Annotated in this window: 51 protein-coding genes (2 of these 51 cut by a window edge); 33 read left to right on the top strand and 18 right to left on the bottom strand. The window is 71.4% G+C overall.

The features are described 5' to 3' along the window. Positions 1–792: the 5' portion of a PAC2 family protein gene (locus Q1B24_RS12190; protein WP_299928588.1), read on the bottom strand. It extends 54 nt beyond the left edge of the window; 792 of the gene's 846 nt are visible here — the first part of the coding sequence; the start codon lies at positions 790–792; its stop codon lies beyond the left edge, outside the window. A gap of 145 nt (positions 793–937) precedes the next feature. On the opposite strand from Q1B24_RS12190, the gene metH reads away from it, so the two are divergent. Continuing rightward, positions 938–4,708, top strand: coding sequence for a methionine synthase (gene metH / locus Q1B24_RS12185; protein ID WP_299928585.1), 3,771 nt, complete (start codon positions 938–940; stop codon positions 4,706–4,708). 22 nt (positions 4,709–4,730) lie between these two features. Here metH and Q1B24_RS12180 read toward each other — a convergent pair whose 3' ends face one another. From Q1B24_RS12180 to Q1B24_RS12140, 9 genes are all read right to left on the bottom strand, one after another. Beyond that, the gene (locus tag Q1B24_RS12180) at positions 4,731–6,152 is read right to left on the bottom strand and encodes an SLC13 family permease (protein WP_299928582.1); all 1,422 of its coding nucleotides are present in this window, start codon (positions 6,150–6,152) and stop codon (positions 4,731–4,733) included. 118 nt (positions 6,153–6,270) lie between these two features. Continuing rightward, complete coding sequence (locus Q1B24_RS12175; RefSeq protein ID WP_299928580.1) at positions 6,271–6,660, bottom strand: phage holin family protein; 390 nt, start codon at positions 6,658–6,660, stop codon at positions 6,271–6,273. 130 nt (positions 6,661–6,790) lie between these two features. After that, positions 6,791–8,452, bottom strand: a complete 1,662-nt coding sequence (locus Q1B24_RS12170; protein WP_299928577.1) for an alpha/beta-hydrolase family protein — start codon at positions 8,450–8,452, stop codon at positions 6,791–6,793. 2 nt (positions 8,453–8,454) lie between these two features. Continuing rightward, on the bottom strand, positions 8,455–9,300 hold the full coding sequence (locus Q1B24_RS12165; RefSeq protein WP_299928574.1) for an META domain-containing protein: 846 nt from the start codon (positions 9,298–9,300) through the stop codon (positions 8,455–8,457). Positions 9,301–9,411: 111 nt separating this feature from the next. After that, entirely contained in the window at positions 9,412–11,211 is a 1,800-nt protein-coding gene (locus tag Q1B24_RS12160) for an SLC13 family permease (RefSeq protein ID WP_299928571.1), read from the bottom strand. 9 nt (positions 11,212–11,220) lie between these two features. After that, positions 11,221–12,876 carry an AbgT family transporter gene (locus Q1B24_RS12155; RefSeq protein ID WP_299928568.1) on the bottom strand — a complete coding sequence of 552 codons (1,656 nt, stop codon included), beginning with the start codon at positions 12,874–12,876 and terminating at the stop codon, positions 11,221–11,223. Beyond that, positions 12,873–14,387, bottom strand: a complete 1,515-nt coding sequence (locus Q1B24_RS12150) for a leucyl aminopeptidase (RefSeq protein WP_299928565.1) — start codon at positions 14,385–14,387, stop codon at positions 12,873–12,875. Before Q1B24_RS12150 ends, Q1B24_RS12155 begins: the two co-directional genes overlap by 4 nt. 40 nt (positions 14,388–14,427) lie before the next feature. Continuing rightward, positions 14,428–15,456 carry a glutaminase A gene (gene glsA, locus Q1B24_RS12145; protein ID WP_299928562.1) on the bottom strand — a complete coding sequence of 343 codons (1,029 nt, stop codon included), beginning with the start codon at positions 15,454–15,456 and terminating at the stop codon, positions 14,428–14,430. Then, positions 15,453–16,520 (bottom strand): hypothetical protein, encoded by a 1,068-nt coding sequence (locus Q1B24_RS12140; RefSeq protein WP_299928559.1) that lies wholly within the window; start codon positions 16,518–16,520, stop codon positions 15,453–15,455. Before Q1B24_RS12140 ends, glsA begins: the two co-directional genes overlap by 4 nt. Positions 16,521–16,718: 198 nt before the next feature. Between Q1B24_RS12140 and Q1B24_RS12135 the strand changes: the two genes are divergently transcribed. Further along, complete coding sequence (locus Q1B24_RS12135; RefSeq protein ID WP_299928556.1) at positions 16,719–17,210, top strand: DUF1269 domain-containing protein; 492 nt, start codon at positions 16,719–16,721, stop codon at positions 17,208–17,210. 22 nt (positions 17,211–17,232) lie between these two features. Here Q1B24_RS12135 and Q1B24_RS12130 read toward each other — a convergent pair whose 3' ends face one another. After that, on the bottom strand, positions 17,233–19,887 hold the full coding sequence (locus Q1B24_RS12130) for a LuxR C-terminal-related transcriptional regulator (RefSeq protein ID WP_299928553.1): 2,655 nt from the start codon (positions 19,885–19,887) through the stop codon (positions 17,233–17,235). A gap of 118 nt (positions 19,888–20,005) precedes the next feature. Continuing rightward, complete coding sequence (locus tag Q1B24_RS12125; RefSeq protein WP_299928550.1) at positions 20,006–20,227, bottom strand: hypothetical protein; 222 nt, start codon at positions 20,225–20,227, stop codon at positions 20,006–20,008. A gap of 404 nt (positions 20,228–20,631) precedes the next feature. On the opposite strand from Q1B24_RS12125, the gene Q1B24_RS12120 reads away from it, so the two are divergent. From Q1B24_RS12120 to Q1B24_RS12090, 7 genes are all read left to right on the top strand, one after another. Continuing rightward, complete coding sequence (locus tag Q1B24_RS12120) at positions 20,632–20,832, top strand: hypothetical protein (RefSeq protein ID WP_299928547.1); 201 nt, start codon at positions 20,632–20,634, stop codon at positions 20,830–20,832. Positions 20,833–20,842: 10 nt separating this feature from the next. Next, positions 20,843–21,544: an HAD family phosphatase gene (locus Q1B24_RS12115; RefSeq protein WP_299928544.1), complete on the top strand. Its 702-nt coding sequence runs from the start codon at positions 20,843–20,845 to the stop codon at positions 21,542–21,544. A 94-nt stretch (positions 21,545–21,638) separates the two neighbouring features. Next, a complete protein-coding gene (locus Q1B24_RS12110) occupies positions 21,639–23,318 on the top strand; it encodes an ABC transporter substrate-binding protein (protein ID WP_299928541.1) in 1,680 nt (559 codons plus the stop codon). Between the two features lie 56 nt (positions 23,319–23,374). Then, positions 23,375–24,385, top strand: coding sequence for an ABC transporter permease (locus Q1B24_RS12105; protein WP_299928538.1), 1,011 nt, complete (start codon positions 23,375–23,377; stop codon positions 24,383–24,385). A 5-nt stretch (positions 24,386–24,390) separates the two neighbouring features. Further along, positions 24,391–25,377, top strand: coding sequence for an ABC transporter permease (locus tag Q1B24_RS12100; RefSeq protein WP_299928535.1), 987 nt, complete (start codon positions 24,391–24,393; stop codon positions 25,375–25,377). Positions 25,378–25,381: 4 nt separating this feature from the next. Further along, positions 25,382–26,404: an ABC transporter ATP-binding protein gene (locus Q1B24_RS12095; RefSeq protein WP_299928533.1), complete on the top strand. Its 1,023-nt coding sequence runs from the start codon at positions 25,382–25,384 to the stop codon at positions 26,402–26,404. Further along, complete coding sequence (locus Q1B24_RS12090; protein WP_299928531.1) at positions 26,401–27,540, top strand: oligopeptide/dipeptide ABC transporter ATP-binding protein; 1,140 nt, start codon at positions 26,401–26,403, stop codon at positions 27,538–27,540. Before Q1B24_RS12095 ends, Q1B24_RS12090 begins: the two co-directional genes overlap by 4 nt. Here Q1B24_RS12090 and Q1B24_RS12085 read toward each other — a convergent pair. Beyond that, the gene (locus Q1B24_RS12085) at positions 27,525–28,433 is read right to left on the bottom strand and encodes a PD-(D/E)XK nuclease family protein (RefSeq protein WP_299928528.1); all 909 of its coding nucleotides are present in this window, start codon (positions 28,431–28,433) and stop codon (positions 27,525–27,527) included. The genes Q1B24_RS12090 and Q1B24_RS12085 overlap by 16 nt on opposite strands. 82 nt (positions 28,434–28,515) lie before the next feature. Here Q1B24_RS12085 and Q1B24_RS12080 point away from each other — a divergent pair, with 82 nt between their 5' ends. The 5 genes from Q1B24_RS12080 to Q1B24_RS12060 all read left to right on the top strand — a co-directional run bounded on the left by Q1B24_RS12080 (position 28,516) and on the right by Q1B24_RS12060 (position 33,495). Next, the gene (locus Q1B24_RS12080) at positions 28,516–29,685 is read left to right on the top strand and encodes a site-2 protease family protein (protein WP_299928525.1); all 1,170 of its coding nucleotides are present in this window, start codon (positions 28,516–28,518) and stop codon (positions 29,683–29,685) included. 35 nt (positions 29,686–29,720) lie between these two features. After that, on the top strand, positions 29,721–30,692 hold the full coding sequence (locus tag Q1B24_RS12075; RefSeq protein ID WP_299928522.1) for a tRNA (adenine-N1)-methyltransferase: 972 nt from the start codon (positions 29,721–29,723) through the stop codon (positions 30,690–30,692). Then, on the top strand, positions 30,689–31,228 hold the full coding sequence (locus Q1B24_RS12070) for a GrpB family protein (protein ID WP_299928518.1): 540 nt from the start codon (positions 30,689–30,691) through the stop codon (positions 31,226–31,228). The genes Q1B24_RS12075 and Q1B24_RS12070 overlap by 4 nt, the downstream gene beginning before the upstream one ends. A 138-nt stretch (positions 31,229–31,366) precedes the next feature. Beyond that, entirely contained in the window at positions 31,367–33,112 is a 1,746-nt protein-coding gene (arc, locus tag Q1B24_RS12065; RefSeq protein WP_299928515.1) for a proteasome ATPase, read from the top strand. Positions 33,113–33,129: 17 nt separating this feature from the next. Then, the gene (locus Q1B24_RS12060; RefSeq protein ID WP_299928512.1) at positions 33,130–33,495 is read left to right on the top strand and encodes a hypothetical protein; all 366 of its coding nucleotides are present in this window, start codon (positions 33,130–33,132) and stop codon (positions 33,493–33,495) included. Positions 33,496–33,661: 166 nt separating this feature from the next. Here the strand turns inward: Q1B24_RS12060 and Q1B24_RS12055 are convergent, their stop codons facing one another. Then, on the bottom strand, positions 33,662–34,285 hold the full coding sequence (locus Q1B24_RS12055; protein ID WP_299928509.1) for a class I SAM-dependent methyltransferase: 624 nt from the start codon (positions 34,283–34,285) through the stop codon (positions 33,662–33,664). A 77-nt stretch (positions 34,286–34,362) separates the two neighbouring features. Here Q1B24_RS12055 and dop point away from each other — a divergent pair, with 77 nt between their 5' ends. The 4 genes from dop (at position 34,363) to prcA (ending at position 38,147) form a co-directional block, all read left to right on the top strand. Beyond that, on the top strand, positions 34,363–35,883 hold the full coding sequence (dop, locus tag Q1B24_RS12050; RefSeq protein ID WP_299928506.1) for a depupylase/deamidase Dop: 1,521 nt from the start codon (positions 34,363–34,365) through the stop codon (positions 35,881–35,883). A 229-nt stretch (positions 35,884–36,112) separates the two neighbouring features. After that, on the top strand, positions 36,113–36,310 hold the full coding sequence (locus Q1B24_RS12045) for a ubiquitin-like protein Pup (protein WP_172261243.1): 198 nt from the start codon (positions 36,113–36,115) through the stop codon (positions 36,308–36,310). After that, entirely contained in the window at positions 36,307–37,137 is an 831-nt protein-coding gene (gene prcB / locus Q1B24_RS12040) for a proteasome subunit beta (RefSeq protein WP_299928499.1), read from the top strand. Before Q1B24_RS12045 ends, prcB begins: the two co-directional genes overlap by 4 nt. Before the next feature lie 17 nt (positions 37,138–37,154). Next, positions 37,155–38,147 (top strand): proteasome subunit alpha, encoded by a 993-nt coding sequence (gene prcA / locus Q1B24_RS12035; protein WP_299928496.1) that lies wholly within the window; start codon positions 37,155–37,157, stop codon positions 38,145–38,147. Positions 38,148–38,172: 25 nt separating this feature from the next. Here prcA and Q1B24_RS12030 read toward each other — a convergent pair whose 3' ends face one another. Both Q1B24_RS12030 and Q1B24_RS12025 read right to left on the bottom strand, forming a co-directional pair. After that, positions 38,173–38,583 (bottom strand): hypothetical protein, encoded by a 411-nt coding sequence (locus Q1B24_RS12030; RefSeq protein ID WP_299928493.1) that lies wholly within the window; start codon positions 38,581–38,583, stop codon positions 38,173–38,175. Positions 38,584–38,593: 10 nt separating this feature from the next. Further along, a complete protein-coding gene (locus tag Q1B24_RS12025; protein WP_299928490.1) occupies positions 38,594–39,148 on the bottom strand; it encodes a hypothetical protein in 555 nt (184 codons plus the stop codon). Between the two features lie 103 nt (positions 39,149–39,251). Here Q1B24_RS12025 and pafA point away from each other — a divergent pair, with 103 nt between their 5' ends. The 12 genes from pafA to Q1B24_RS11965 all read left to right on the top strand — a co-directional run bounded on the left by pafA (position 39,252) and on the right by Q1B24_RS11965 (position 51,342). Then, positions 39,252–40,613, top strand: a complete 1,362-nt coding sequence (gene pafA / locus Q1B24_RS12020; RefSeq protein ID WP_299928488.1) for a Pup--protein ligase — start codon at positions 39,252–39,254, stop codon at positions 40,611–40,613. A 159-nt stretch (positions 40,614–40,772) separates the two neighbouring features. Next, positions 40,773–41,684, top strand: a complete 912-nt coding sequence (locus tag Q1B24_RS12015) for an FKBP-type peptidyl-prolyl cis-trans isomerase (RefSeq protein WP_299928486.1) — start codon at positions 40,773–40,775, stop codon at positions 41,682–41,684. A gap of 45 nt (positions 41,685–41,729) precedes the next feature. Continuing rightward, a complete protein-coding gene (locus Q1B24_RS12010; RefSeq protein ID WP_299928483.1) occupies positions 41,730–42,710 on the top strand; it encodes a WYL domain-containing protein in 981 nt (326 codons plus the stop codon). Beyond that, positions 42,707–43,702, top strand: coding sequence for a WYL domain-containing protein (locus Q1B24_RS12005; protein WP_299928481.1), 996 nt, complete (start codon positions 42,707–42,709; stop codon positions 43,700–43,702). Before Q1B24_RS12010 ends, Q1B24_RS12005 begins: the two co-directional genes overlap by 4 nt. A gap of 46 nt (positions 43,703–43,748) precedes the next feature. Next, complete coding sequence (tatA, locus tag Q1B24_RS12000) at positions 43,749–44,051, top strand: Sec-independent protein translocase subunit TatA (protein WP_299928863.1); 303 nt, start codon at positions 43,749–43,751, stop codon at positions 44,049–44,051. A gap of 20 nt (positions 44,052–44,071) precedes the next feature. Beyond that, positions 44,072–44,908 (top strand): twin-arginine translocase subunit TatC, encoded by an 837-nt coding sequence (tatC, locus tag Q1B24_RS11995; protein WP_299928478.1) that lies wholly within the window; start codon positions 44,072–44,074, stop codon positions 44,906–44,908. A gap of 23 nt (positions 44,909–44,931) precedes the next feature. Beyond that, positions 44,932–45,342 (top strand): hypothetical protein, encoded by a 411-nt coding sequence (locus Q1B24_RS11990; protein ID WP_299928475.1) that lies wholly within the window; start codon positions 44,932–44,934, stop codon positions 45,340–45,342. Between the two features lie 74 nt (positions 45,343–45,416). Next, positions 45,417–46,322, top strand: coding sequence for a diacylglycerol kinase (locus Q1B24_RS11985; RefSeq protein WP_299928472.1), 906 nt, complete (start codon positions 45,417–45,419; stop codon positions 46,320–46,322). Positions 46,323–46,329: 7 nt separating this feature from the next. Then, the gene (locus Q1B24_RS11980) at positions 46,330–49,134 is read left to right on the top strand and encodes a DEAD/DEAH box helicase (RefSeq protein ID WP_299928469.1); all 2,805 of its coding nucleotides are present in this window, start codon (positions 46,330–46,332) and stop codon (positions 49,132–49,134) included. Positions 49,135–49,147: 13 nt separating this feature from the next. Then, positions 49,148–50,098, top strand: coding sequence for a 5'-3' exonuclease (locus tag Q1B24_RS11975; protein ID WP_299928465.1), 951 nt, complete (start codon positions 49,148–49,150; stop codon positions 50,096–50,098). 10 nt (positions 50,099–50,108) lie between these two features. Then, positions 50,109–50,561, top strand: a complete 453-nt coding sequence (locus Q1B24_RS11970; protein WP_299928462.1) for an Lrp/AsnC family transcriptional regulator — start codon at positions 50,109–50,111, stop codon at positions 50,559–50,561. Positions 50,562–50,700: 139 nt separating this feature from the next. Then, entirely contained in the window at positions 50,701–51,342 is a 642-nt protein-coding gene (locus Q1B24_RS11965; protein WP_299928458.1) for a maleylpyruvate isomerase family mycothiol-dependent enzyme, read from the top strand. A 111-nt stretch (positions 51,343–51,453) separates the two neighbouring features. Here the strand turns inward: Q1B24_RS11965 and Q1B24_RS11960 are convergent, their stop codons facing one another. Both Q1B24_RS11960 and Q1B24_RS11955 read right to left on the bottom strand, forming a co-directional pair. Beyond that, complete coding sequence (locus tag Q1B24_RS11960) at positions 51,454–52,398, bottom strand: hypothetical protein (RefSeq protein ID WP_299928455.1); 945 nt, start codon at positions 52,396–52,398, stop codon at positions 51,454–51,456. A gap of 211 nt (positions 52,399–52,609) precedes the next feature. Further along, positions 52,610–54,079 carry a lysine 2,3-aminomutase gene (locus Q1B24_RS11955; protein ID WP_299928453.1) on the bottom strand — a complete coding sequence of 490 codons (1,470 nt, stop codon included), beginning with the start codon at positions 54,077–54,079 and terminating at the stop codon, positions 52,610–52,612. A 165-nt stretch (positions 54,080–54,244) separates the two neighbouring features. On the opposite strand from Q1B24_RS11955, the gene Q1B24_RS11950 reads away from it, so the two are divergent. The 3 genes from Q1B24_RS11950 to Q1B24_RS11940 all read left to right on the top strand — a co-directional run. Then, positions 54,245–55,333, top strand: coding sequence for an L-erythro-3,5-diaminohexanoate dehydrogenase (locus Q1B24_RS11950; RefSeq protein WP_299928450.1), 1,089 nt, complete (start codon positions 54,245–54,247; stop codon positions 55,331–55,333). Position 55,334: 1 nt separating this feature from the next. Continuing rightward, a complete protein-coding gene (locus tag Q1B24_RS11945) occupies positions 55,335–56,921 on the top strand; it encodes a lysine 5,6-aminomutase subunit alpha (protein WP_299928447.1) in 1,587 nt (528 codons plus the stop codon). Between the two features lie 76 nt (positions 56,922–56,997). Further along, positions 56,998–57,671 carry the 5' portion of an OAM dimerization domain-containing protein gene (locus tag Q1B24_RS11940; protein ID WP_299928444.1) on the top strand. It continues 82 nt past the right edge of the window, so only the first 674 of its 756 coding nucleotides appear in the window; the start codon lies at positions 56,998–57,000; its stop codon lies off the right edge, out of view.

Raw genomic sequence — 57,671 nt, 5'->3', positions numbered from 1 at the left:
GCCGGAGGCCTCGGGTAGGTCGGCGGTGTCGCGGGTCTCCTCGAGGGCGCGGACGTAGTCGGCGACGTCCTCGTCCTCCGCGGCGAGCTCGTCGACGCCGCGCTCCCAGGCCTTGGCGTCGTCGGCGAGCTCACCGATCGGCATCGGCGCCTGGAGGAGCTCCTCGAGCTGGCCGAGGAGGGCGAGGGTGGCCTTCGGGCACGGGGGCTGGGCGACGTAGTGGGGGACCGCGGCCCAGTAGGAGACGGCCGGGATGTCGAGCTGGGTGCATGCGTCGTTGAAGACGCCGACGATGCCGGTGGGGCCTTCGTAGGTGGACTGCTCGAGCGCGAGGCGGTCGACGAGCTCGGGCTCGCTGGCGGTGCCGGTCACCGGGATGGGTCGCGTGTGCGGGGTGTCGGCGAGCAGCGCACCCAAGGTCACCACGAGCTCGGCCCCGAGGTCGTCGCAGGCGGCCAGGAGCTCGGCGCAGAACTGGCGCCACTTCATGTTGGGCTCGATGCCCCGCACGAGGATCACGTCGCGGTCCAGCTCGGCGGGACGCGCGACGGCGATGCGGGTGGTGGGCCAGGTGAGCCGGCGGTAGCCGTTGTGGTCGGTGCCGATGATCGGCCGGTTGACCTGGAAGTCGTAGAACTCCTCGGGGTCGATCGCGCCGATGACCTCGGCCTTCCACTGCTCGATGAGGTGGTCCACCAGCCCGGAGGCGGCGTCGGCGGCGTCGTTCCAGCCCTCGAAGGCCGCGATCACCACGGGGGACACCAGGTCCTGCACGTCGTCGAACTCGATCACCAGCCCAGCCTAGGGCTCCGGCCCCAGCCTGCCGTCGTGATTTCGCCGCCCGCCGCGCCGGGTGCCACCATGTGGGAATCCGGTCCGAGTGTCGGACGATGTTCCTAGGCTGGCGTCACCGCCGCCCGAGAGGAGCCACCCACCCGTGGAGCCGCAGCACCGACCAGACGCCACCGCCGCCCTGACGGCGATCCTTCGAGAGCGGATCATGGTGCTGGACGGCGCGATGGGTACGGCGATCCAGCGCGACCGTCCTGACGAGGCGGGCTACCGCGGAGAACGCTTCGCCGACCACCCCAGCGACCTGGTCGGCAACAACGACCTCCTGACGATCACCCAGCCGCACATCATCCGGACGATCCACGAGGAGTACCTCCGCGCCGGCGCCGACGTCATCGAGACCAACACGTTCAACGCCAACGCGATCTCGCTGTCCGACTACGGCCTCGAGGAGCTCGCCTACGAGCTCAACCACGCGTCGGCGCAGCTCGCCCGCCAGGCCGCGGACGCGGTGGCCACCGACGACCGCCCGCGCTGGGTCGCCGGAGCACTCGGTCCCACGACGCGCACGGCCTCCATCTCGCCCGACGTCAACGACCCGGGTGCTCGCAACGTGTCCTTCGACGAGCTGGCGGAGGCCTACCTCGTGGCCGCCCGCGGCCTCGTCGACGGCGGCTGCGACCTGCTGATGATCGAGACGATCTTCGACACCCTCAACGCCAAGGCCGCGATCTTCGCGGTCGAGACGCTCTTCGAGGAGCAGGGCCGGCGCTGGCCGGTCATCATCTCCGGCACCATCACCGACGCGTCGGGCCGCACGCTGTCGGGCCAGGTCACCGAGGCGTTCTGGGACTCCGTACGCCACGCCCGCCCGCTCGCGGTCGGCCTCAACTGTGCCCTGGGTGCGCGCGACATGCGGCCCTACGTCGCCGAGCTGTCGCGCCTGGCCGACTCCTTCGTCAGTGTCTACCCCAATGCCGGGCTGCCCAACGCGTTCGGCGAGTACGACGAGACCCCCGACCAGACCGCCGCTGTCCTGGCGGAGTTCGCCGACGCCGGCTTCCTCAACTTCGTCGGCGGCTGCTGCGGCACGACGCCTGAACACATCGCCGCCATCGCGGGCGCGGTCGAGGGCAAGGCCCGCCGCGAGCCGGTCGACCACCAGCCGGTCATGCGGCTGTCCGGCCTCGAGCCGCTGACCATCACCGACGACAGCCTGTTCGTCAACGTCGGCGAGCGCACCAACATCACCGGCTCGGCGCGCTTCCGCAAGCTCATCAAGGACGGCGACTACGGAACGGCCGTCAGCGTCGCCGCCCAGCAGGTCGAGGCCGGCGCGCAGGTCATCGACGTCAACATGGACGAGGGCATGATCGACGGGGTCGCGGCGATGGACCGCTTCCTGAAGCTCGTCGCCTCCGAGCCCGACATCAGCCGTGTCCCGGTCATGGTCGACTCCTCCAAGTGGGAGGTCATCGAGGCCGGTCTCAAGTGCGTGCAGGGCAAGGCGATCGTCAACTCGATCTCGATGAAGGAGGGCGAGGAGGCGTTCCGTCACCACGCGAGCCTGTGCCGCAAGTACGGCGCCGCGGTCGTGGTGATGGCGTTCGACGAGGACGGCCAGGCCGACAACCTGGAGCGCCGCAAGGCGATCTGCGAGCGTGCCTACCGCATCCTGGTCGACGAGGTCGGCTTCCCGCCCGAGGACATCATCTTCGACCCCAACGTCTTCGCCGTCGCCACCGGCATCGAGGAGCACGCCACCTACGGCCAGGACTTCATCGAGGCCACGCGCTGGATCAAGCAGCACCTCCCCGGCGCCAAGGTCAGCGGCGGCATCTCCAACGTCTCCTTCTCCTTCCGCGGCAACAACCCCGTCCGTGAGGCCATCCACGCCGTCTTCCTCTACCACGCCATCCGGGCGGGGCTCGACATGGGCATCGTCAACGCCGGGGCGCTCGTGGTCTACGACGAGGTCGACCCCGAGCTGCGCGAGCGTATCGAGGACGTCATCCTCAACCGTCGGCCCGACGCCGCCGAGCGTCTGCTCGAGATCGCCGAGACCCACAACCGCTCGGCCGAGGCGGTCGACGTCGCTGAGGACGAGTGGCGTGCGCTGCCCATCAAGGAGCGGATCACCCATGCCCTGGTGAAGGGCATCGACGCCCACGTCGAGGCCGACACCGAGATCCTGCGTCAGGAGATCGCCGCCCGGGGTGGTCGGCCCATCGAGGTCATCGAGGGTCCCCTGATGGACGGCATGAACGTCGTCGGTGACCTCTTCGGCGCCGGCAAGATGTTCCTGCCCCAGGTCGTGAAGAGCGCGCGCGTGATGAAGAAGGCCGTGGCCTACCTCATCCCCTTCATCGAGCAGGAGAAGCTCGACAACCCCGAGTACGCCACCGTCAAGGACACCAACGGCACCATCGTCATGGCGACGGTCAAGGGCGACGTCCACGACATCGGCAAGAACATCGTCGGCGTCGTCCTGCAGTGCAACAACTACGAGGTGATCGACCTCGGCGTCATGGTACCGGCGCAGAAGATCCTCGACACCGCAGCCGAGGTGGGCGCCGACATCATCGGCCTGTCCGGGTTGATCACGCCCTCCCTCGACGAGATGGTCAACTTCGCCACGGAGATGCAGCGTCAGGGGCTCACCATCCCGCTGCTCATCGGCGGTGCCACCACCTCGCGGGCGCACACCGCGGTGAAGGTCGACCCGAAGTACGACGGCCCGGTGGTCTGGGTCAAGGACGCCTCACGCTCCGTGCCCACGGCCGCAGCGCTGCTGCACGAGACCGGTCGCGCCACACTGCTGGCGGACGTGAAGGCCGACTTCGACTCGCTGCGCACACGCCACTCGGCCAAGAACGAGCGGCCGATGGTCCCGGTGGAGCAGGCCCGCGCCAACGCCACCCCGGTCGACTGGACCGGCTACCAGCCGCCCGCGCCACGGGTGCTCCAGCACGACGACGAGGTCTCGGCTGCCGGCACCCCGGTGTCGCGGCACGTGCGCGTCCTGCGCGACCAGGACCTGACGGTCCTGCGCGGCTACATCGACTGGCAGCCGTTCTTCAACGCCTGGGAGATGAAGGGCGCATTCCCCGACATCCTCAACAACCCCGGCTCGGGCCCCGCGGCGCGCAAGCTCTACGACGAGGCGCAGGAGATGCTCGACCAGATCATCGAGGAGAAGTGGATCCGCGCCCACGGCGTGGTCGGCTTCTTCCCCGCCAATGCGGTCGGCGACGACGTCGAGCTCTACCTCGACGGCGACCGCAGCACGGTCCACACCACGCTCCACCACCTGCGGCAGCAGGGTCAGCACCGCGACGGCGTACCCAACCGGTCGTTGTCCGACTATGTCGCGCCCAAGGAGACCGGGCTGCGCGACCACGTCGGTGCGTTCGCGGTGACGGCGGGCGACGGGGTGCAGGAGCGAGTCGCAGCCTTTCGCGCCGAGCTCGACGACTACAACGCGATCCTGCTGGAGTCGCTCGCCGACCGACTGGCAGAGGCGTTCGCGGAGCACCTCCACGAGCTCGTGCGCAAGGAGCTGTGGGGCTACGCCCCCGACGAGCAGCTCGACAACGTCGGGCTCATCAAGGAGCACTACGACGGCATCCGCCCCGCCCCTGGATATCCCGCGTGCCCCGAGCACACCGAGAAGCAGACGCTCTGGGAGCTCCTCGACGTCGAGGAGCACACCGGCATCCGGCTCACGGAGTCGATGGCGATGTGGCCGGGGGCGTCCGTGAGCGGCTTCTACTACTCCCACCCGCAGTCGCAGTACTTCGTGGTGGGCCGGCTCGCCCGCGACCAGGTGGCCGACTACGCCGAGCGCAAGGGCTGGACCCTGGCCGAGGCCGAGCGCTGGCTCTCGCCCAACCTCGGCTACGACCCGGAGGACTGAGCAGCGTCGGGTCGCCCCGGCCTCAGAGCACGACGCCCGCGAGCATCACGAGGGGCAGCGAGACGACCGAGGCGACCGACGTCACCAGGGTCAGTGTCTTGAGCGTGCCCTTGGTCGACAGGCCGAGCAGCGACTTGAACATCCAGAAGAAGTTGCTGTTGACCTGCAGCGCGAACATCGCACCGGACGCGATCGCGAGTCCGATCACGATGGGGGACACGGTCAGCGAGTCGAGGATCGGGGCGATGATGCCGGCCGCGGTGATCGCGGCCACCGAGACCGAGCCGATGGCGAGGTGCAGCACCGCGGCGATGAACCAGGCCAGCAGGATGCTCAGCACCACGGGCGCGCCGGCGTCGGCCTGGAAGAGGTCGCCCAGCACGCTGTCCAGGCCGGTCGCCTCGATGACAGCACCGAGCGAGCCGCCGACGCCGGTGATGAGGAGGATCTCACCGGTCGTGTGGAAGCCGTCCTCCATCGCCTCGTTGGTGTGCTCGCGGCCCGACGAGGCGCGCGAGAGGCCGTAGGCCCCGAGCAGGCCGAGGAACAGCGCGATGTTGGCGTCGCCGAGGAACGCGATGAAGGCGTTGGACCAGCCGCCGAGCTCGGCGAACGCCCCGAAGGCGATCAGCAGCAGCGGGACCAGGATGGGCAGCATCAGTGTGGCCAGGGGGAGCTGGCGCACGCCCTCCCGCTCCTTCACCGCGGTCGCCTCCGACTCGCTGCGCGCGAGCGCCGCCTCCGAGGACTCCGCCTCGCCCGTGAGGTAGGCCCGGTCGGCGGCCTCCTGCTCGGCCATCGCCTCGTCGACCTCCTCGTCGGTCTCCGGGTTCCAGAAGCCGCCGGCCGAGAAGAGCAGGCGCATCAGGAGCGTCGAGACGAGGGCGGTCACGAGGCCGATCACGACGCCGTACACGAGCCAGTCGCCGAGTCGGATGTCGAGCAGGCCGGCGATGGAGATCGCAGCCAGACCGGGGATCACGAAGACGTAGCCGGCGAAGATCCCGCAGCCGAGCGCGGACGCGAGCACGGGCAGGCCGACCTTGCCGATGAAGGGCGACGCGGACCGGGCGACGGGTGCGGCGAGCACGACCTGCACGTCGACGTAGATCGACGGCATGACGACCGCGAGCATCGAGGTCAACGCGTACGGCAGCCGGCCCGACCCGACGCGCTGCACCAGGATGGCCACCAGGCGCCGGAACGCTCCCGTGGAGTGCAGCAGCGACCCGATGAGCACACCGAAGCCGATCAGCAGCCCGACCTCCGCCATGATCCCGCCGAAGCCGGTGGTGATGGCCTCGATGGTCCCGGCGAAGCCGACACCTGCGGCCAGGCCGAGGTAGAGCGATCCGAGGATCAGCGAGATCACCGGGTCGATGCGTCCCTTGATGATCAGGGCGATCACCAGGACGATCGCGACGGTGGTGTGCAGGGCGACCATGAGCTCTCCCCGAGAAAGGCGGCGTCCCCGAGGGGCGAGTGGCCCTCTGTTTACCGGTACGGGTGGGGAATTGGCCAGCCGGGGCGGTCGAGGACATGCCGCCGACGCGCCAGCGGCGTCAGCCGGCCTCGGCCGTGGAGCGTGAGGAGCGGGCGACGAGGCGGTCGCCGACCCAGGTCAGGGCGACCGAGAACACGGTCACCATGAGCGCGAACGTGATCGCCGCGATGATGTTGTCGATGCGCAGGCGCGTGGTGAGGGCCGAGGCCAGCCAGACGACGCACCCGTTGACGACGAGCGTGACAGCCGCGAGGACCAGCATGTGCTCCGAGGTGGGGAGCCACCTGAGGAGCAGCTGGGCGACGACGTTGGCCGCGGCCACGAGGACGGCGACCACGAGCGCGGAGACCGGGCCGCCGCTGAAGTCGACGTCCGGCGTCACCCAGGCGGCCAGGACCACGGCCAGGGCGAGGAGGGCCCATCGGACCAGCACCGTCACGATGCGCATGCGTTCTCCCTCCCAGCCGGGTCGCTGGCCAGCCCACCCTGGTCCGCGTCGCGGTGCACTCTTCCGAACCACCGGGGCCGCGAACTCCCCCGAACCGGGGGAGATGGCCCGCTGGGCGACGCCGAGTCGGTCACCGCGAGATGACGGCCAGGCGCTCCCTCAGCTCCGCGAGGCGAGCGGCGTCCCACCCGGGCGGTCGCACCACGGCGTACCACGCGCTGAGCGGCTGGGTGCCGTACTTGTGGCCGTGGTCCTCGTCGAAGTCGTTGCTCACCGCCATGTCGACGGCGAGCTGGAGGAAGGTCGTCACCGGCGTCCACCGGATGGCCGGATTCACCGAGGCGTCGAGCGGCTCCTCGAGCCAGTCGGGCTCGTCCGCGAGGGTGTCCCAGTCCCACCACACGATCGGGTCGTCGCCGTGCTGAAGGAACACCGAGTGGGCTGTCCTGCCCTCGAGGTCCTGCACGCGGTTGGCGAAGACGAAGCTCTCGCCGTCACCGACCACGGGCCGCACCTGCGGTGACCCCGGCTCCCGCACCCGCTCGGCCTCCCTGCGCAGCCGCATCGTCTCGGGCGGACCGACCCACACCGCGCCGTCGACGCGGTCCCGGCTGTCGACGAGGGAGTCGAAGACCTGGGAGCCCCCGAACGAGCCGAGGCTCTCCCCGGCGATGTACAGGTCGGGCCGGTCCGCGCCCGCGCTCGCGAGCCGGTCCTCGACCGCCTCGAACAGGGCGACGGCGGTGTCGCCGGCCGCGGCGGACTCCGAGAGGAACGCCAGTGGGCTGGGCAGGTGCGAGTACTGCACGGTGACGGTGGCGATGTCGCCGTCGTAGAAGTACTCGAGCGGCTGCACGAGCTGCTCGTTGATCCATCCCGTGCCCGTCGGGATGACCACCAGCAGCGCGCTGCGGTCGAACCCGCCGAAGCGGTCCATCTCGCTCATCGCGATGTCGACCCGCTCCTCGACGGTCTCGGCGGAGGCGCGCCCGACGAACACCCGCACGGGCTCGACGACCTCCCCGGGGGAGATCTCCTCGAGGTCCTCCGTGGTCGGTCCCCGGGTCAGGAAGCGCCGGCCCTCGCGGCCGGCCTCCTCCCACACCACGGCGGAGTCCGGTCCACCGGAGCGCACCAGCGAGGTCGGCGGAGCAGGTGCGCCGCCGACATCGCGGTCGCCGAGGGCGAAACCGGCGTTGAGCCCGTCGAGCGTCCGCTCGAGGACGAACGTGTTGAGCGAGGCGAGCACCACCCACGCGACCAGGACCAGCGCGAGCCCGCCGGCGATCCAGGCCGGCAGCATCCGGGACCCCACCCGGGTGGCGGCGAGCCAGACGACCTTGAGCAGGCGGCCCACCGCGAACAGCACGAGGGCCACCGCGGTCGCCAGCAGCAGCGCGCCACCGAAGACGACCCAGTACGACGACCGCGCGTAGCCGAGCCGCTCCCACGTCCACCGGTGGGCGTCGACGGCCTCGAGCGCCGCCCACGTGGCGTACGCCAGGCAGACACCGAGCACCGCGAGGCGGACCTGCCGGTCCAGCGGCGCGTCGAACGGGTGCCACGGCCAGTCGAACCTCGCCCGCAGGCGCCGGGCGAGCCGCGTCAGACCCAGCCCGATGCCGTACCCGAGGGCGAAGGAGATGCCCGTCAGCACCCCCTGGAAGAGCCACGAACGGACGAGGAGCGACGGCGCCAGGGACTGGGCGGCGAACCAGGTCGCCAGCACCACGCCCAGGAGGCTGGGACGTCGGAGCAGGCGCGACCAGCGGGGCTCGACCTCGCTCGCCAAGGTCAGGCCACCTCGAAGACCAGGCCGTACCCGTCGCGCACCACGAGCAGCATCCAACCATTGAAGGTGACGTAGTCCGAGCGTCCGTCCACGACGGAGAGGACGATGCGCTCGATGGTGCGATCGGGCTCGCGACAGCGGACCCGGGTGACGGTGGGTGGGGCGAACGAGACCGAGACGCGGTCGACCTGCACCCGCGTGCGTCCGGTGTTGCACCCCGTGTCGAGCCGCGCCAGGCCGTCTTCGCCCACGACCAGGCGGGGCGTGCGGACCCGCGACGGAAGGCGTGAGGTCGAGCCGTCGGACAGGGTGCCGACCACCGACCACGTGCGCCCCAGCAGGGTGTTCAGGTCGACCGGTGGCTCGCGCTCGAGCACCAGGCTGACGTCGTCGGTCGTCAGGTGCAGGTCGGCGCCGTCCGTGGTCGCGGCGACACCCGCGCCCAGCAGGTCGGCGACCCACTGGTCCTGGACGGCGTCCTCGTCCGAGCACGCCATCATCGTGGTCGCAGGTCCTGACTCCCAGCTCAGCGTGCCGTCCTCGACGCTGAAGGCGCCGAACGCGGTGTTGCAGCCTCCCGTCACCGCCAACGTGTCCTCGTCGAAGGACAGTCGGAGCTCGGTGCCGGGCACCAGCTCGTACCCCTCGACCGACGTGGAGACGAAGGTGGCCGCCTCGAGCAACGCCATGTCGCTCTGCAGCGGCTCACGTCCGGACGCACTGGCAGCGTCGTCGTCACCGTCAGCGCCGCACGCCGTCAGCAGCGCCACGGTGACCGCGGCCAGCACCGCCCTCGTGCCGGGACCGCCCGCGCCGGGCCGTTGGCGCCTGCTCGACGGCGTCAGCATGTCGTCCTCCTCGTCGCCCACCCGCGCATCGACACGCGCGCCACGTCACCCCACCACCGACGGGTGGGCGCGGCCCTCACGAGTTTCGGGTGAAGGCCGGCCAGCCGCCCGTCAGAGGGGCCAGACGAGCGGCACGACGACCAGCGCCACGACGAACCACCAGACCATGACGGGCAGCCCGAGCCTCCAGTAGTCGCCGAAGCGATAGCCGCCCGGACTCATGATCATCATGTTCCCGGGGGTCGAGATGGGGGTCAGGAGCGCGGCGCAGCCGGCGATCGCCACCGCCATGAGCAGGGGCTTCGCGCCCGCGCCGGTCGCCTCGGCCGCGGCCAACGCGATCGGTACGACGACGAGCACCGTCGCGGTGTTGCTGACCACCTGGCCGAGGACGGCGGTCAGCACGAAGAGCGCCGCCAGAAGGAGGATCGGGCGCCCCTGACCCACGGCGTCGATGAGGAACGACGCCACCCGGTCGGCCGCCCCGCTCGTGCGGATAGCGGTCGAGAGCGGGATGAGGGCGCCGACGAGCACGACGGTCTGCCAGGAGACGCTCCGGTAGGCCTGTGTCACGGACACCACCCGCAGGAGCACGAGGGCGACCACGGCGCTCAGCCCGGCGATGGCGGGCGGCACCCGGCCCGAGCCCAGCATCACGACGAGACCGAGCAGGACGAGGACGGCCAGCGTGGCCCGCTGTCCCCACGCGACGGTCTGGCGACGGACGAGGTCGGGGGAGTCGACCAGCAGGACGTCGCGGTCCCGGTTGAGCTTGTCGAGGGCCGACCACCGGCCGTGGAGCAGGATGGCGTCACCCTCCGCCAGCTCGATCGGGCCGTCTCCCCGGTCGGTGCCGAGACGCTGGACGGCCAGGATGATGAGCGCGTTCTCGCGCTTCATGCCACGGTGGACGCGCTCCCCGACCAGCCGCGAGCGAGGCGGGACGACCACCTCGGCCACGCCCGCCTCGCGGTTCATGAGCCCGGCCCCGTCACCGAGGCCCACCATGCCGACGGCGAGGCCGTGCTCGAGGGCGAACCGCGTCACGTCGTGCGGCTCCCCGGTCACCACGAGGGTGTCGTCGTCACCGACGGGACCGACCACGACCTGCCCCGTCGGCGACTCCGCAGCCACGACGCGTACGCGCTCGTCCCCACCGAGGGTGCGCGACGGGCCGCGTCCGATGAGGTCCGAGCGCGAGCGCACGCGGAGGCGGTAGAACCCGTCGGTCAGCTGGTACTGGCCCTCGAGCGTCTCGCCCAGGGAGCCGAGGTCGGGCGGGGCGTGCTCGGGCGTGCGCTGCGGGAGCAGGCGAGGACCGAGGAGCGCACAGAGTGCGACCGTGCCGACCAGCAGGGGTATGCCGACAAGGGCGAAGGAGAAGAACGGGAACGGTCCCTCTCCCGCGTCGTCGGCCGCCTCGGAGATGATGACGTTGACGGGGCTGCTCATCAGCAGCAGCATCCCGCCGGCGCTCCCGGCGAAGGCCACGGGCATCAGCAGCCGGGACGGCGGCAGCCCGATGCGGTGGCCGACCAGCACGACCAGCGGCAGCAGCGCGGCGACCGCCCCGTTGAGCGTGATGAGCGACGTCAGGACCGCGGACAGCAGGCACACCGCCACCAGCACGCGGGTCGCCCCGGTCCCGGCGCGTTCGAGCAGTGCCTGCCCCGCCCACGTGGTGACGCCCGTCGAGTCGATCGCCTCGCTCACCACGAAGAGCGTCGCGATGAAGATGACGACCGGATCCCCGAACCCGGCCACGGCCTCCTCGGTGGTCACCAGCCCGGTGGCCCACAGCGTGAGCGCCGCCAGGATGGCGACCACGCCGACGGGCAGGCGGTTCCACACGAACAGTGCGACCACGAGCCCCAGCACGACCAGCGCCGTGGTCGCCTCGTCCAGTGCCATCCCGCAGCCCTAGTCGAGCTGGACCGGCGAGCCGGGGCCCCAGGGGATCTCGAGCAGGTACCAGCCGGTGAACAGCAGCGTCCAGGTGACCAGCACGACGACGGTGTAGGGGATCATCAACGAGATGACGGTGCCCATGCCTGCCGACGCGCGGTAGCGCTGGCAGACCAGGATGATGAACGGCAGGTAGACCATCAGGGGCGTGATCACGTTGACCGGGCCGTCTCCCACGCGGTAGGCCGCGACCAGGGTCTGCGGCGCGATCCCCAGGTTGTAGAAGAGCGGGATGAAGATGGGCGCGATGATCGCCCACTTGGGGATGACGCCCGGCATGATCATGTCGATCACGACGACCAGCAGGATGAAGCCGATCAGCAGCGGCAGCGCCCCGATGTCGGCCTGGCCGAGCAGGTCCGCGAGCTGGGTCGCGACCACGTTGGAGATGTTGGAGTAGTTGAAGAACGCGATGAACTGCGCGATCAGCAGCATCAGGAAGATGAGCCCGCCCAGGCCGTTGAAGGTCTTGATGATCGCGTTGATGACGTTGGTGGCACCGGTCAGGCTGCCCGACCCGGAGCCGTACCCCAGCCCGGCCGCGAGGAACAGCATCGAGATGATGAAGAGCAGGCTGCTCATGAACGGGGAGTTGCCGAAGATCTCGCCGGTCTCCGGGTTGCGCAGGGGGGCGTTGGGCAGGAAGGTCAGCGCCGAGATGATCGCGATCGCGACGAGGCTGTAGATCCCGGCCATCCGCAGCCCGCGGGACTCGTGCGACAGCTCGTCCCCGGTGGGGACGTGGTCCACCGGCGCGTCGGCCGGACGTTCCGACGGGTCCCACCTCCCGGCGCGGGGCTCGATGTACCGCTCGGTGAGGACCGTCATGACGGCCGCGGTGAAGAGTGTCGAGACGACGGCGAAGTAGAAGTTGTGGGTGACGTTGAGCGGCGCGGCGTCCGGCGCCACGCCGGCCATGATCTCGTTGGTGACCTCGGTGATGATCCCGTCCGCCGGCGTGATCAGGACGTTGACGAAGAACGAGGCGCTGACACCGGCGTACGCCGCGGCGATGCCGACGAGCGGGTTGCGCCCCAGACTCGCGAATGCCGCGGCCCCCAGGGGGATGAGCACGAGGTAGCCGGCATCCGAGGCGACGCTCGAGATCCCGCCGAGCAGCACGATGATGAAGGTGATCGCCCCCGCCGGTGCGACCTGGACCATCTTGCGGATCAGCGCCGCGATGAGTCCGGCCTCCTCGGCCACGCCGACGCCGATCATGGCGACGAGGATGACCGCGACGACGCCGAAGTCGTTGAAGTTCTGCACCGCGGTGGTGAAGATGTAGCGGATCCCGTCACCGGACAGGAGGCTCTCGACCTCGATCGTCTCGGTACGGACGGTGTACTCCGGGATCGCCACCTCGGGGTCGTGCTCGAGCGACGGGTAGGACGTGCCGCCGTTGTACTCCTGACTGACCGGGGTGTCCTCCGGCTCGGCCACCTCGGTCGTCACGCTCACGTCGGCCCAGGCGAGGACCGCCGACAGCACGATCACCCCGACGATCAGCGCGAGGAAGATGATGGCCGGGTGCGGCACCTTGTTGCCGACCCGCTCGATCCAGCCGAGGAACCCCCCGGAGGACTGCTCCGCAGCGGCCGAGGCGCTCACGGCCCGGTCCGGGGTGACTCGAAGCGGGTCGCCAGCTCGACGAGCAGCCTCGCGCCGAACCCGCTCGCACCCTTGTTGCGCCACGTGCGCTCCGTCGGCTGCTGGGCCGTGCTGGCGATGTCGACGTGCGCCCACGGGATGCCGTCGGTGAACTCCTCGAGGAACAGCGCCGCCGTGATCGACCCGGCGTTCGGGCCACCCATGTTGGTCATGTCGGCGACCTGGGAGTCGAGCTGTGAGCGGTAGCCGCGGTGCAGCGGCAGCTCCCACACCGGCTCGTCGGCGACGTCACCCGCGCGACGCACCTGCTCGACGAGTCCGGGATCGCTGCCCATGACGCCGGCGATGTCCACGCCGAACGTGCGCAGGCACGCCCCGGTGAGCGTCGCCACGTCCACCACGGCGTCGACGCCGTCCTCCACCGCGAGGCACAGCCCGTCGGCCATCACCAGCCGTCCCTCGGCATCGGTGTTGAGCACCTCGACCGTGGTGCCGTTGCGCATGTGCAGCACGTCGCCGAGCTTCATCGCCGAGCCCGACGGCATGTTGTCGGTGCAGCAGAGGTAGGCGGTGACCGCGCTCGTGCACCCGAGGTCGCGCAGGGCGGTCATCGCTCCCAGGATGGCGGCCGCGCCCGTCATGTCGTTCTTCATCTGGGCGTGCGACTCGTCGCTCGGCTTCAGGCTGATGCCGCCGGAGTCGTACATGATCCCCTTGCCGACCAGGCCCAGGTGCCCGGTGGGGGAGTCCGGCCGGTAGGAGACCTTGATCAGCCGCGGCTCGTCGACGCTGCCCCGGTTGACGCCGAGGATGCCGCCGCATCCCATCTCCTCGAGCTGCTGGCGGTCGAAGAGCTCGACCTCCAGGCCGGCGAGCGGCGCGACCTCCTCGGCCACCTGGCCCATGCGCTCGGCCGAGAGCGTCGCGGCCGGGCAGTTGGACAGGTCCCGACTGATCGCGGCCGCCCGTGCGGTGACCTCCCCCCGCGTCGCACCGGCGCGTGCCTGCTCGACCAGCCCGGGCGGGACGACGAGCGTCAGGCGGGTGAGCCTCGGCTCGTCCTTGCCGGCGCCGAGGAAGAAGCGCCACCGGGCGAGGAGCACGCCCTCCACCACGGCCTGGGCGAAGTCGTCGGGGGAGAGGGGGAGGTCGGTCCCCGACAGCTCCACGGCGAGCGTCGTGTGGCGTGGAACCGCCCGCGCAAAGGTCGCGGCGAGGTCGCGGACCAGGCAGGCGTCCACGGAAGGGGCCTCACCCACGCCCAGCGCCACCAGCGCCCGCCCGCCGGGATCCGGCAGCACGACCACCTCGTTCGGCGCGCCGGAGAAACCCAGCACGGCGAGCTGGGACGTGTCGGTGTGCAGGTCGCTCGGCGGTGGTTCGCCGGCGACGACCGGGACGGCCAGGGCCGCCGCGTCGGCGACCGGAGGCAGCGTGTCGGTGACCAGCACCTCGGGAGGCCGGCGCAGCGACGGGACGGGGTCGATCTCGCGCGTCGCTCGGCTGCTCACGGTGGACCTCCTGGCGGGGCTGGGCGTCCGTCGAGGATGGTCAGGTGCCCGAGGCCGACGGCTCCCCCGAAACGGGCGGTTCAGGGGATGACGGCGCCGCCTCGGAGGCGAGGATGTCGAGTCCGAGCCGGCGGGCGAGGTGCCTGGTCGCGAGCTGCCCCCGCACGCTGTTGCCGGCCCCGTCGAGGAGCGGGGAGGAGGTGGCGAGGGCGCCCTTGCCCGGGGACACCGTGACGAGCCCCCCGGCGATGCCGCTCTTGCCGGGCATGCCGACGTCGAACAACCAGTCGCCGGACGTCTCGTACATGCCCGCGATCGTCATCACCGCCAGCGTGGCGTGGGCGGTCTCGGGGTCGACGACGCGTCGCCCGGTGAGGGGGTTGGTGCCACCGTCGGCGAGGGTCGCTCCCATGACCGCCAGGTCGGTGGTCGTCACCGACAGGCAGCTCTGCCGGGTGTAGACCTCGACGGCGTCCATGGCCTGCCCGTCCAGGGCGCCGGCAGCGGCCAGCATGTTGGCCAGCGCCCGGTTGCGGTGGTTGGTCGCGCGCGCTGAGCGGAGGACGTCCTCGTCCAGCTCGAGCCGGCGTCCGGCGAACTGCGAGAGCGCGTCGCGCAGTGCCTCCCACCGCTCCTCGACCCCGCGGCCGGTGACGAGGCTCGTGGTCGCGATGGCGCCCGCGTTGACCATGGGGTTGGTGCGGCCGCGCGGGTCGCGCTCGAGCGGGACGGTGGAGTCGAAGGCCATCCCGGTGGCGTTGACGCCCACCAGGCGTCGTACCCGCTCGACCCCGTGGAGCTCGCAGGCCAGGGCGAAGACGAACGGCTTGGCGACGCTCATGATCGAGAAGGAGTGCGCGGCGTCCCCGGCGGTGGCCACGGCACCGGTCACCGCGACGAGGGCCAGGCCGAACCGGTGCGGCCCGGCTGCGGCGAGCGCGGGGTACACCGTGGAGACCCCGCCGTCCGGGACGGCTCGGAACAGCTCGTACGCCTCGTCGAGGCAGGCCTGGGTCGTCTCGCGGGCCGGCAGCATGCCGGTGGAGACGTGGCGCGGTTCCTCGTTCACGTCGCCGACCTCCCGTCGTGGGGACCGTCCGCGACGGCGGAGCGTTCGGCCCTCGGCGGCACCAGCCCGAGGCGCCACGCCACGAGCATGAAGGCGCCCAGGACGATCGGCCCGCCGAGGGTGACGGTGCGCCACACCACGAGGCCGGCCACGGCAGCTGCCTCGACACCTTCACCGCCGAGGTCCACGAACTCGGCGAGGAGGAGCCCGTCGACGATCCCCAGGCCCATGAAGGGGAACAGGGTGAAGGGGTAGACCAGGCAGAAGGTGACGTAGACGTCCAGGGCGGGCACCGACGCCGCCTCGACGCCCACGAAGCGCAGCGCGAGGACGACGATGCTGGCGTCGACGAGCACCATCGCGACCAGGCCGAGCATCGACACGGCGAGGTGGGACCGGAAGCCGGACGCGGCGTGGTGCCGGAAGGTGACGGCCCAGCGGCCCCACTCCTCGGGGTCCGTCGACCGGCGGACGCGCGCGGCGACGCGACCCGCAACCTCGCCGACCCGGGCAGCGGTCGAGTCGTGACGTACGGCGGCCAGTGCGAGGACCAGGATCGTGACGGCCACCAGGCTGCTCAGCAGCACGCTCCCGATCGGTCCCACCTCCCACCGGGTCGCCACGAGGAGCATCGTCCCCACGATCGGCACGGCGAAGCGGACCGTGTAGAAGGCGACCATGTTCGCCACCGTGCCGGCGAGGGCGACGGCGTGCGGGACGCCCCACGACGCGAACATCTTCAGCCGCAGCACGAGGTCGCCGGGCGGCGGCGCGACGACGGCGAGCAGGTGCGCGGCGAGGTCGTTGACGAGCGCCCGCACCATCCCGATGCCCGGGATGAAGAGGGCAAGGGGGAGCGCGTTGAGGGTGTTGCGCACCACCAACAGCCCGGCGAGGACGCCGAGCTCCTTCCAGGACAGCTTGCCGAGCGACGAGCGCACGGCACCCCAGTCGATGTCGCCCACGAAGCGCAGCGCCAACCAGATCACGACGACGCACAGCGCCGCCGTCAGGAGCCTGCGACCGACCGGCCCCCTCGACCGTGCGGGCAGAGAGTCGGTCACGCAGGCCCTCCGTCCCTCGCCGGTCGTCTCGCCGAGCACAGGCCACCGTGACGCCGCCGGCGCCGCTGAGCACCCCCTGAATCGGGTGAGAGGGCCGTACGTCGCCCAGCCGCGCGCCACTCACCCGGATCGGGGGAGCCCCTGCCCGCCGCCGCGCACGCAGCATCGTCGTACGCCATCGACGAAAGGGATCGACCCATGGGAACGCTGACGGTCTGGAAGTTCGACACCGCCTCGGGCGCCGACGACGCCACGGAGACGCTGCGTGAGCTCTCCGCACAGCACCTGATCACCATCCACGACGCAGCCACCGTCCGGTGGGACGAGGGGAAGAAGAAGCCGAAGACGAGGCAGCTGGCCAACCTGGCCGGTGCAGGTGCCCTGGGTGGCGCGTTCTGGGGCATGCTGTTCGGCCTGATCTTCTTCGTGCCGCTGCTCGGAGCCGCCATCGGCGCGGCATCGGGGGCACTGGCCGGGTCGCTGAGGGACGTCGGCATCGACGACGGTTTCATCAACCGGGTCCGCGACGAGGTGACGCCCGGGACCTCGGCGCTGTTCGTGATGAGCTCCGACGCCGTGGTGGACAAGGTCAAGGACGCCTTCTCCTCGCACCGGCCCGAGCTGATCTTCACCAACCTGAGCACCGAGCAGGAGAACGCCATCCGCGAGGTCTTCGCCGAGGAGGCGTGACGTCGCCGGCGGTGCGGTCGGATCAGAGCAGCTGCAGCCGGCGGGCGACGGAGAGTGCCTCGCTCCGCCGGCTCGCTCCGAGCTTGCTGTAGAGGCTGGACACGTGGGTCTTGACGGTGTTCTCGGAGACGAACAGGCCGTCGGCGATGTCGGCGTAGGTCGCGCCCCGCGCGAGCTCGCGCAGCACGTCGCGCTCGCGCGGGCTCAGGTGCGTGGTGACGGGCGGATCGGCGGCTGACGAGCGCTCCCGGCTCATGGCCGTGGACGGCGCGAGGGCGGCGGTGATGTCGGCGTGCGCCCCGGTCAGGTCGCGGAGGGTCGCCAACCAGGTCGCGGGACCGGCTCCCTCCAGTTCGACGAGCAACGTGTGGACCGGCGTGCCGTGGCGGGTCCAGCCGAGGAAGGGCACGTAGTTGCCCCTGGTCTCCGTCGCCCGGACGGCTTCGAGCACCACCTCGCGGGCCGACTCGTGGTCGCCGAGGGCGTGGAGGAGCTGACCGCGACACACGAGCGCCAGGGCGCGGCACGGCGGCTGGTCGAGGACCCGGTGCTCCACAGCAGCGGCGAAGTGCTCGACCGCGGTGCGCACCTCACCGACGAGGTCGGCCTCGACGCCACGCAGCAGCTCGGCCTCTCCGGGCGAGCCGAGGTCGTGGAGTTCGTCGCCGAGGCTCCTGAGGGTCGCCCGGTCGTCGGACAGGGACGCGAGGAAGGCCCGCTCGATGAGCACGGGGGCGCGGAGGTGGTGGGGGAGACCGGGGACGTCCATGATCGCCTGGAGGGTCTGCTCGGCCCGGATCACCGAGCCTCGCGCCAGGTGCACGCGCGCGTCGTGGACCTGCTGCCAGAACCGCGTGGTCGTGTCGGCCGGGTGGAGCGCGGCCGGGGCCCGCCCCTCGATCGGTCGTCCGGGATCGGCTGCGAGCGGCACCGTCGACATCGCGGCCAGTCGACCATAGAGCTCGGCCCGGTGGCGGGTCACCGGGAGCACGGTGACCAGGTGCTCCATCGCGTGCAGACTGCGTTCGGCCAGTCCGTGGGCGACGTGCTCCCGCCCGCGTGTGTAGTAGAGACCCGCGAGGTGGGTGAGCGCGGCCGCGGCGTGCGCAGGCATCCCCAGCTGATCCCCGAGGCGAGCCGCGCGGAGCAGGTTGGCCTCGGCCGGGACCGCCATACCGAGCGTGAGCTGGGCGATGCCGAGCTCCGCCAGGATGTGAGGCTGCAGGTCGGACGGGGTGGCGGAGAAGGCGCTGGAGTCCACCAGCCGCTGGGTCTCCTCGACCACCCCGGTCAGGGGTGCGAAACCGGCCCGCGCGCGCATCAGGCGCGCACCCAGCACCTGTGCCCTCCACCGGGCCGTGTCCCGGTCCTCCTCGGTGCTGGACGCGAGCAGCCGGTCGATCCAGTGCATCGCCGCCACCAGGTCCCCGTGGATCCAGCGCTCGACCGCGAGGACGAACCAGCAACCGGGATGCTGGTCGACGACCTCGGGCCACCGCTGTGAGAACGCGACCACGTCCTTGCCGCGATCGCGCGCCAGGAGCCGCGTGCCCTCGGCCACCAGCTGGCGCGCCGCCGCCTCGGCGAGACCGAGGTCGACCAGGCGCGCGAAGGAGTCGTCGACGGCCCCGACGCTGGTGTCGTGCTGCACGGCACGCAGGACCGTCGATCGCGCACGCTCGACGTCCACCCCGCCGGCGCGGATGCGACGACGTACGACCTCGGCGAGGAGCGGGTGGATCCGGAAGCGGGCCTCGCCCGCACCGGTGGCCCCCTGCGGCCCCGCGGCGTCGAGGGGGCCGCGCTCGGACCGCGTGACCAGCAGGCCGGTCGACTCGAGCCCGTCGAGGACGAGCCCGGCGCCCCGGTCCTGGGTCAGGTGCGCGGCGGTCTCCGCGGACACCTCGTGCTCGCTCGCCGTGCAGAGCAGGAGATGTCGCTCCCTCGACGTGAGCGTCGAGAACACCTCGTTCACCACCTGGTCCGCGACCGTCGTGCCACCCTGCGACATCCGGTGGACGGCGCCGTCCTGGTCCGGTGACGCTGCCACCAGCCGCGAGGCCAGCACCGCGACCGCACACCAGCCCTCGGCGTGGCTGGCGATCGCCGACACGATCGCGGGCGCCGCCGCTCCGACGTGGCTCGCGATCAGCTGCGAGCTCTCGGTGCTCGTGAGGCGGAGCACGTCGCCCCGCAGCTCGGTGAGGTGGCCGAGCAGCTGCGGGGCGAGACGGGTCAGCGGCAGGTCCCACCGGCTCAGCAGCAGGACCCGGATGGACTGGGGCGCCTCGTCGAGCCGAGCGTCGATGAGTCGGACGGCCGAGGGGGGCAGGGCGTGCGCGTCGTCGACGACCAGCAGTCGCGGCGTACCGCCGTCCGCGGCTGCCTCCGCGAGCGCGGCGTCGACGGCGGCGTGGTCCACGCCACGGCCCGCGTCGAGCCACACCACCGCACCGGGCGCCGTGGCTCCCCGGCCGTCGCGCAGCCAGCCCGCGACGCCGAGGGTCTTGCCTGCCCCGGCCGGTGCGACCAGCGTGACCACCGACGAGTCGCCGGCCGCGTCGAGGCGTCGCCACAGCTCCTGGCGGGCGACGTAGGTCCGCGGCAGGCGGGGAACACCCGCCTCGTCGTGCTGACCCGCGGGGTGGACCGGCCCCGTCGATGCTGGCTCACCCATGGCGTGGCGCCTCCCGCAGCAGCGTGCGTGGACATCGTGCCGATCGCCCTCGCACCCTCCCAAGCGCTGAAAGCCGGCGACCGCAGGTGGTCCGCGCACCCCACCCGTTCGGGTGAGGTCACTGGGAGCGTAGACCAGCGGACTCCGGCACCGTCAACACGTCCACGACCTCGACGCCGAGACTGACGAGGAGGCTGATGACGCCCTGGAGCTCCTCCTGGTCGGCCACCTCGCCCGACAGCACGGTCTGCGGGCGCTGTGGAACCGCGACGAGGTGCGGGAACGCCGTGAGGGCGTCCGGCGACAGCTCGGCATCGACACGGATCATCATCCTCGGCACCGGGTTCCTCCTCGCACGGACCGGACCGGACGCGCGCCCCGGAGGCAGTCCACCTCCAGGGACCCGGGAGCGGGTGGTCCTGGTGCCCCACACGCTACGGGCGAGGCGCTCCCCACGGCCTCCCACATATCGGGGGAGGTCGCCGGACCCCGCCCCCGGGTAGGAGGGTGGGGTGGCTCCACGACCCGTGCGCGACCGGCTGCGCGCACGCCCGGCGGATCTCGTCGACGTCTTCGTCTACGTCGTCGTCCTCAACCTGGCCGTGGAGTACGTGCCGGCCGTGATCAGCGAGGGGTTCACGCTGTCCCTTCTCACGGCCGTGGTGCTCAAGCTGTCGCTCGAGGTGGTCATCTGGCTCAAGGGCCATGTCGTGCGGGGCCCTGCGAGGCGCCAGCAGGTGGCCGGTGAGGCTGGTCCTCGGCGTCACCCTGTGGGTCGTGGCCGCCGGGAGCAAGTTCGTCGTCCTGCTCCTGATCGACCTCGTGTTCGGGGACGCGGTCAGCCTGGGCGGATTCTTCTCGGTGACGCTCCTCATCGTCTGCCTCCTGCTGGCGCGGTCCGGCGTGCGGAGCCTGCTGGACACCGGGCCGGACCCCTCTCGATAGGGTCGGGCAGGTGACTTCTCCGGTGCCGCCGTCCCTGCCAGCCGCGGTCCTGTGGGACATGGACGGCACCCTCGTCGACACCGAGCCCTACTGGATCGCCACCGAGTTCGCGATGGCGGAGAAGTACGGCGGCACCTGGTCGCAGGAGCACGCCCTCAACCTCGTCGGCAACGCCCTGCTCGAGTCAGGTGACTACATCCGCGTCCACATGGGCATCGACCGCACGCCGCAGCAGATCGTCGACGAGCTGCTCGACGGCGTGGTCGCCCGGGTCGAGGTCGAGGTGCCGTGGCGCCCCGGCGCCCGTGAGCTGCTCACCCACCTGCACCAGGCGGGGGTGCCCTGTGCGCTGGTGACCATGTCGTGGCAGCGCTTCGTCGACCCCATCCTGGCGCAGCTCCCCGAGGGGGCGTTCGCGTCCGTCGTGACCGGTGACCGCGTCGAGCTGGGCAAGCCACACCCCGAGCCCTACCTCACCGCAGCCGCCGAGCTGGGCCACGACCCGGCCGACTGCCTCGCGATCGAGGACTCCAACACCGGGGCCACGTCGGCCGTCGCCGCCGGCTGCACCGTCCTGTGCGTGCCCAACCACGTGCCGATCCTCGAGGGGGAGCGGCGCGTCTTCGCCGACACGCTCGAGGGCCTCGACGCCGCCGGCCTGGCACGCCTCGTGGGCGGCCGCGCCCAGGGCGTCGGCGCCGTCCACACGTGACCGGACCGTGACCGTATCGGTGTGGCCTGGCTCACGTTCACCGGTCTAGGGTGCTGGGACGACCCTGACCGGATACCGGACGGAAGGACCTCTGATGTCCCCGAAACGCACCCTGGCGACATGGACCACCGCACTCCTGGCGGTTGCCACCCTTGCGAGCTGCGCCGACAGCGAGCGCGACGGCGGTGATGGCGAGGGAGGCGGCAGCGAGGACGCCGGGACCTTCATCTTCGGCGCCGCGGGCGCCCCCGAGATGTTCGACCCCTACTACGCGACGGACGGCGAGACGTTCCGCATCACCCGTCAGATGTTCGAAGGCCTTCTCGGCATCGAGCCCGGCAGCGCCGAGGTCGTCCCGGAGCTCGCCACCGAGTGGACGCCCAACGAGGAGGGCACGGAGTGGACCTTCACGCTGCGTGACGACGTGACCTTCCACGACGGCGAGCCGTTCAACGCCGAGGCGGTCTGCGCCAACTTCGAGCGGATGTTCGACCAGAACGAGGCCGGCCAGGTCGCGGCCGAGTACTGGGGCTACGTCATGGGCGCCTACGCCAACGATCCCGAGAACTCGCTCTACCAGGGGTGCGAGGCGACCGACGAGTTCGAAGTCGTCATCACGATCAGCGGCCCCACCTCCGGCTTCCCGACGATGCTGACGCTCGAGTCGCTGTCGATGCAGTCGCCCAAGGCGTTGGAGGAGGGCGACGCCAACGGCATCGCCGCCGAGGGCGAGGGCTTCAGCTTCCCCGCGTACGCCGACGCCCCCGTCGGCACCGGCCCGTTCACCTTCGGCGAGTTCGACGAGGCCAACGGCGAGATCACCCTCGAGCGCAACGACGACTACTGGGGCGACACGGCCAAGGTCAGCGAGATCGTGTTCCGGGTGATCCCCGACGAGAGCACCCGTCGCCAGGAGCTCGAAGCCGGGAGCATCAACGGCTACGACCTGCCCAACCCGGTCGACTGGGCCGGGCTGGAGGAGGACGGCAACAGCGTCGAGGTGCGCGATCCGTTCAACATCCTCTACCTCGGCCTCAACCCCGAGGCCAACCCCAAGCTGAAGGACCTCAAGGTCCGACAGGCGCTCTACCACGCCCTCAACCGGGAGCAGCTGGTCCAGACGCAGCTGCCCGAGGGAGCTGCGGTCGCCACCCAGTTCATGCCCGACACGGTCAGCGGCTACAACACCAGCCTCGAGCCCTACGCCTACGACCCCGACGAGGCCAAGCGGCTGCTGGCCGAGGCCGGAGCGGAAGGCATGACGCTCGAGTTCGCCTACCCGACCGAGGTCACCCGGCCCTACATGCCGGACCCGGAGAAGATCTACGAGGCGCTGCGCACCGACCTCGAGGCGGTGGGCATCAACGTGAAGGTGGTGACGGCGTCCTGGAACGGTGGCTACCTCGACAACGTCTCCGGTGAGCCCGGCAAGTACGACGCCTACATCCTCGGCTGGACCGGCGACTACGACTCGGCCCACAACTTCATCGGCACGTTCTTCGGCAACCTGAAGGACAACGACTTCGGCACCGACGTCATGCCGTGGGGCAAGCAGCTGGCCGACGACCTCAAGGCGGCCGACGCGATCGTCGACGAGGCCGAGCGCGGTGCAGCGTTCGAGGAGATCAACCGCCAGATCATGGAGGAGTACCTGCCCGGCCTCCCGATCAGCCACTCCCCGCCCGCCCTGGTCGTCGGCCCCGGCGTCGAGGGCGTGATCCCCAGCCCGCTGACGGCCGAGGAGTTCGACACGGTCACGGTGGGAGGGGAGTGACTCCCACTCGTCAGTGACCGACGGCCCCCGGATCGTGCAGGCGTGGGAGGAGATCCATGCTTCGCTTTGTCCTACGACGACTGCTCCAGATGTGCGTCGTCGTCCTCGTGCTGTCCATGCTGCTGTTCGCGTGGCTCCGCTCCCTGCCGGGTGGCCCGGTGTCGGCCATCCTGGGCGAGCGGCAGACGCCCGAGCGTCGCGCCGCCCTGGAGGCCGCCCTCGGACTCGACCAGCCCCTGCCGGTGCAGTACCAGAAGTTCCTGCAACGCGTGGTCCAGGGCGACTTCGGCGTCTCCACCAAGGTGCTGCCCGGCGAGGACGCCCTCGACGTCTTCTTCACCAGGCTGCCCGCCACCATCGAGCTGGCGGTCCTGGCCCTGCTGCTGGCCATCGTGATCGGCATTCCGCTCGGCTACTTCGCCGCGCGGCGTGCCGGATCGGCCGTCGACACGACCACGGTGATCTTCTCGTTGATCGGGGTGGCCGTCCCGGTGTTCTTCACCGCCTTCCTGCTCAAGTACTTCTTCGCGGTGGAGTGGAACCTGCTGCCGGTCTCGGGGCGGCAGACCACCGGGATCGATGCCACCCGGGTGACCGGCCTGTTCGTGCTGGACGGGATCCTCACGCGCGAGTGGGACGCGGCCTGGGACGCCCTCAAGCACCTGATCCTCCCGGCACTGGCACTGGCCACGATCCCGTTCGCGGTGATCTTCCGCATCACGCGCGCCTCGGTCCTCGACGTGCTCGACGAGGACTACGTGCGCACCGCCGAGGCCAAGGGGCTGAGCACCGCGGTCATCCGGTCCCGTCACGTGCTGCGCAACGCGATGCTGCCCGTCCTCACCACCATCGGCCTGCAGGCCGGCGGTCTCCTGGCCGGAGCGGTGCTGACCGAGACCGTCTTCTCCTACCGTGGGGTGGGTGAGGCCCTGGCCACCTCGTTCCGTGAGAAGGACTACGCCGTGCTCCAGGTCCTGATCCTGGCGGCGGCCGTGATCTACGTGGTGATCAACCTGCTGGTCGACATCGCCTACGCCCTCATCGACCCGCGGATCAGGACGAGGTGACGTCCATGAGCGACCCCACCGAGCCGGCTGTCGCCGAGGACACCCGCCGTCCGTCGTACGGCCAGCGGCGCCGCGACCGGATCGACGCCCTCGCCCAGGCCGGGGCCGTCGACGACACGCCCGGCGTCTCGCTGATCCGCGGTGCCTGGCTCCGCCTGCGCCGCAACCCGGTCTTCCTGACCGGCGCGACGATCACCCTCTGCTTCGTCGTGCTGGCGATCATCGCGCCGTGGATCGCGCCGTGGGACGTCACGGCACGACCGCTCCTCGACGAGGTGCGACCCCAGAGCAACCCGGTGCCCGGCCCGCAACCCGGCCACCCGCTCGGCGGCGACGACCGGGGCCGGGACCTGCTCTCGCGCCTCATCGTCGGCAGCAGGCAGACGCTCATCGTGGGCGTCTTCGCGACCCTGTTCGGGCTGATCGGCGGGGTCATCCTCGGCACCATCGCGGGCGCCGTCGGAGGCGGGGTCGACTCGCTGGTGATGCGCATCGTCGACGTGATGCTCTCGATCCCCTCGCTGCTCCTCGCGTTCACGATCGCCTCGCTGGCGCGAAGCCCCAGCCAGTGGACGCTGATCGTGTCGATCGCGATCATCCAGATACCGATCTTCGCCCGGTTGCTCCGAGGGTCGATGCTGGCCCAGAGGAGCAGCGACCACGTCCTCGCCGCGCGATCGCTGGGCGTGAAGCGGCGCGCGATCGTCTTCCGGCACATGCTTCCCAACTCGATCGGTCCGGTGATCGTCCAGGCGACACTGTCGCTCGCGGTGGCCATCATCGACGCCGCTGCGCTGTCGTTCCTCGGCCTCGGCAACCCCGACCAGAGGCAACCCGAGTGGGGACAGATGCTCGGCCTGGCCCAGCGCTACATCTCCGAGGCGCCGCACCTCGCCTTCTACCCAGCGGGGTGCATCATCGTGGTCGCGCTCGGGTTCACGCTCATGGGCGAGTCGCTGCGCGAGGCCCTCGACCCCAAGACGAGGAGGTGACCCGGTGAGCCTCTCCCAGCACCGTGCGCAACCCCATCGCCCCGCCGTGGGCGAGCCGCTCCTGTCCGTCCGCGACCTGCGCGTCACGTTCCAGCGCCGCGACGAGCGGGCGTTCCGGGCCGTCGACGGCGTCAGCTTCGACGTCCGAGCAGGGCAGACGGTCGGCCTCGTCGGCGAGTCCGGCTGCGGCAAGTCCGTCACGTCGCTCGCGATCATGGGCCTCCTGCCCTCTCGCGGCAACACCGTGGAGGGCCAGGCACTCTTCGACGGCGAGGACCTGCTGTCGCTGTCGACGTCGCAGATGCGCGACCGGCGCGGCGCCGACGTCGCGATGATCTTCCAGGACCCGCTCTCCTCGCTGAACCCCGTCGTCACGATCGGTCGCCAGGTCACTGAGGTGATGGAGCGCCACCAGGGCCTGAGCCGCAAGGAGGCCATGCCGAAGGCCGCCGAGCTGCTCGAGCGGGTCGGCATCCCCGACCCCCGGGCCCGGCTCGCCAACTACCCCCACCAGCTCAGCGGCGGCATGCGCCAGCGCGCGCTGATCGCCATGGCGCTCGCCTGCAACCCGCGGCTGCTGATCGCCGACGAGCCGACGACGGCCCTCGACGTGACGATCCAGGCCCAGATCCTGGCGCTGCTCAAGGAGCTCGTCGTCGACACCGGCACCGCACTGGTGATGATCACGCACGACCTCGGTGTCGTCGCCGGGCTGTGCGACGAGGTCAACGTCCTCTACGCCGGCAAGATCGTCGAGCGCGGCAGCCGCCACGGCCTGTTCCGCCAGCCCCGCCACCCCTACACGGTCGGCCTGCTCGACTCGATCCCGCGCCTCGACGCGCCCCGGGGCGAGAAGCTCAACCCGGTGCCGGGGTCGGTGGCCGACAACCTGCCCTGGGACTCGGCGTGCGCGTTCGCACCACGGTGCTCCCACCGGGTCGACGTCTGCACCCGGGAGACACCCCGGTGGGACGGAGACGACGTGGTCGGGTTCCGCTGCTTCAACCCGGTGGGAGGACCCCGATGACCGACCAGACGCACCCCGCAGGAGAGGCCGACGTGCTGGTCGAGGTCCGCGACCTCGAGGTTCACTTCCCGATCAAGAGCGGGCTGATCTTCGACCGCACGGTGGGCCACGTCCGCGCCGTCGACGGCGTCGACCTCACCATCCGCCGCGGTGAGACCTACGGGCTGGTGGGGGAGTCCGGTTGCGGCAAGTCCACGCTCGGCAAGGCGATCCTCAACCTCGAACCCCCGACCGCCGGATCGGTGGTGTTCGACGGCACCGACATCGCCTCGCTCAAGGGCGAGGAGCTCCGGCGTGCGCGCAAGCGCTTCCAGATGGTCTTCCAGGACCCACTGTCCAGCCTCGACCCGCGCCAGACCGTGGAGTCGCTCCTGGTGGAGGGCATGCGCGCCCATGGTCTCGACACCGACGAGGCGTCCACCCAGGCCCGGCTCCGCGAGCTGATGTCGGCCGTCGGGCTTCCTCCGTCAGGTCTGTCGAAGTATCCCCACGAGTTCTCCGGCGGCCAGCGCCAGCGCATCGGCATCGCCCGGGCGCTGTCGGTCAAGCCCGACCTCATCGTGGCCGACGAGCCCGTGAGCGCACTCGACGTCTCCATCCAGGCCCAGGTGATCAACCTGCTCCAGGACCTGCAGGACGAGCTCGGCCTCACCTACCTCGTCGTCGCGCACGACCTGGCCGTGGTGCGCCACATCAGCGACCGGATCGGCGTGATGTACCTCGGCGGGCTCGTCGAGGAGTCCGGCGCCGCCGAGCTGTACGACGTACCGCTGCACCCCTACACGCGGGCCCTCATGTCCGCGGTGCCCGTCCCGGACCCCCAGGTCGAGGACTCGCGCGAGCAGATCCTGCTCTCGGGCGACCTGCCCTCACCGGCCAACCCGCCCACCGGCTGCCGCTTCCACACCCGGTGCCCCTGGCGGCAGGAGACGCTGTGCGACACCGACCGACCCGAGCTGCGCGTCGTCGAGGTCGCGGGGGCGTCTGCCGGACATCGCGTCGCCTGCCACTACGCCGAGCAGGTCGCCTCCGGTGCGATCCAGCCGCACGAGGTCGAGCCCGCACTCGTCGCCGGGGGCTTCGCCGGTCCGCGCGAGCTGCCCCAACCGCCACCTGACGCCTACGGCACGCCCTGATCCTGCGACCGGGGCGCCGTCGCCGGCTCGGGAAGCGGTGGGATCGTGCCGCCCTTGGTCGGGCAGTGCTGGTGGAAGGAGCACCAGTCGCACAGGCGCGAGGGGCTCGGGCGCCAGTCGCCGGTCTCGCGCGCGAGCTCGATGGCACGCCACACGGCCTCGACCTTGCGCTCGGTGGCGCGGAGGTCGTCCTCGTCAGGCTCGTAGCGGAGGATCTCGCCGTTGCCGAGGTAGACCAGCTGGAGCACCGACGGCACGACGCCGCGCAGGCGCCAGAGGACGAGCGCGTAGAACTTCATCTGGAACAACGCCTTGGCTTCGTAGCCCTCACCCGGGGCCTTGCCGCTCTTGTAGTCGACCACCCTGATCCGCCCGTCGGGCGCGACGTCGACCCGGTCGACGAACCCCCGCAGCAGGAGCTTGGACTCGAGTAGCGCCTCGACGTAGAGCTCGCGCTCGGCCGGCTCGAGCCGGCGGGGGTCCTCGAGGTCGAAGTAGCGGTCGAGAACGGTGCGGCACGAGGTGAGCCACGCGGCGAGGTCGGGGCCCTCGTCACCGAACATCTCGGCCAGGCCCGGCTCGGCCTCGAGCAGCCCCTCCCAGGCGGGCACGAGCATGTCGCGGGCGCGCTGCGGCGTGCGGTCGACGGCCGGCGCGTCGAAGAGGTCCTCCAGCACCTTGTGCACCACTGTGCCGCGGACGGCGTCGGGTGACGGCGGCTCGGGCAGGCGGTCGATCGTGCGGAAGCGGTACATCAAGGGGCAGGCCATGAAGTCACCGGCACGGCTCGGGGAGATCGCCCCCAGCACGTCGACGCCGTCCACCGCCGTCGAGACCCGCTCAGCGGGGGACTCGGGCGGTGCGGGAACGGGTGCGGGGAGGGAGGTCGTCATGGCGCGGTTCACCCTAGGCGAGGCGTACGACAGCGCCTCGGCCCACGCCGTCGCCGTCGGGACCCTTGGCTAGGCTTGGCTGGTGGCCGACCCGACCGATCCAGCCGATGCCGACGGACCGCGGCGGTCGGCGCCGCGCGCCCGGGGCACGATCCGGATCGGGTCGATCGTCGGGATCGACGTGCTCATCACCACCTCGTGGTTCGTCGTCGCCGCGCTGATCTCGCTGATCTTCGGCCCGCGCATCGAGGCGGCCCAGCCGGGCCTCGGGTTCTGGAAGTACGTCGCCGGCTTCGCCTTCGCCGTCGTGCTCTACCTGTCGGTGCTGCTCCACGAGGCCTCGCACGCCGTCGTCGCCAAGCGGCTCGGCTACGGCGTCAACTCGATCACGCTGCACTTCCTCGGCGGCATGACGGAGGTCGACGGGCAGTCCAGGCGACCGCGGCACGAGTTCTGGATCGCCGTCGTCGGCCCGCTCACCTCGATCGCGGTCGGTGCTGCAGCCGGTGCCGTGGCCTACGTGATGTCCGACGGTCTCGTCCGCGAGGCGATGCTCCTCCTGGCCGGGGCCAACCTGCTCATCGGCGTGCTCAACCTCGTCCCGGGCCTGCCGCTCGACGGCGGACGCGTGCTCAAGGCGCTGGTCTGGGGCGCCTCCGGCGACCAGCACCGCGGCAGCATCGTCGCCGGCTGGGGCGGCCGGATCACCGCCCTGGCGCTGCTCGCCTGGCCGCTCGTCCAGGAGCGCGTCATCGGCGAGCCGCCGACGATCCTCGACCTCGTCCTCGTCTTCATCCTCGGGCTGTTCCTGTGGAGCGGGGCGACGGCGGCGATGGCCCACGCCAGGCTCCGGCAACGGCTCCCCGCCCTGGTCGCGCGGCCCCTCGCCCGGCGTACGCTCACCGTCCCCGAGGACCTGCCGCTGGCCGAGGCCGTACGCCGCGCGCAGGAGGCACAGGCCGGCAGCATCGTCACCGTGACCCCCGACGGCACTCCTGTGGGCATCGTCAGCGAGGCGGCCGTGACCGCCATGCCAGCGGAGCGTCGTCCGTGGGTGGCCGTCTCGGCGGTCGCGCGCACGATGGAGGAGGGTCTGACGCTGCCCGCCACGGTCGCGGGGGAGGACCTCATCCTCGCCATCAGCCGACGTCCGGCGGAGGAGTACCTCCTGGTCGAGGCCGACGGCCGGATCTACGGCGTCCTGTCGACCGCTGACGTCGACCGGGCCTTCCGCGACAACGCTCGCCGCTGAGGGAAATCGCGGGTCGCGATACTAGGGTTCGCGCCATGTCCGAGCCTTCTCCCGACGTCCCCGCCGAGGCCTGGTCCGGCGTCCACCGCGGCCCCCTGCGTGAGGGCGAGTGGGTCCGCCTGGTCGACAACAAGGGGCGCAAGCACAACTTCGAGCTCGTCGCGGGCAAGCGGTTCTTCTCCAACAAGGGTCACCTCGACCACGACGACATGATCGGCCGCGAGGAGGGCTTCACGCTCGTCTCCTCGGCGGGCGGCCAGTACCTCGTCTTCCGCCCGCTGCTCAACGAGTTCGTGGTCTCCATGCCGCGCGGGGCGGCCGTGGTCTACCCGAAGGATGCCGCCCAGATCGTGGCGCTGGCCGACATCTACCCCGGTGCACGGGTCGTCGAGGCCGGGGCCGGCTCGGGTGCGCTGACCTGCTCGCTGCTGCGCGCCGTCGGCCCGTGGGGCCGGGTGACCTCTTTCGAGCTCCGTGAGGAGTTCGCGGACGTCGCCCGGCGCAACGTGCACCAGTTCTTCTCCGCCCCCGAGGGCCAGACCCACCCGGCCTGGGACCTGCGGCTCGGCGACCTCAAGGAGGGTCTGCCCGCGCTCGAGGGTCAGGTCGATCGCGTCATCCTCGACATGCTGGACCCGTGGAACTGCATCGACGCGGTCGCCGACGCGCTCGTGCCCGGCGGCATCGTCTGCGCCTACGTCGCCACCACGACGCAGCTGTCCCGGGTCGTGGAGACCCTGCGGGTGCACGGCGGCTTCACCGAGCCCCAGCCGTGGGAGTCGCTGGTGCGCGACTGGCACGTCGAGGGCCTCGCGGTGCGCCCGGGCCACAAGATGATCGGCCATACCGCCTTCCTCGTCACCGCGCGGCGGATGGCGCCGGGGGAGAAGCCGCCGCGCAAGACCCGTCGCCCCGCTCCCGGCGCCTACGGTCCCGACTACACGGGCCCCCGCCCGGCCGACGTACCTGCACCGGAGCCCGCCGAGCTCGACCAGACCGACGGGTGAGCATCGAGGTCGTCGACTGGTCCCCGCGCTGGGCCGAGCAGTTCGACAAGGTGGCGACCGTGCTGCGCATGGCGCTCGCCGACGTGGCCTCGGCCAGGGTCGAGCACGTCGGCTCGACGTCGGTGCCGGGGCTGGCGGCCAAGCCGGTCCTCGACGTCGACGTCATCGTCGACGCACACGACGTCCCCCAGGCGATCGCGGCCCTGGAGGGGGTCGGCTACGTCCATCGTGGCGACCTCGGGGTCACCGGTCGGGAGGCGTTCCACGCGCCCGACGGGCCGCGACGCAACGTCTACGTGTGCGTGGCCGGCACCGCGAACGTGCGCAACCACCTCGCCGTACGGGACGTGCTGAGGTCGCGCGACGACCTGCGTGAGGCGTACGCCGCGGTGAAGCGCGCGCTGGCGGCCAACCCCGCCATGGACATCGACACCTACCTCGCCGGGAAGTCCGCGGTGCTGCAGCAGGTGCTCGAGGCGTCGGGCGAGCTCACCCAGGCCGAGCTCGACGCGATCCGGCGGCTCAACGGCGCCTGATGCGGGACATGGCGCGGGACATGGCGCGGGACATGGCGCCCAGCCGACGCCAGAGTTGCGAAACGGTGACCAACACAGCGAGATATCCACTTCCGTCCCATGGATCCATGAGTAGTGTCATGTGGCAGGAGGTGCGAGATGTCTGAGCCGACACGTGAGCAACTTGCCACCCAGGTGCGCTACCTGGAGGCCGAGGTCACCGACCTGCGCCGCCGTCTCGAGGACCTGCCCGGTCAGTCGCGGGGGCTGGAGACCCGCCTGGCCGACGCGCAACGATCCCTCGCTGCCATCTCGAGCCAGAACGAGCGGCTCGCCCAGACGCTGCGCGACGCCCGTGACCAGATCACGACGCTCAAGGAGGAGGTCGACCGCCTGGCGCAGCCGCCGGCCGGGTTCGGCACGTTCCTCGGGCGCAACGACGACGACTCCGTCGACGTCTTCACCGGCGGTCGCAAGCTGCGCGTCAGCGTGAGCCCGGCCGTGGAGCTCGACGGCCTCGTCCGCGGGCAGGAGGTCATGCTCAACGAGGCGCTCAACGTGGTCGCCGCCCTCGACTTCGAGCAGGTCGGCGAGGTCGTCATGCTCAAGGAGATCCTCGCCGACGGCGAGCGGGCGCTGGTGATCGCCAACGCCGACGAGGAGCGCGTCGTACGCCTCGCGGAGCCGCTGTGCGCCGAGGACGTCACGATCCGGGCCGGCGACTCGCTGCTGCTCGACACCCGCGCCGGCTACGTCTACGAGGTCGTGCCGAAGTCGGAGGTCGAGGAGCTGGTGCTGGAGGAGGTGCCCGACATCGACTACACGCAGATCGGCGGCCTCACCACCCAGATCGACGCCATCCGCGACGCCGTCGAGCTGCCCTACCTGCACCCCGACCTGTTCAAGGACCACGAGCTGAAGCCGCCGAAGGGCGTGCTGCTCTACGGTCCGCCCGGGTGCGGCAAGACGCTGATCGCCAAGGCCGTCGCGAACTCGCTGGCCAAGAAGGTCGCCGAGCGCACCGGCGCGTCGGGGAAGTCCTACTTCCTCAACATCAAGGGTCCCGAGCTGCTCAACAAGTACGTCGGCGAGACCGAGCGCCACATCCGCCTGGTCTTCCAGCGGGCGCGCGAGAAGGCGTCGCTCGGCACCCCGGTCATCGTGTTCTTCGACGAGATGGACTCGCTCTTCCGCACGCGCGGATCCGGCGTCTCCTCCGACGTGGAGAACACGATCGTGCCCCAGCTGCTGAGCGAGATCGACGGTGTCGAGGCGCTCGAGAACGTCCTCGTGATCGGTGCGTCCAACCGCGAGGACATGATCGACCCCGCCATCCTGCGTCCGGGTCGCCTCGACGTGAAGATCAAGATCGAGCGCCCCGACGCCGAGTCGGCGCGCGACATCTTCTCCAAGTACCTCACCCCGACCCTGCCCCTGCACGCAGAGGACCTCGCCGAGTTCGGCCAGGACCGCACCGCCACCGTCAACGCGATGATCCGCGCGACCGTGGAGCGGATGTACACCGAGTCGGAGGAGAACCGCTTCCTCGAGGTGACCTACGCCAACGGTGACAAGGAGGTCCTCTACTTCAAGGACTTCAACTCGGGCGCGATGATCCAGAACATCGTCGACCGCGCCAAGAAGATGGCGATCAAGGACTTCCTCGACAGCGACCTCAACCCGGCGCAGCGTGGACTGCGGGTCCAGCACATGCTCCAGGCGTGCGTGGACGAGTTCAAGGAGAACGAGGACCTGCCCAACACCACCAACCCCGACGACTGGGCGCGGATCTCGGGCAAGAAGGGTGAGCGCATCGTCTTCATCCGCACGCTGATCACGGGCAAGCAGGGCACCGAGCCGGGACGGTCGATCGACACGGTCGCCAACACCGGCCAATACCTGTGACCGGACCGGAGCGCGCGATGGGACGCGAGGACGACCTCGGCCACGGCGACATCGAGGCCGCCCTCGCCGCCCGCCGCGAGCTCGGCGCCCGCTACGACGCCGAGCTCGTGGACGGCTTCGCCGAGAGGATCGAGCGGGCGGTGGAGCGGCGGGCCGCCGAACGCGGCGAGCTGCAGCAGCGTCGTACGGCTGGCACAGAGGGCGGACGAATCCGGCAGTTCGTCCTGGGCGTGATCTCGGTCGGCGTCGGGGTCCCGATCACGATCGTGCCGATGGTCGCCACGGACAACGGCCTCCCTGCCGTCATCGTGGCGTGGTTGGGCATCGCCGGCGTCAACGCCGCCCACGCCTCGGCGGTCAACGGTCCGCGCCGACACGACTGACGCGCGCGACACCCCTCCGGAGGAGTTGCCGGCACGGCTCGAGCACTAGGTTGGCCGGATGCGAACCATTCTGATCATCGTCGTCATCGTCGTCATCGTGCTGTTCCTCGCCGGGTTCCTCCGCCGCGGGCGCTGACCGCTCTCGACGCCCTGCCTGCTCGTGGCGTCAGCCGGCGACCAGCCGGTAGACATACGTCCACGGGCGGGCGAGGGCCGGTCCGGCCAGGTAGTCCTGCTCGCGGTGCTCCACGCGCCACCCCACTGACTCCAGCAGGGCAGGCATGTCGCGCGTGAGGTGACACCCGCCGGCGACCGCGCCCCACGGAGGTTCGATGCGCCGCTGCCAGCGACGTACGGACTCCTCGGGCGCGATGCCGTGCTCGAGCGCGTGCAGCCGACCGCCCTGACGCACCACCCGCCTGGCCTCACGCAGGGCCTCCAGCGGGTCGGGGATCGTGCACAGGCTGAACGTCACCAGCGCGCTGTCGTGCGAGTCGTCCGGCAGGTCGAGACGTTGTCCGTCGAGCCCGGCGCGCTGGATGGGTACGGCGCTGCGCGAACGTCGCGGCTCGGACAGCTCCCAGCCGACGTCCGAGGGCTCGATCGCCGTCACGGACGTGACGTCCGGGGGATACCAGCGGACGTTGAGCCCGCTGCCGAAGCCGATCTCGAGCACGCGGCCGGTCAGCCCGGCGCAGGCGGCCGCGCGCAGCTCGCCCACCTCGTGCCCACGCAGCGCCCGGTCGGTCAGTCGCGGCAGCACTCGCTCGTCCCACACCCGTAGGCTCACCGCATGACCTCCACCCCGCAGTGTTCTTCGCGTCCCCCGCTGCGCTCCTCCCTCGAACAACACGGCGGGGGCCCCGGATGAGCGTACGACGCGTGATGGGCACGGAGGTCGAGTACGGCATCTCGGTGCAGGGCCAGCCGTCGGCCAACCCGATGGTCGCGTCCTCGCAGATCGTCAACGCCTACGCCAGCTCGACGGTGAAGGCCCGGCGGGCGCGGTGGGACTTCGAGGAGGAGTCCCCGCTGCGTGACGCGCGCGGCTTCGACATGGCCCGCCAGGTGGCCGACCCGAGCCAGCTCACCGACGAGGACCTCGGCCTCGCCAACGTCATCCTGACCAACGGCGCGCGGCTCTACGTCGACCACGCCCACCCGGAGTACTCCTCGCCGGAGGTGACGACACCGCTCGACGTGGTCCGCTGGGAGAAGGCGGGGGAGCAGGTGATGCTCGACGCGTCGCGGATGGCGGCGCAGGTGCCCGGCAGCACGCCGATCGTGCTCTACAAGAACAACACCGACAACAAGGGCGCGTCCTACGGCGCCCACGAGAACTACCTGATGCGGCGCTCGACGCCGTTCGCCGAGATCGTGCGGCACCTCACCCCGTTCTTCGTGTCCCGGCAGGTGGTCACCGGAGCAGGGCGGGTCGGCATCGGGCAGGACGGCCGCGACACCACCCCGGAGCGGGGCTTCCAGATCAGCCAGCGCGCGGACTACTTCGAGGTCGAGGTGGGGCTGGAGACGACCCTCAAGCGGCCGATCATCAACACCCGCGACGAGCCGCACGCCGACCCGGCTCTCTACCGGCGCCTCCACGTCATCCTCGGCGACGCCAACCTCGCCGAGGTCTCCATCTACCTCAAGTCCGGCACCACCGCGTTGGTGCTCGCGATGATCGAGGACGGCTTCGTCGACCGCGACCTGAGCGTCGAGGGGGCCGTCAAGGCGCTGCGCGACGTCTCGCACGACCCGACGCTGCGCCACCTCGTCACCCTGCGCGACGGGCGACGGCTCACCGCCGTGCAGCTGCAGCTGGAGTACCTCGACCTGGCCAGGAAGTACGTCGAGGACCGCTACGGCGCCGACGCCGACGAGCAGACGGTCGACGTCCTCGCGCGGTGGGAGTCGGTGCTGACCCGCCTCGAGCGCGACCCGATGGAGTGCGCCACCGAGCTCGACTGGGTCGCCAAGCTCAAGCTGCTCAACCAGTACCGCGACCGCGACGACCTCGACTGGGACGACGCCAAGCTGCACCTCATCGACCTGCAGTACGCCGACGTACGTCCCGACAAGGGGCTCTACCACCGCCTCGCCGCGGCCGGCCGCATCGAGCGGCTGCTGGACGACGCCACCATCGAGGCGGCCATGCACGACCCGCCGGCGGACACCCGCGCCTACTTCCGCGGCCGGTGCCTCGACAAGTACGCCGACTCGGTCGCCGCCGCGTCGTGGGACTCGGTGATCTTCGACCTGCCCGGCCGTGAGTCGCTCCAGCGGGTGCCGACCATCGACCCGCTCCGCGGCACCAGGGCCCACGTCGGGGAGCTGATCGACCGCAGCGACTCCGCCCAGGCGCTCGTCGCCGCCATCACCCGCTGACCCGGTCCGCGCCTGCGCCTGTCCGGGGACTCCCCGCTCGAGCGGGGAGTCCGCCACCTGGTGGCCGTTGCAACCCCCTCGAAGTGTCGGACTTCCCCGCCAGGTCGGCTCCCGGGGCCCGCACGGCCAGGCGGGGCGCCGCGTCGATCGCGGTGCCGGCGTACGACGCGAGACGTCCGCCCACCGCGAACCTCCTTGTGGCGTCGGTGGGAGTGGATAGGGTCGGGACATGGCCCAGGAGCAGAAGCAGCCGCGCAAGTCCTCCCAGGAGGAGACGGCGACCGAGGAGGTCGTGGAGACCGACGTCGCCGAGCGCAAGGAGATGATCGACGAGGACGTCGACGCGATCCTCGACGAGATCGACGAGGTCCTCGAGACCAACGCCGAGGACTTCGTGAAGTCGTTCATCCAGAAGGGCGGCCAGTGAGCGACCCCCGCCTGCCCACGTCGTTCATGACCCCCGGCACCTCGAGCTTCGCCGACTTCCTCGGCGCCGAGGCCCCGGACCTGCTGCCGTCGAGGCGCGCCGTCCCCACCGGCAGTGCCGGTGACCTGGCACCCCACGGCACCACGATCGTCGCGGCCACCTTCGAGGGCGGCGTCGTCATGGCCGGCGACCGCCGCGCCACGATGGGCAACATCATCGCCCAGCGCGACATCGAGAAGGTCTTCCCGGCCGACGAGTTCTCCGTGGTCGGCATCGCCGGCACCGCGGGGCTGGCCGTGGAGATGGTTCGGCTGTTCCAGACCGAGCTCGAGCACTACGAGAAGATCGAGGGCACCACGCTGTCGATGGACGGCAAGGCCAACCGCCTCGCCGCGCTGATCCGTGCCAACCTCGGCCTCGCGATGCAGGGCCTGGCCGTCGTTCCGCTGTTCGCCGGCTACGACCTCGCGGCCGGCCAGGGCCGGATCTTCAGCTATGACGTGACCGGCGGGCGCTACGAGGAGACGGCCTTCCACTCCGTGGGCTCGGGCTCGCTGTTCGCCCGCGGGTCGTTGAAGAAGCTCTACCGCGACGACCTCGACGCCGAGGGAGCGGTCACCGCCCTCGTGCAGGCGCTCTACGACGCCGCCGACGACGACTCGGCCACCGGCGGTCCCGACCTGACGCGTCGCATCTTCCCGGTCGTCCACGTGATCACGCCCGACGGCGGCCGGCGGCTGCCCGACGACGAGGTGTCGGCCATCGCCGACCGGATGATCGCCGCCCGGATGCAGCGACCCGACGGCCCGGTCGCCCCCCTCACCTGACGTAGGAGCCAGTTCCCATGAGTATGCCGTTCTACGTCTCGCCCGAGCAGCTGATGAAGGACCGGGCCGACTTCGCCCGCAAGGGCATCGCCCGAGGTCGCTCGGTCATCGCCGTGCAGTACGCCGACGGCGTCCTGTTCGTCTCGGAGAACCCGTCCCAGGCGCTGCACAAGGTCAGCGAGATCTACGACCGCATCGCCTTCGCGGCCGTCGGTCGCTACAACGAGTTCGAGAACCTGCGCATCGCCGGCGTCCGCCTCGCCGACATGCGCGGCTACGCCTACGACCGCCGTGACGTCACCGGTCGCGGCCTGGCCAACGCCTACGCCCAGACGCTCGGCACGATCTTCTCCTCCGGGGGCGAGAAGCCCTACGAGGTCGAGATCTTCGTCGCCGAGGTCGGCGACACGCCCGAGGACGACCAGCTCTACCGGCTCACCTACGACGGCCAGGTGGCCGACGAGCACGGCTATGCCGTGATGGGCGGCGCCGCCGACGTCGTCGCGGGCCACCTCGCCGAGCACTACGTCGCCGGCGGCTCGCTCGAGGAGACGCTGCGGACGGCGGTCGCGGCCCTGGGGCACAGCGAGACCGAGGACCGGGTCATCCCGGCCGGCGCCCTCGAGGTCGCAGCGCTCGACCGCACCCGCACCCAGCCCCGCAAGTTCCTGCGCCTGCGCGAGGCGCGGCTCGTCGAGATCCTCGGCGGTCGTGGCAGCGAGGAGCCCGACACGCCCGCGCCCGAGGACGCCCTCGCCGGCTCCGGGCCGCGACACTCCGGTCAGGACGACCCCACCGACCCCACCGACCAGGTCTCCGGCGCCACGCCGCCCCTGGAGGACCCGGTCACGGGGGAGCCGCCGGTCGCACCGCCCGTCGCCCCCCCGGTCGCCCCGCCCGCGCCGGCGCCCGGTCCGGGCCAGCCGGGCCAGCCGGGCCAGCCGGGCCAGCCGGGTCAACCTCCGACGCCCGGCGCCCCGCCGCCTCCGACGGAGCCCGGCCAGGTCTGAGCGGCTGCGCGCCCGCTCCGGGCAGTCAGCGCAGGTGGAGCCCCGGCCACTCCGCCGTGGGCTCGGTCGGGATGCCGCTGAGTCGTCGGCGGTAGCGCACCAGCGGGCCGAACTCAGCCAGGGCGCTCCACAGCCGCTGGTGTGCGGCCCAGGGGAGCGGACCCGAGGGACGCACGTTCCCGTCCGGTCCGAACTCGTGCCAGGCGTCGCCGAAGCCGATCCAGGCGGGCGTCCACCCGGCGGCGTCGTCCCACGCGCCCTGACGCTGCTCCACCAGGCGCCGGCGGAGCTGGAACTCCATCCGGGCGCCGTCCACGACGACGGGTGCGGTGCGCACGGGCCACAGCCACATGTCGTCGGTCATCACCCGCAGCTCGAGGTCCTCGACGACGGCCGGCGCGGCCAGCACGGTCGCGACGAGGTGGCGGGCTCCCATGGGGGAACGCTCACCCGCGCGGCACCGGATCGTCAAGGTCGTGTCGTCCTCCGCGAGACCGGGCGTCCTGCCGGCGTTCGACCAGGCTCATCCCCAGCGAGGCACCCGCCGCGGCGACCCCCAACCACATCCGGGGACGGCGTACGCCGCGACGGAGCAACCAGCCCTCGGCCCACCCGTCCGCCGCCTGTCCGCCCCGGCTCACCCCGGCGACGAGCGCGCCGGCGGCCAGGGCGAGGCCCGTCGTCGTCGCGGCCCCGAGGGGGTGCGGCCGTTCGGCCGGCTCGACCTGCTGGTCCGTCTGGTCCGTCGGCTGGTCCTTCCCGCCGAGCTGCCCGGGGTGACGGACCATCCAGGCCGTGCCGGCTGCGACGAGGGCACCCGTCCCGCCGTGCAGCGCCCATCGCGTCGGCCGCGACCAGCGGTGCACCGGCATCCGCGCGGTGACCACGCCGGTCACCGCCGCCGTCAGCAGGTGGTACGGCCAGGAGCCCACCAGCGTCGACTCGGAGCGCTGTGGGACGGCCGGGGCGGGCGGGCGTGGGGCGGCAGAGGTGTCGTCCATGCGGGCAACCTAGGCGTCCGCGCCAAGCCGGGCGCGGCTCGCCGGACACGAATTCCGGGCGCACTGCCGTACGACGCGTGGTCCGCGGACCTAGTGTGGGCCCATGGACCGTCGGATCTTCGGCATCGAGAACGAGTACGGCGTCACGTGCACGTTCAAGGGGCAGCGCCGGCTCAGCCCCGACGAGGTCGCCCGCTACCTCTTCCGCAAGGTCGTCAGCTGGGGACGCTCCTCCAACGTGTTCCTCCGCAACGGTGCCCGCCTCTACCTCGATGTGGGCAGCCACCCGGAGTACGCCACCCCGGAGTGCGACGACATCGTCGACCTCGTCACGCACGACAAGGCGGGCGAGCGCATCCTCGAAGGTCTGCTGCTCGACGCCGAGGAGCGGCTGCACGAGGAGGGGATCGCCGGCGACATCTACCTGTTCAAGAACAACACCGACTCCGCCGGCAACTCCTACGGATGCCACGAGAACTACCTCGTCGGCCGGGCGGGGGAGTTCAGCCGGCTCGCCGACATCCTGATCCCCTTCCTGGTCACGCGACAGATCGTGGTCGGCGCGGGCAAGGTCGTGATGACCCCGCGCGGGGCGTCGTACAGCGTGAGCCAGCGCGCCGAGCACATCTGGGAGGGCGTCAGCAGCGCCACCACCCGGAGCCGACCCATCATCAACACCCGCGACGAGCCGCACGCCGACGCCGAGCGGTTCCGCCGCCTCCACGTGATCGTCGGCGACTCCAACATGAGCGAGACCACCACCCTGCTCAAGGTGGCCTCCTGCGACCTCGTGCTGCGGATGATCGAGGAGGGCGTGGTGATGCGCGACCTCACGATGGAGAACCCGATCCGCGCCATCCGGGAGATCAGCCACGACCCCACCGGCCGTCGCAAGGTGCGCCTGGCCAACGGACGCGAGGCGAGCGCCCTCGAGATCCAGGGTGAGTACCTCGCGAAGGCGCGCGACTTCGTGGACCGCCGACAGATCTCCACACCGACGATCGAGCGGGCGCTCGACCTGTGGGAGCGCGGCCTCAAGGCCGTCGAGTCCGACGACCTCGGCCTCGTGGACCGGGAGATCGACTGGGTCATCAAGCTCAAGCTCATCGAGCGCTACCGCGCCAAGCACGGCCTCTCCCTCGGTGACGCCCGCATCGCCCAGCTCGACCTCGCCTACCACGACATCCACCGCGGACGCGGGCTCTACTACCTCCTCGAGAAGCGCGGCGCCGTGGCCCGGGTGAGCAGCGACCTCAAGATCTTCGAGGCCAAGAGCGTCCCGCCGCAGAACACCAGGGCGCGCCTGCGGGGCGAGTTCATCCGCCGGGCGCAGGAGCGCCGTCGCGACTTCACCGTCGACTGGGTGCACCTCAAGCTCAACGACCAGGCGCAGCGCACCGTGCTGTGCAAGGACCCCTTCAAGGCCTACGACGAGCGCGTGCAGCGGCTCATCGACGGCATGTGACCTTGGCCCGCGACCGGCGCCGCCCGGTCCTCCGGCGGTGTCGCGACGGGTGGCGTGGGTCGGCTGGATAGGGTGTCCCGGCAACGCCGACCCGATCGAACAGGTGAATCCGTGTCTCGTGTACGTTCCGCTGCCCTCTGCGGTGTCCTCTCCCTCAGCATGCTCGGACTGGCCGCCTGCGGCTCCGGGTCCAGCGACGCCGAGGAGGGCGGCGCGTCCCTCAGCTCGGTGACCATCGAGGGCGAGCAGGGATCGGAGCCGAAGGTCACCTTCGACGGCCGCCTCGACGCCTCGCAGGAGGAGACCGAGGTCCTGGTCGAGGGCGACGGCGAGGAGGTCGCCGCCGGCGACACCGTCAAGGCCAACTGGTGGATCGGCAACGGCTTCACCGAGAAGAAGGCCCAGAGCACCTGGACCAAGGACGGCGCACCCCAGTCGCTCGAGGTCTCCGAGGAGATCGTGCCGTTCCTGCGCGACACCCTCGTCGGCAACCAGGTCGGCGACCGCGTCGTGCTGCTCACCAGCGCCGAGGACGCCTTCGGCGAGGGCGGCCGCCCCGACATCGGCATCGGCAACCGCGACGCCGTGCTCGCAGTCGTCGACATCCTCGACCGCTCGGAGACCGTGCCGCCGCTCGACGGCCCGCAGGGCGAGGAGAAGAAGCCCGCCGGCTGGGCCCCGGAGCTGATCGAGGAGGACGGCGTGGTCACGGGCCTCGACTTCAGCACCGCCCACAAGCCCACCGGCAAGCTGATCGCCACCACCCTGGTGAAGGGTGACGGCGCCAAGGTGAAGTCCGGTCAGACCCTGACCGTCGACTACCTCGGCCAGGTCTACAACGCCGACGAGCCGTTCGACGAGTCCTACAGCGGGGAGCCCGCCGAGTTCCCGATCGGCGTCGGCCAGGTCATCCCGGGCTGGGACGAGCGGCTCGTGGGCCGCACCGTCGGCTCGCGGGTGATCCTGGAGATCCCGCCCGCCGACGGCTACGGCGAGCAGGGCAACGAGCAGGCCGGCATCAAGGGCACCGACACGCTGTTCTTCGTCGTCGACATCCTCGCCGCCTCCTGACCCGACCGGACGGCGCACGACACGAGCAGGGGAGAGGGGGCAGGCATGGTGCAGCCACGAGCAGAGCGGCTGATGAACCTCCACATCCTGCTGCTCGGCGCCAAGCGCTTCATCGGCAAGGACGCGATCCGCGAGGCGTGTTACCCCGAGCACGCCCGCGGACCGGCCGGCGACGAGGCGTTCGAGCGCGCCTTCGAGCGTGACAAGGACGCGCTGCGACAGATCGGCGCCGTCATCGAGGTCGGCAGTGCCGACGCCTTCTTCGACGACGAGATCGGCTACCGCATCCCGACCGAGCAGACCTCGCTCCCCGAGATCCGCTTCGAGTCCGACGAGGCGGCCGTGCTCGGCCTGGCGGCCCAGGTCTGGCAGCACGCGACGCTCGCGAAGGCGACCGGCCGTGCACTCGCCAAGCTCAAGGGCCAGGGCGTCGAGATCGACCCCTCCCGCCTCGAGGTCGTCGCCCCGGCCATCACCGCCGACGAGCCGGCGTTCGAGCCCCTGTGGGACGCCATCGGCAAGCGCCGCCAGGTCAGCTTCCCCTACCAGCGCGCCGACGAGACGCAGCCGACCACGCGCCGGGTCCAGCCCTGGGGCCTCGCCCGCTCCTCGGGGCGGTGGTACGTCGTCGGCCTCGACGTCGACCGCGGCGCCGAGCGCGTCTTCCGGCTCTCGCGCATCGTCGGCACCGTCCGCGCGACCGGCAGGTCGGGGGCGTACGACGTCCCTGCCGGCACCGACGTCCGCGAGACCGCCCGGCGGCTCTCGCCGTCGTACCCCTCCGTCCGGGCGCAGGTCCGGGTGCGGCAGGGCACCGGGGTTGGCCTGCGACGGCGTGCCGAGTCGGTGACCCCGATCCCGGACAGTCCCGGGTGGGACGCCCTGGTCGTCGAGGGCCCGGTGCACGAGCTGTCCGACGAGGTCCTGACCTACGGCGCCGACGTGGTCGTGGACGAACCGCGGTCGCTGCGCGACGACGTGGTCGCCCGGCTCCGCGCCGTCGCAGCGACGGGGGAGGCACCGTGACGGTCCAGACAGGGGACACCGCCCCCGACCAGGTGGCACGGCTGCTCGCGCTCGTGCCCTACCTGCTCGCCCGGGGCGAGGTGCGGCTCGAGGACGCCGCCGCCCACTTCGGCACCGACGCCGACCAGATCGAGCGCGACCTGCGCCTGCTCTTCATGACCGGCGTGTCGCCGGGGCTGCCGGGCGACCTGATCGAGGTCGACCTCGAGGCGCTCGAGGGCGACCGGATCATCCGGGTCGACAACGCCGACTACCTCGCCCGGCCCGTGCGCTTCTCACCCGCCGAGGCCACCTCGCTGGTCGTGGCGCTCCGGACGATGGTCGACACCGCCCCCGCCGAGGCCCGCGAGGTCATCGAGCGGACCCTGGCCAAGCTCGAGGAGGCCGCCGGCCAGGACGGGGAGGGTCTGCTCCGCCTGCACGTGACCCCCACGCCGCTCGAGAGCAGCGCCGTCGTCCCCGTGCTGGAGTCGGCCCTCGCCCGCGGCCACCAGGTCGAGATCACCTACCACGTGCCCTCGCGCGACCAGGAGTCGCGACGGGTCGTCGACCCGCGGGGCCTCGCCCGGGTCGAGGACCTGCTCTACCTCGACGCCTGGTGCCACACCGCGGGCGGCGACCGGGCCTTCCGGGTGGACCGCATCGTCGCCGCCACCGAGCTCGACAGCCCGGTGGCCGACCCGGGCGCGCGCGCCCGCGACCTCACCGGCGGCTGGTTCACCGACGCCGAGACCACGACGGTCACCCTGCGCCTGGCGCCGCCCGCGCGGTGGGTGGTCGAGTACTACCCGGTGACCGGTCGGCGTCCCGGGCCCGACGGCACGATCGACGTCGAGCTCGAGGTGGCCAGCGAGGAGTGGGTGAAGTCCCTGCTGCTGCGCCTGGCCCCGCACGCCGAGCTGCTCGCTCCGGCGGCGTACGCCGAGGCGTTCCGGACCGCTGCCCGGGCGGCGCTCCACCTCTACGACGACGACGGCGTAGACTCCGAATGACGTCCTGAACGTGATCCACCACACCACCAATGACGGAGTGACCAAGATGATGGACCCGATGATCGGCATGCCGCAGGGCCTCGAGTGGCTCGTGATCCTGGCGATCGTGGTGCTGGTGTTCGGTGCCGCCAAGCTCCCCGACCTCGCCCGCAGCTCCGGCCAGGCGCTGCGCATCTTCAAGACCGAGACCAAGGGCATGCGCGACGACGACAAGGACACCGACAAGACCCCTGAGCAGCGCGAGATCGAGGCCCGCAACCAGGCCCACGACCCCGCCCAGGGTGGCGAGGTGCGCAACGAGGCCTCGGGCGAGGTGCTGCGCGAGCGGCGCGACGACACCACCGCCTGATCGCCGGAGTCCAGAAGAGCGTGAGGATCGCCGGTCTCGTCGGCCTGTTCAAGGGGCCGTCGCCCGACGCCGTGGGCCCGGACGGCCGGATGGCGCTCGCCGACCACTTCCGTGAGTTCCGGGCGCGCCTGTTGCGCTGCCTGCTGGTGTTCTCCCTCGCCCTGGCGGTGGCGTTCGTGTTCCGGCACGCCATCTACGACGCGGTCTACGGCCCCTACCAGGACGCGCAGGAGACCCTCGCTCCAGGCACGTCGATCGCCACGACCAGCGGCGCGGGCGCGGGCCTGCTGCTCTGGCTGACCCTGTGCGGCTTCGCCGCCGCCATCGTGACCGCGCCCTACTGGCTCTACCAGATCTGGGCCTTCGTGCTGCCCGGGCTCTACGCCCAGGAGCGCAAGATGAGCCGCGTCTTCGTGGCCGTGGCCGGTCCGCTCTTCCTCACCGGCATCGTGCTGGGCTACGTCACGCTGCCGATCGCGCTGGAGGTGCTGATCGGCTTCAACCCCGACGGCGTCACCAACCTCATCGACTTCAACGACTACCTCCAGTTCTTCACCCGCACGCTGTTCGTGTTCGGACTGGCCTTCAACATCCCGGTCTTCGTGGTGCTGCTCAACTTCGCCGGCGTGGTCAAGGGTTCCTCCCTCAAGGCCTACCGTCCGTGGATCGTGATCGGCACCTTCATCTTCGCCGCGGTCGCGACCCCGTCGGCCGACCCCTTCACGATGACCCTGATGGCCGTGCCGATGGTGCTGCTGTTCTTCGCCTCCGAGGCGATCGCGCGGTTCAACGACAAGCGTCGCGCCCGCCGGGCCCCCAACGCCGGGCTCTCGCCCGACGAGCTGTCCTCCATCTGAGGACGCTCTGACAGGGTGGACCCATGCAGGCCACCCTCACCGACATCGACCCGTTCGACCTGCCGGAGTGGCTCGGCACCGGTGACGTGGTGTGGTGCGCGGACGCCGGTCTGCAGACCGGCTACCTCGTCCGCGGCCGGCTGACCGCAGGGACGGTGCCCGACGGGTCCACGGCGTCCGAGGAGATCGTCTGCGACCTGCTGGCCGTCGACGAGGCCTACCCCGCCCCGGTAGTCGACGACGCGACCCGGCTGCGGGTGCACCAGGCATGGCGCCACGGCCAGGTCGTCATCGGCGAGCACGACTCGCGGATGGTCCTGGCCGTCCCCGGGACCCGGTTCGGACCCGAGCTGGTCCTGGAGGCACTGTCCCGGCTCGCCCGCGCGGTGGGCGCCCGCGCCGAGCGCTACGCCGCCCTGCTGCGGCTGGGTTGACCCGCGGCCGGCACCGACGTCGCGGCGCCGTCGAACGGCGCAGCGCGGTCGGTGCCGGGGGATAGGGTCGCGCCATGCACGACCCGGCTGTGCCCGACCGCCCCGTGCGGGGGCGCGAGATCGCCCTGCTGACCAACCCGACGGCCGGCCGCGGCCGGGGCGCGCGCCACCGCGACGCCGCCCTGACCCGGCTGCGCGAGAGCGGCTTCGTCGTACGCAACCTGCAGGGCCGTGACGCGGACGAGGCCGCCGACCTGGCCAGCGCGTGCGTCGCGGACGGGGTCGAGGCCCTCGTCGTGTGCGGCGGCGACGGGCTGGTCCACCTCGGCGTGCAGGCCGTCGCCGGCACCGGCACGCCCCTCGGCCTCATCCCCAGCGGCACCGGCAACGACGTCGCCCGCTACCTCGGCCTCCCGCGCACCGACCCGGTCGCGGCCGCCGACCGGATCATCGCCTCCCGGCTGCGCACGATCGACCTCGCCCGCAGCGGCGAGCGGTGGTTCGTCACCGTCCTGGCGGCGGGCTTCGACGCGATCGTCAACGAACGCGCCAACACGATGACCTGGCCCCGCGGCCAGATGCGCTACAACCTCGCCACGCTGGCCGAGCTGCGCACCTTCCGTCCGATCCCCTACGTGCTCCAGCTCGACGACGAGACGATGGAGCACGAGGCGATGCTCGTCGCCGTCGGCAACGGACCGTCGTTCGGCGGCGGCCTGCGGATCACCGAGGGTGCGCTCCTCGACGACGGCCTGCTCGACGTCGTGGTGATCACCCGGATGAGCAAGTCCAAGCTGGTCCGCTCCTACCCGCGGTTGTTCACCGGCCGCATCGACGGTGTGGCGGAGTACGTCCACCGTCGCGTCCGCACCGTGACCGTCGCGGCGCCTGGCATCGTGTCGTACGCCGACGGTGAGCGGTTTGGCCCCCTGCCCCTGACCATCGAGTGCGTCCCCGGCGCCCTCGACGTGATTGCATGAGGACCTGATGAGCACCCCCGACGACCAGCCCACGCCCGCCGAGCGCTACGCGGCCTTCCAGCGCGAGAAGCCCTACCCGATGCTCAAGGACTTCGAGGGCCTCTACGGCTTCGAGCTCGACGACTTCCAGCTGCGCGCGTGCCGCGAGATCGAGGACGGCCGCGGCGTGCTGGTCGCGGCCCCGACGGGGTCGGGCAAGACCGTCGTCGGCGAGTTCGCCATCCACCTCGCCCTGCAGACCGGGCGCAAGGCGTTCTACACCACGCCGATCAAGGCGCTGTCCAACCAGAAGTACCACGACCTGGTGAAGCGCTACGGCGCCGACAACGTCGGCCTGCTGACCGGCGACAACGTCGTCAACGGCGAGGCGCCCGTGGTCGTGATGACCACCGAGGTCCTGCGCAACATGCTCTACGCCGGCTCCCGCACGCTGCTCGGCCTCGGCTTCGTGGTGATGGACGAGGTGCACTACCTCGCCGACCGGATGCGTGGCGCGGTGTGGGAGGAGGTCATCATCCACCTCCCGGAGTCCGTGACGCTCGTGTCCCTGTCCGCGACGGTCTCCAACGCCGAGGAGTTCGGCGAGTGGCTGGCCACCGTCCGGGGCGAGACCACCACGATCCTCGAGGAGAAGCGCCCCGTACCGCTGTTCCAGCACGTCATGGTCGGGCGCCGCCTGCTCGACCTGTTCGCCTCCTCCGACGTCGACGCCAGCGCGGGCTTCGTCAAGGAGGGCGCGCCGGTCAACGACGAGCTGACCCGCATCGCCCGCGACGACTGGGCCAGCTCGCGGCTGATGCGCGACCGGCGTTCGCCGCGCAAGGGCAAGCCCGGGTCGTCGAAGAACCCCCGCGCCGTCGGCAACGGTCGGCGCGTGTGGATCCCGAGCCGCGTCGACGTCGTGGAGCGGCTCGACCGCGAGGGCCTGCTGCCGGCGATCGTGTTCATCTTCAGCCGGGCCGGCTGCGACGCCGCGGTCACCCAGCTCGTCCAGGCCAACACCCGCCTCACGACCGCTGCGGAGCGCGACGAGATCTTCGCGCGGGTCGAGGAGGCCTCCCGCACGCTGCCCGAGGAGGACCTGCACGTCCTGGGCTACCACGAGTTCCTCGACGGCCTCACCCGCGGCGTCGCCGCGCACCACGCCGGGCTGCTGCCGGCGTTCAAGCAGGTGGTGGAGGAGCTGTTCCAGGAGGGCCTGGCCAAGGTCGTCTTCGCGACCGAGACGCTGGCCCTCGGCATCAACATGCCGGCCCGCACCGTCGTGATCGAGAAGCTGTCGAAGTGGAACGGCGAGACCCACGCCGACCTGACCCCGGGGGAGTACACCCAGCTCACCGGGCGGGCCGGGCGGCGCGGTCTCGACATCGAGGGCCACGGCGTCGTGCTCTACCAGCCCGGGATGAACCCGCGCGAGGTCGCCGGACTCGCCTCCACCCGCACCTACCCGCTCCGCTCGTCGTTCCGGCCGTCCTACAACATGGCCGTCAACCTCGTCCACCAGTTCGGTCGCGCCACCTCGCGCGAGCTGCTCGAGCAGTCCTTCGCCCAGTTCCAGGCAGACAAGGCCGTCGTCGGGCTGGCCCGGCAGGTGCACAAGGCCGAGGAGGCGCTCGAGGGCTACCGCGAGGCCGCGACGTGCCACGTCGGCGACTTCATGGAGTACGCCGGCCTCCGGCGCCGGATCTCCGACCTCGAAAAGGGTGCGGCACGCGAGCGCCGGCACGACCGACGCGAGGAGGCGATGCGGTCGCTCGGCAAGCTCCGACCGGGCGACGTGATCCACGTGCCGGCGGGGAAGTTCAGCGGCCTCGCCGTCGTGATCGACCCGGGCCACTCCGGCGACGAGCCGCGCCCCTACGTCCTGACCGCCGACCGGCAGGCCCGGCGCCTCGCCCCGATGGACTTCCCGACCCCCGTGGAGGCCGTCGGCCGGCTGCGGATCCCGAAGTCGTTCAACGGGCGCAACCCCGCGATGCGCCGTGACCTCGCGACAGCGCTGCGCGCCAAGGCCCACGGGCTCGCCGCCCCCGGCGAACGACGTACCAAGCAGCGCGACTCCTTCAGCGACACCCCCACCGACCGGGAGATCGGGCGTCTGCGCGCCGACCTCAAGGCACATCCCTGCCACCAGTGCCCCGAGCGCGAGGACCATGCCCGGTGGGCCGAGCGCTACTTCAAGCTCGAGCGCGACACCGAGACCCTCAAGCGGCGGGTGGACAACCGCACCAACACCGTCGCGCGGACCTTCGACCGCGTCTGCGACGTGCTGACCGCGCTCGGCTACCTCGACGGCGACGCGGTCACCGAGAAGGGCTCCCACCTGCGGCGGATCTACACCGACATGGACCTCGTCGCCGCCGAGGCGATCCGGGCCGGCCTGTTCGACGACCTCGCGCCGTCCGAGCTCGCCGCCGTGCTGTCCGCGCTGGTGTTCGAGGCCCGACGCGCCGACGACGCCTCGTCACCCAAGATGCCCGGCGGACAGGTGCGACCCGTGCTCGCCGAGCTCGTACGCCTGTGGGGCCAGCTCGACGCGCTCGAGCGCGACCATCGCCTCGACTTCCTCCGCGAGCCCGACATGGGCTTCGCCTGGGCGGCCTGGCGCTGGGCCGAGGGCGACGACCTCGACGACGTGCTCATGGTGACCGGCCTCTCGGCCGGCGACTTCGTGCGCTGGATGAAGCAGCTGCTCGACCTGTGCGGCCAGGTGGCCGACGCGGCGGGGGAGCGCGACCTGCGCGACACGGCGCGGGCGACCGCCCGGCTGCTCAAGCGCGGCGTGATCGCCTACAGCGTCCTCGCCGAGTGAGAGGCTGACCCCCATGACTGCCGAGCCCGCCGACACCGGCCAGCGCCTCCTGCTGCTCGACACCGCCTCGCTCTACTTCCGGGCGTTCTTCGGCGTGCCCGACTCCGTGAAGGCGCCGGACGGCACCCCGGTCAACGCCGTGCGCGGCCTGATGGACTTCATCAGCCGGCTGGTGGGGGAGTACGACCCGACGCACCTGGCGTGCTGCTGGGACGACGACTGGCGGCCGCAGTGGCGCGTCGACCTGCTCCCGTCCTACAAGGCCCACCGGGTGGTGCGCGAGGTCCCGGGCCCCCGTCCCGACGTCGAGGAGGTGCCGGACCCACTGGAGGCGCAGGTCCCGATCATCCTGTCGGTGCTGGAGGCCTACGGCATCCCCGTCGTCGGGCACGCCGAGATGGAGGCCGACGACGTGATCGGCACCCTCGCCACGGGTGCCGGCATGCCGGTCGACATCGTCACCGGCGACCGCGACCTGTTCCAGCTCGTCGACGACGACACCGAGGTCCGCGTGCTCTACGTCGCCCGCGGCGTCAGCAAGCACGAGCGCGTCGACAACGCCTGGGTGCGGGGCAAGTACGGCGTCGACGCCCACCAGTACGCCGACCTCGCCACGCTGCGGGGCGACGCCTCCGACGGGCTCCCGGGCGTGGCCGGGGTCGGTGACAAGACCGCGGCGACGCTGCTCGGCCGCTTCGGCACCATCGACGCGATCATCGCCGCGGCCGGCGACCCCGACTCCGACATGGGCCCCGGGCCGCGGGGCAAGATCAAGGCCGCCGCCGACTACCTGGCCGTCGCACCCCGCGTGGTCGCCGTACGCCGCGACCTCGACCTCGGCGGGCGCGACCTGAGCCGTCCGCGCACGCCTGCCGACCACGAGGCCGTCGTCGCCCTCGACGCGAAGTGGGGCCTCGGCTCGTCTGCCGTGCGCCTGGTGGAGGCGCTGTCCGGCTCCCACTAGGGTGTCGCGCGTGAGCTCCTCCGAGGTCGAGTCCAAGGACCGGCAGATCCTCGCGCTGCTGGCCGCCGACGGACGCATGTCGTTCACCGACCTGGGCAAGGCGACGGACCTGTCGACGTCCGCGGTGCACCAGCGGGTCAAGCGGCTCGAGCAGCGTGGGCTGATCACGGGCTACGGCGCGACCGTCGACCACGACCAGCTCGGTCGGCCGCTGACCGCCTTCATCTCCATCACGCCGATCGACCCGTCGCAGCCCGACGACTACCCCGACCGGCTGCGGGGGATCACGGAGATCGAGTCGTGCTGGTCCGTGGCCGGCGAGGAGTCCTACATCCTCAAGATCCGCGTCGCGACGCCCCTCGCGCTCGAGGAGCTGCTGGCCCGGATCCGCGGGGCGGCCAGCGTCTCCACGCGCACCACGATCGTCCTCTCGACGCCCTTCGAGAACCGCCCCGTGGACTGAGCCGTCGACCCAGGGGAGTCCACCGCGCAGGGCTTGACCCGTGCTCGCCACAGGCGTAGTGGTGGGGGATGGCCCACTGCTGTCCCGCCGGGATGCTCGACGCGCTCCGCGGGGCCGTGTCGTGAGGGGCTCGCCGACGGTGCCCGAGCTCACGCGGGCGCACCGGCAGGGCTTCATAGAAACGCTGAAGGGCCTCGACCCCGAGCAGTGGTGGGCGCCCTCCCTGTGCTCGCAGTGGCGGGTGATCGACGTCGCCGCGCACCTCGCATGGGCCCCCGTCATGGGCGCGGGAGCCGGAGCGGTCGCGATGGCCCGCCACGGCTTCTCGATGAACCGGATGATCGCCCGCTCGGCGGTGGACTGGTCCGGTCGCGGGCGGGACGCGATCCTGGCGCAGCTGCGTGACAACGCCCGCACCGGCGCGACCCCGACCGGGATGCCCGCGGTCGCCGCGCTCGCGGACGCCGTCGTGCACGGGCTCGACGTACGCCGTCCGCTCGGCCAGCCGGGAGCGGTGCCGGTCGACGCACTCGCCCCGCTCGCCGACTTCACCCTCGGTACGCCGTGGCCGGTGAACGCCGTCGTCGGGGGCAGCGCGCGACGCCGCGTCGCCGGCGTACGACTCGTGGCGACCGACACCGACTGGACCCACGGCACCGGACCCGACGTGCTGGCCTCCGCCGAGGCGCTGCTCCTGCTCCTCTACGGCCGCCCGGTGGCCCCCGCCGAGCTCACCGGGCCGGGGGTGCACACCCTCCTGCCCCGCCTCGGCCCCGCCTGACCCGGGCACCGCTCCGGCCCGCCCGCAGAGTCCCCGCTCGAGCGGGGAGTCCGTCACTTGGAGGGGTGTACGACGCCCTCCAAGTGACGGACTACCCCAACAAGCACGCCCTCAGCGCATCAGGCCCCGGCTCTCGAGCGCCTTCATGATCCGACGCGCGAGGACGACCGGGCGCCCGAGATCGGCCCAGGTGACGCGGATGCAGATCCAGCCCTTCTGGACACAGATCTGCTCTTCCCGTCGCTTCTCCCGCATGAGGTAGTCGGCGAGCGTCTCACCGGGTCGGCGGTGCTGCTCGTACTTGATCCGGCCGTCGAACTCGAGGAAGACACCCAGCTTCGCCCACAGGAAGTCGACGATCCCCAGCAGGTTGCCCTGCTCGTCGAACACCTCGACCTGCGGCTCGGGCCGAGGGACCCGCTGCTCGAAGAACAGGTGCCACGTCCGAGCCTCTGCGACGTTGGTGACACGGCTGTCGGCACGAGCCAGGACGAGCCTGGTGCTGAGGCTGCCGGGCCAGTGGCACGCCGTCGCGGCAACATCGTGCAGCTCGGCGATCGTCGCGAGCTCTCGGTGCAGCACGCCGCAGGCGGCCACCAGCCCGGCCTCGGCGCCGTACGTCGTCGCCACCTCGATGGCGGCACGCGCAGGGTGGGTGGCCGGGACGCCGTCGCGCACCGCCCACCACCGCTTGCCGAGCGTGGCGCGATGGTGCACGACACCGGCCTCACGACGACCGGCCCGCCCGTCCGTACGGGTCAGGTGCGTCTCCTCCAGTCCGACGCCCCACAGCGGGACCCCGTGCTCGGCAAGGCTGTTCTGATGGGACAGCACCGCGGACCCGTGTGCTGTGCGGAGCACGGCTCGCGCACGCGCGCGCATCAGGCCGACCTCGTCGAGCTCCTTGACGAGATCGGTCGGGGCGTACGCGCCGTAGCGGAGCTTGGTGAGCGCGCCGGCCTGCACCTGGGCGCGGATGTCGCGATCGGTGAAGCCTTCTGCGATCAGCTCGCGCCGGAGCGCGACATCGGTGGGGGACAGCTGGAACTCGGCCATGCACTACTCGTGCCCGGAACCACCCGCTGCCGAAACGGTGCCAGACGTGGCTGTGGAGAACGGCGTACTGGGTGGGGAAGTCCGTCACCTGGAGGGCGTTGTACACCCCTCCAGGTGACGGACTCCCCGCTCGAGCGGGGAGTCCCCGGACGGGCGGCGGGCAGATCCCGGACGGGCGGCGGGCAGATCCCGGATCAGGCTGGAGGGCGGGTCAGTAGGCCTGGAGGGCGGCGGTGCGGCGGGACGCCTCGGCCATCTCGGCAGCCTTGAGCGAGGCCTCGTCGAGGCGACCGTGCTGCTCCCACCACTGCTGACCGGACTCGGGCAGCGTGTGGATCGGGTCGTAGTACTCGTAGTAGCGGGAGAGGGCCTCGACGTGGTCGGCCTCGATGGACGTGCGGTAGTTCTTCGTCCAGTAGGAGATGCCGTGCTCGGTGTCGTAGTCGGCGTTCTGGTGCACCCAGCGCTTGCCGACGAAGGGCACGTCGCACACGATGCGCGGCGTCGCGAAGCCCGGCAGGTAGCCCATGATGTGGTGCTGGAGGCGCTGCGCGTCGGCGAGCGAGACCCGCCAGTGCTCCGAGAACGGGATCATGTCGCACATGTAGAAGTAGTAGGGCATGATCTGCGCGCCATCGAGCAGGCGGAAGCACAGGTCGAGCAGGGCGTGCGGGTCGGCGTTGACTCCGTTGAGCAGCACCCCCTGGTTGCGTACGTCGCGCAGGCCGGCGTCGAGCATCGCCCGGGTCGCCTCGGCGACGATCGGTGTCACGGAGTTCGCGTGGTTCGCGTGGGTGTGCATCGCCAGCGAGACGCCGCGCGAGCGGGCGAGATGGGCGACGCGACCGACGCCCTCGACCACGTCGGGCTGCAGCCAGTGCTGCGGCAGGCCGATGAGGGCCTTGGTGGCGAGCCGGATGTCGCGGATGTTCTCGACCTCCAGCACGGAGGTGAGGAACGCCTCGAGGCGGGGCCACGGCATGTTGGCGACGTCGCCGCCGGAGACCACGACGTCGCGCACCGACGGCGTGCGCCGCAGGTAGTCGAGCATGTCGCCGAGGCGGTCGTTGGGCTTGCCGGCGAACTTCAGCTTCTCGATGACCGGGGTGGAATTGCCCACGAGGTCCATGCGGGTGCAGTGGCCGCAGTACTGCGGGCACGTCGGGAGCAGCTCGGCGAGCACCTTGGTCGGGTAGCGGTGGGTGAGCCCCTCGGTCGCCCACATGTCGTGCTCGTGGAGCGAGTCGCGCGCGGCGTGGGGGTGGGAGGGCCAGTCGGTGCGGCGGTCGCTGAAGACCGGCAGCATGTAGTGGCGCACCGGGTCGGTGTAGAACGCCTCGGTGAGCGAGCCCGGGCCCGCCGGCGACACGTGCGGCACCATCGTGTTCATCATCTGCGGCGGCACGAGCATCGACATCGTGGCCCGCTCGGCCTGGTCGCGCTCGAGGTCGGCGTAGAACCGCTCGTCGAGCAGGTCGCCCATCAGCTCGCGCAGCTGCTTGAGGTTCTTGATGCAGTGGGCGCGCTGCCACTGCACCGAGGCCCAGTCCGCGGCGCTCACGTCGGCCCAGCCCGGGAACCGGGTCCAGTCGGGCTCGACGAGCTCGACCCGCTGGTAGGGGTAGGGCTGGCCGGTGGCGGCGAGTGCCCCCTCCAGCGCGGTGGCGGTCTCGATGCTCATGGGATCTCCTAGCAGTGGCCCGGGCACACCCGGGTCAGGACTGACGGCGCGCCGGTTGTGTGTGCGGCGACACATCTGGGAGAGTACGTGGAGAACGTGCGGCCAGTCCAATGCCACGCCGCAAGATTTCCGGTTCTGGATGCAAAACCTAGAAGGATGCACTGCATGAACACCTCCTCGGACATCCGGTCGGACGTCCGCACCAGCGACCCGACCGGCCTGCACCGCGTCCTCGACGACCGCGCGGTGCTGCCGCAGGCCGCCCTGCGCCTCGACACGCGCGCGGAGCTGTGGCCCGACGAGGTGCGGATCCGCGTCGAGCGGCTCAACCTCGACGCCGCGTCGTTCCGCCAGCTCGAGCGCAAGCACACCAAGTACGGCGAGCGGCACCCCGACGCCGTACGCGCGGAGGTGCTCGACATCGTCGCCACCCGCGGCAAGATGCAGAACCCCGAGACCGGCTCCGGCGGCATGCTCGTCGGCACCGTCGAGGAGGTCGGCCCCGAGTCGCCTCTCGGCCTGGCCGTGGGGGACCGCGTCGCGACGCTCGTCAGCCTGACCCTGACCCCGCTCGTCATCGAGGACGGCCTGGCGCGCTGGGACGGTGACAGCGAGCAGGTGCCGTGCGACGGCTACGCCGTGCTCTTCGGCCGCTCCATCGCAGCCGTCATCCCCGACGACCTCGACCCGGCCCTCTCGCTGAGCGTGATGGACGTCTGCGGCGCACCGGCGCTCACGGCCCGCGTGGTGGAGGAGTACGTCGCCCGCCACGAGGATGGCCACGCCCCGACCGTCGCCGTGATCGGCGGAGCCGGGAAGTCCGGCTCCCTCAGCCTCGCCGCGGCCCGGCAGGCAGGTGCCGCACGCACGATCGGCATCGTTCCCCGCCAGGACGAGCACGACCTGCTCCAGGGCGCGGGTCTCGCCGACGCGGTGGCGATCGCCGACGCCCGCGACCCGATCGCGCTGCGCGACGCCGTCACCACCGCCGGCGGCCCCGCAGACGTCACCGTGGTGTGCGTCGACGTCCCGGGGTGCGAGGGCGGCGCGATCCTCGCCACCGCCGAGGGCGGTACCGTGATCTTCTTCTCCATGGCCACCAGCTTCAGCGCCGCCGCACTCGGCGCGGAGGGCCTGGCCGCCGACGTGCGGATGCTCGTCGGCAACGGCTACGTCCCCGGGCACGCCGCCTATGCGATGGAGCTGCTGCGCGGCGACGCCGGCGTCCGCGCCCTCTTCGAGCGGAGGCTCTGACATGGCCCGCACGACCAGCGCCCTCGGCATCGACCGCGCCGACGTACGCCGTGCGCGCACGTTGGCCCGCCAGGTCGGCAAGCCGATCGTCGACCTCGCCCAGCACCACACCACCGTCAGTGTCGAGCGGGCCACGCTGCGCCTCGCCGGCCTCGGTGGGGCCGACCCCGACGGCACGCCGTGGGTGAACCGGCTCGCCGACGTCGTACGCGCCGATGTCGGTCTCGAGCACGGCGTCAGCCTGCCGGTGTGGGACGCCCTCGCCCGCGGCGAGGGTGACGACCTGCTCACCCTCGCGCAGAAGGCAGCGGCCGGCTCGATCACCTTCCGGGTGCCCGAGGGCAAGGACGCGAAGCGTGCGAGCGCCGCCGCCCGCAAGGCCGTCGGTGCCGGCATCAAGCAGATCGACCGGCAGCGCGTCGCTCGCGAGAAGATGATCGCCAAGGTCGGTGACGCCCCCAGCAAGCCGTGGATCTACCTCATCGTCGCCACCGGTGACATCCACGAGGACATCCCGCAGGCGCAGGCCGCCGCCCGCGAGGGCGCCGACGTCATCGCAGTGATCCGCTCCACCGGTCAGTCGCTGCTCGACTTCGTGCCCGAGGGCGCGACCCGGGAGGGCTTCGCCGGCACCTACGCCACCCAGGAGAACTTCCGCCTGATGCGCGCCGCCCTCGACGAGACGTCGAGGGAGCTGGGCCGCTACGTCCGGCTCACCAACTACGCCTCCGGCCTCTGCATGCCGGAGATCGCGGCGCTGGCTGGACTCGAGCGGCTCGACATGATGCTCAACGACTCGATGTACGGCATCCTCTTCCGCGACATCAACCCGATCCGGACCTTCGTGGACCAGCGCTTCAGCCGCCAGGTCCACGCCCGCGCAGGCATCATCATCAACACGGGCGAGGACAACTACCTCACCACCGCCGACGCGATCGAGGCCGCGCACACCGTCACCACCAGCCAGCTCCTCAACGAGTACTTCGCCAAGGAGGCCGGGCTCGAGGACTGGCAGCTCGGCCTGGGCCACGCCTTCGAGATCGACCCCGAGGTGCCCGACTCGTTCCGCCTCGAGCTGGCGCACGCGATGCTGGCGCGCGAGCTCTTCCCCGACGCGCCGCTGAAGTGGATGCCGCCGACGCGCCACATGACCGGCGACATCTTCAAGGGCTACCTCCTCGACGGCTTCTTCAACCTGGTCGGCGCCCTCACCGGTCAGGGCATCCTGCTGGTCGGCATGATGACCGAGGCGGTCGTGACGCCGTGGATCTCCGACCGGGACCTGGCCCTGCAGAACGTCCGCTACGTCATGAACGCCGCCGGCAAGCTCCACGAGGACTTCCGCCCCGCGCCCGACGGCTTCATCGCCGGCCGCGCCCGCGAGGTGCTCGGCGAGGCGATCGGCCTGCTCGAGGAGATCAAGGCCGACCGCAGCGTCCCCGGTGAGCCGCCACTGCTCTCCGCCATCGCCGACGGCACCTTCGGCCTGATGAAGCGTCCCGCCGACAAGGGCAAGGGGCTCGAGGGCGTGGCCCGCAAGGCGGCCGACTACTACAACCCCGCGACCGAGATCCTGGAGGAGAAGTGAGCGAGCGCAGCGAGCTCACCAGTCAGCACACCGCCCCACGTGCCTCGTGGGCGCACGGAGCGAAGCGAGTACGCACATGAGCCTAATCCGCCCCTACGGCGACACCACCGGCGACGGCATGGTGCAGCTGTCCTTCACCCTCCCCATCGAGCACTCCAAGGTCGCCGAGGGCGCCGCGGTGCAGCTCGCCAACAAGATGGGCATGGACCCGGCCCTCGTCGTGCACGCGAAGCCGATGGGGGAGGGGTTCACGTTCTTCGTCGTCTACGGCCGGGTCAACCACCTCGTCGACCCCAGCACGGTCGAGGTCGTCGAGCGCGACTACCCCCTGCTGACGCCGAAGGAGGCCAACGCGGCGATCAAGCGGTCGATGCGGCGGCGACTGGTCGTCGTGGGCGGCTGCATCGGCACCGACGCCCACACCGTCGGCATCGACGCGATCCTCAACATCAAGGGGTTCGCGGGGGAGAAGGGGCTGGAGTACTACCGCGAGCTCAAGGTGGTCAACCTCGGCGCCCAGGTCTCGGTGCCGCAGCTCGTCGAGGCGGCCCGCGAGGAGAAGGCCGACGCCGTCCTCGTCTCGCAGGTCGTCACCCAGCGCGACGCCCACCTGCTCAACACCCGCGAGATGTCCGCGGCCTTCCGCGAGGCCTACCCGGCCGCCAGGCGCCCGCTCCTGGTCGTCGGCGGCCCCCGCTTCGACGAGACGATGGCAGGCGAGCTCGGTGTCGACCGCGTCTTCAGCAGGGG

Source organism: uncultured Nocardioides sp. (genome assembly GCF_947488025.1).
In the GTDB taxonomy this organism is placed as follows: domain Bacteria; phylum Actinomycetota; class Actinomycetes; order Propionibacteriales; family Nocardioidaceae; genus Nocardioides.
The sequence above is the reverse complement of the archived record's forward strand: the minus strand, read 5'-3'. Positions and strand labels throughout refer to the sequence as shown.

Bases quoted from the DNA above. Each gene is read 5' to 3' on its own strand.
- Q1B24_RS11955 (WP_299928453.1), bottom strand. From the start codon at position 54,079: ATGAGCATCGAGACCGCCACCGCGCTGGAGGGGGCACTCGCCGCCACC.
- Q1B24_RS11990 (WP_299928475.1), top strand. From the start codon at position 44,932: ATGCAGGCCACCCTCACCGACATCGACCCGTTCGACCTGCCGGAGTGG.
- Q1B24_RS12060 (WP_299928512.1), top strand. From the start codon at position 33,130: ATGGGACGCGAGGACGACCTCGGCCACGGCGACATCGAGGCCGCCCTC.
- Q1B24_RS12010 (WP_299928483.1), top strand. From the start codon at position 41,730: ATGGTGCAGCCACGAGCAGAGCGGCTGATGAACCTCCACATCCTGCTG.
- Q1B24_RS11945 (WP_299928447.1), top strand. From the start codon at position 55,335: ATGGCCCGCACGACCAGCGCCCTCGGCATCGACCGCGCCGACGTACGC.
- Q1B24_RS12075 (WP_299928522.1), top strand. From the start codon at position 29,721: ATGTCCGAGCCTTCTCCCGACGTCCCCGCCGAGGCCTGGTCCGGCGTC.
- tatA (WP_299928863.1), top strand. From the start codon at position 43,749: ATGATGGACCCGATGATCGGCATGCCGCAGGGCCTCGAGTGGCTCGTG.
- Q1B24_RS12025 (WP_299928490.1), bottom strand. From the start codon at position 39,148: ATGGACGACACCTCTGCCGCCCCACGCCCGCCCGCCCCGGCCGTCCCA.
- Q1B24_RS12100 (WP_299928535.1), top strand. From the start codon at position 24,391: ATGAGCGACCCCACCGAGCCGGCTGTCGCCGAGGACACCCGCCGTCCG.
- Q1B24_RS12110 (WP_299928541.1), top strand. From the start codon at position 21,639: ATGTCCCCGAAACGCACCCTGGCGACATGGACCACCGCACTCCTGGCG.
- Q1B24_RS12160 (WP_299928571.1), bottom strand. From the start codon at position 11,211: ATGGCACTGGACGAGGCGACCACGGCGCTGGTCGTGCTGGGGCTCGTG.
- Q1B24_RS11950 (WP_299928450.1), top strand. From the start codon at position 54,245: ATGAACACCTCCTCGGACATCCGGTCGGACGTCCGCACCAGCGACCCG.
- Q1B24_RS11975 (WP_299928465.1), top strand. From the start codon at position 49,148: ATGACTGCCGAGCCCGCCGACACCGGCCAGCGCCTCCTGCTGCTCGAC.
- prcA (WP_299928496.1), top strand. From the start codon at position 37,155: ATGAGTATGCCGTTCTACGTCTCGCCCGAGCAGCTGATGAAGGACCGG.
- pafA (WP_299928488.1), top strand. From the start codon at position 39,252: ATGGACCGTCGGATCTTCGGCATCGAGAACGAGTACGGCGTCACGTGC.
- Q1B24_RS12015 (WP_299928486.1), top strand. From the start codon at position 40,773: ATGCTCGGACTGGCCGCCTGCGGCTCCGGGTCCAGCGACGCCGAGGAG.
- Q1B24_RS12105 (WP_299928538.1), top strand. From the start codon at position 23,375: ATGCTTCGCTTTGTCCTACGACGACTGCTCCAGATGTGCGTCGTCGTC.
- Q1B24_RS11960 (WP_299928455.1), bottom strand. From the start codon at position 52,398: ATGGCCGAGTTCCAGCTGTCCCCCACCGATGTCGCGCTCCGGCGCGAG.
- Q1B24_RS12165 (WP_299928574.1), bottom strand. From the start codon at position 9,300: ATGCTGACGCCGTCGAGCAGGCGCCAACGGCCCGGCGCGGGCGGTCCC.
- Q1B24_RS11980 (WP_299928469.1), top strand. From the start codon at position 46,330: ATGAGCACCCCCGACGACCAGCCCACGCCCGCCGAGCGCTACGCGGCC.
- dop (WP_299928506.1), top strand. From the start codon at position 34,363: ATGAGCGTACGACGCGTGATGGGCACGGAGGTCGAGTACGGCATCTCG.
- Q1B24_RS12135 (WP_299928556.1), top strand. From the start codon at position 16,719: ATGGGAACGCTGACGGTCTGGAAGTTCGACACCGCCTCGGGCGCCGAC.
- Q1B24_RS12180 (WP_299928582.1), bottom strand. From the start codon at position 6,152: ATGGTCGCCCTGCACACCACCGTCGCGATCGTCCTGGTGATCGCCCTG.
- Q1B24_RS12175 (WP_299928580.1), bottom strand. From the start codon at position 6,660: ATGCGCATCGTGACGGTGCTGGTCCGATGGGCCCTCCTCGCCCTGGCC.
- Q1B24_RS12130 (WP_299928553.1), bottom strand. From the start codon at position 19,887: ATGGGTGAGCCAGCATCGACGGGGCCGGTCCACCCCGCGGGTCAGCAC.
- Q1B24_RS12045 (WP_172261243.1), top strand. From the start codon at position 36,113: ATGGCCCAGGAGCAGAAGCAGCCGCGCAAGTCCTCCCAGGAGGAGACG.
- Q1B24_RS12085 (WP_299928528.1), bottom strand. From the start codon at position 28,433: ATGACGACCTCCCTCCCCGCACCCGTTCCCGCACCGCCCGAGTCCCCC.
- Q1B24_RS12030 (WP_299928493.1), bottom strand. From the start codon at position 38,583: ATGGGAGCCCGCCACCTCGTCGCGACCGTGCTGGCCGCGCCGGCCGTC.
- Q1B24_RS12090 (WP_299928531.1), top strand. From the start codon at position 26,401: ATGACCGACCAGACGCACCCCGCAGGAGAGGCCGACGTGCTGGTCGAG.
- arc (WP_299928515.1), top strand. From the start codon at position 31,367: ATGTCTGAGCCGACACGTGAGCAACTTGCCACCCAGGTGCGCTACCTG.
- Q1B24_RS11985 (WP_299928472.1), top strand. From the start codon at position 45,417: ATGCACGACCCGGCTGTGCCCGACCGCCCCGTGCGGGGGCGCGAGATC.